General features: G+C 65.1%; 49 protein-coding genes and 6 pseudogenes (1 of these 55 running past the window's edge). 26 read left to right on the top strand and 29 right to left on the bottom strand.

Translation table 11 applies throughout. From position 1 onward, the window contains the following. Positions 1-571 precede the first annotated feature (571 nt). Positions 572-817: pseudogene (locus H7I87_RS21510) on the bottom strand (ATP-binding protein); the annotation flags it as partial. Between the two features lie 20 nt (positions 818-837). Continuing rightward, a complete protein-coding gene (locus H7I87_RS29250; protein ID WP_080683602.1) occupies positions 838-1,194 on the bottom strand; it encodes a transposase in 357 nt (118 codons plus the stop codon). 35 nt (positions 1,195-1,229) lie between these two features. On the opposite strand from H7I87_RS29250, the gene H7I87_RS21505 reads away from it, so the two are divergent. Further along, on the top strand, positions 1,230-1,367 hold the full coding sequence (locus tag H7I87_RS21505; RefSeq protein WP_023862337.1) for a hypothetical protein: 138 nt from the start codon (positions 1,230-1,232) through the stop codon (positions 1,365-1,367). A gap of 79 nt (positions 1,368-1,446) precedes the next feature. Here the strand turns inward: H7I87_RS21505 and H7I87_RS21500 are convergent, their stop codons facing one another. Continuing rightward, positions 1,447-1,878 (bottom strand): IS110 family transposase, encoded by a 432-nt coding sequence (locus H7I87_RS21500; protein ID WP_167380273.1) that lies wholly within the window; start codon positions 1,876-1,878, stop codon positions 1,447-1,449. A gap of 33 nt (positions 1,879-1,911) precedes the next feature. Between H7I87_RS21500 and H7I87_RS29335 the strand changes: the two are divergent. Then, positions 1,912-3,254: pseudogene (locus H7I87_RS29335) on the top strand (IS256 family transposase). A 49-nt stretch (positions 3,255-3,303) separates the two neighbouring features. On the opposite strand, the gene H7I87_RS21485 reads toward H7I87_RS29335, so the two are convergent. Next, positions 3,304-3,792, bottom strand: coding sequence for a DUF6933 domain-containing protein (locus H7I87_RS21485; RefSeq protein ID WP_023862333.1), 489 nt, complete (start codon positions 3,790-3,792; stop codon positions 3,304-3,306). 81 nt (positions 3,793-3,873) lie between these two features. Between H7I87_RS21485 and H7I87_RS21480 the strand changes: the two genes are divergently transcribed. Further along, a complete protein-coding gene (locus H7I87_RS21480) occupies positions 3,874-4,455 on the top strand; it encodes a hypothetical protein (RefSeq protein ID WP_023862332.1) in 582 nt (193 codons plus the stop codon). A gap of 475 nt (positions 4,456-4,930) precedes the next feature. Here the strand turns inward: H7I87_RS21480 and H7I87_RS21475 are convergent. Both H7I87_RS21475 and istA read right to left on the bottom strand, forming a co-directional pair. After that, a pseudogene (locus H7I87_RS21475) lies at positions 4,931-5,476 on the bottom strand (ATP-binding protein); the annotation flags it as partial. After that, positions 5,476-6,719 (bottom strand): annotated as a pseudogene (istA, locus tag H7I87_RS21470) (IS21 family transposase). The pseudogenes H7I87_RS21475 and istA, both read right to left, overlap by 1 nt. A 1,199-nt stretch (positions 6,720-7,918) precedes the next feature. Here istA and H7I87_RS21465 point away from each other — a divergent pair. The 11 genes from H7I87_RS21465 (at position 7,919) to H7I87_RS21415 (ending at position 19,816) form a co-directional block, all read left to right on the top strand. Further along, the gene (locus H7I87_RS21465; RefSeq protein ID WP_023862289.1) at positions 7,919-8,701 is read left to right on the top strand and encodes an MlaE family ABC transporter permease; all 783 of its coding nucleotides are present in this window, start codon (positions 7,919-7,921) and stop codon (positions 8,699-8,701) included. A gap of 41 nt (positions 8,702-8,742) precedes the next feature. Continuing rightward, positions 8,743-9,552 carry an ABC transporter permease gene (locus H7I87_RS21460; RefSeq protein ID WP_023862288.1) on the top strand — a complete coding sequence of 270 codons (810 nt, stop codon included), beginning with the start codon at positions 8,743-8,745 and terminating at the stop codon, positions 9,550-9,552. Positions 9,553-9,557: 5 nt separating this feature from the next. Beyond that, complete coding sequence (locus tag H7I87_RS21455; RefSeq protein WP_023862287.1) at positions 9,558-11,015, top strand: MCE family protein; 1,458 nt, start codon at positions 9,558-9,560, stop codon at positions 11,013-11,015. A gap of 50 nt (positions 11,016-11,065) precedes the next feature. Next, positions 11,066-12,094, top strand: coding sequence for an MCE family protein (locus tag H7I87_RS21450; protein WP_023862286.1), 1,029 nt, complete (start codon positions 11,066-11,068; stop codon positions 12,092-12,094). After that, on the top strand, positions 12,091-13,377 hold the full coding sequence (locus tag H7I87_RS21445; RefSeq protein WP_044090578.1) for an MCE family protein: 1,287 nt from the start codon (positions 12,091-12,093) through the stop codon (positions 13,375-13,377). Before H7I87_RS21450 ends, H7I87_RS21445 begins: the two co-directional genes overlap by 4 nt. 23 nt (positions 13,378-13,400) lie before the next feature. Continuing rightward, complete coding sequence (locus H7I87_RS21440) at positions 13,401-14,723, top strand: virulence factor Mce family protein (protein WP_031348266.1); 1,323 nt, start codon at positions 13,401-13,403, stop codon at positions 14,721-14,723. An 8-nt stretch (positions 14,724-14,731) separates the two neighbouring features. After that, positions 14,732-15,883, top strand: coding sequence for a virulence factor Mce family protein (locus H7I87_RS21435; RefSeq protein WP_023862283.1), 1,152 nt, complete (start codon positions 14,732-14,734; stop codon positions 15,881-15,883). Positions 15,884-15,887: 4 nt separating this feature from the next. Continuing rightward, the gene (locus H7I87_RS21430) at positions 15,888-17,357 is read left to right on the top strand and encodes an MCE family protein (protein ID WP_083071345.1); all 1,470 of its coding nucleotides are present in this window, start codon (positions 15,888-15,890) and stop codon (positions 17,355-17,357) included. After that, entirely contained in the window at positions 17,321-18,061 is a 741-nt protein-coding gene (locus H7I87_RS21425) for an Rv1363c family protein (RefSeq protein ID WP_023862281.1), read from the top strand. Before H7I87_RS21430 ends, H7I87_RS21425 begins: the two co-directional genes overlap by 37 nt. Further along, positions 18,058-18,831, top strand: a complete 774-nt coding sequence (locus H7I87_RS21420) for a hypothetical protein (protein WP_224111070.1) — start codon at positions 18,058-18,060, stop codon at positions 18,829-18,831. The genes H7I87_RS21425 and H7I87_RS21420 overlap by 4 nt, the downstream gene beginning before the upstream one ends. 136 nt (positions 18,832-18,967) lie before the next feature. Beyond that, positions 18,968-19,816, top strand: a complete 849-nt coding sequence (locus tag H7I87_RS21415; protein ID WP_023862279.1) for an acyl-CoA thioesterase — start codon at positions 18,968-18,970, stop codon at positions 19,814-19,816. 34 nt (positions 19,817-19,850) lie between these two features. On the opposite strand, the pseudogene H7I87_RS21410 reads toward H7I87_RS21415, so the two are convergent. From H7I87_RS21410 to H7I87_RS21400, 3 genes and pseudogenes are all read right to left on the bottom strand, one after another. Next, positions 19,851-21,081: pseudogene (locus H7I87_RS21410) on the bottom strand (CaiB/BaiF CoA transferase family protein). Between the two features lie 38 nt (positions 21,082-21,119). Continuing rightward, entirely contained in the window at positions 21,120-21,902 is a 783-nt protein-coding gene (locus H7I87_RS21405) for a FadR/GntR family transcriptional regulator (protein WP_083071354.1), read from the bottom strand. 76 nt (positions 21,903-21,978) lie between these two features. Next, on the bottom strand, positions 21,979-22,974 hold the full coding sequence (locus tag H7I87_RS21400) for an LLM class flavin-dependent oxidoreductase (protein ID WP_083071346.1): 996 nt from the start codon (positions 22,972-22,974) through the stop codon (positions 21,979-21,981). Positions 22,975-23,165: 191 nt separating this feature from the next. On the opposite strand from H7I87_RS21400, the gene H7I87_RS21395 reads away from it, so the two are divergent. Next, on the top strand, positions 23,166-24,161 hold the full coding sequence (locus H7I87_RS21395) for a Rieske 2Fe-2S domain-containing protein (RefSeq protein WP_062886339.1): 996 nt from the start codon (positions 23,166-23,168) through the stop codon (positions 24,159-24,161). Further along, positions 24,151-24,762 (top strand): TetR/AcrR family transcriptional regulator, encoded by a 612-nt coding sequence (locus H7I87_RS21390; RefSeq protein WP_023862275.1) that lies wholly within the window; start codon positions 24,151-24,153, stop codon positions 24,760-24,762. Before H7I87_RS21395 ends, H7I87_RS21390 begins: the two co-directional genes overlap by 11 nt. Here the strand turns inward: H7I87_RS21390 and H7I87_RS21385 are convergent. Beyond that, positions 24,746-25,363, bottom strand: coding sequence for an isochorismatase family protein (locus H7I87_RS21385; RefSeq protein ID WP_031345242.1), 618 nt, complete (start codon positions 25,361-25,363; stop codon positions 24,746-24,748). The two genes, H7I87_RS21390 and H7I87_RS21385, sit on opposite strands and share 17 nt — an antisense overlap. Positions 25,364-25,472: 109 nt before the next feature. Here H7I87_RS21385 and fadD4 point away from each other — a divergent pair, with 109 nt between their 5' ends. Next, a complete protein-coding gene (fadD4, locus tag H7I87_RS21380; RefSeq protein ID WP_083071347.1) occupies positions 25,473-26,999 on the top strand; it encodes a fatty-acid--CoA ligase FadD4 in 1,527 nt (508 codons plus the stop codon). A 4-nt stretch (positions 27,000-27,003) separates the two neighbouring features. Here the strand turns inward: fadD4 and H7I87_RS21375 are convergent. The 3 genes and pseudogenes from H7I87_RS21375 to H7I87_RS21365 all read right to left on the bottom strand — a co-directional run bounded on the left by H7I87_RS21375 (position 27,004) and on the right by H7I87_RS21365 (position 29,819). Continuing rightward, positions 27,004-28,117, bottom strand: a pseudogene (locus H7I87_RS21375) (cytochrome P450). Positions 28,118-28,178: 61 nt separating this feature from the next. After that, positions 28,179-28,976, bottom strand: coding sequence for an SDR family oxidoreductase (locus tag H7I87_RS21370; protein ID WP_023862372.1), 798 nt, complete (start codon positions 28,974-28,976; stop codon positions 28,179-28,181). A 12-nt stretch (positions 28,977-28,988) separates the two neighbouring features. Next, positions 28,989-29,819, bottom strand: a complete 831-nt coding sequence (locus H7I87_RS21365) for a mycofactocin-coupled SDR family oxidoreductase (RefSeq protein ID WP_023862371.1) — start codon at positions 29,817-29,819, stop codon at positions 28,989-28,991. A 167-nt stretch (positions 29,820-29,986) separates the two neighbouring features. Here H7I87_RS21365 and H7I87_RS21360 point away from each other — a divergent pair, with 167 nt between their 5' ends. Then, the gene (locus tag H7I87_RS21360) at positions 29,987-30,814 is read left to right on the top strand and encodes an enoyl-CoA hydratase/isomerase family protein (RefSeq protein WP_023862370.1); all 828 of its coding nucleotides are present in this window, start codon (positions 29,987-29,989) and stop codon (positions 30,812-30,814) included. A gap of 44 nt (positions 30,815-30,858) precedes the next feature. Here the strand turns inward: H7I87_RS21360 and H7I87_RS21355 are convergent, their stop codons facing one another. From H7I87_RS21355 to H7I87_RS21340, 4 genes are read right to left on the bottom strand one after another with little or no spacing between them, the layout of a single operon-like run. Then, positions 30,859-31,638, bottom strand: a complete 780-nt coding sequence (locus H7I87_RS21355; RefSeq protein ID WP_083071348.1) for an SDR family oxidoreductase — start codon at positions 31,636-31,638, stop codon at positions 30,859-30,861. 9 nt (positions 31,639-31,647) lie between these two features. Beyond that, complete coding sequence (locus H7I87_RS21350) at positions 31,648-32,745, bottom strand: acyl-CoA dehydrogenase family protein (RefSeq protein ID WP_062891261.1); 1,098 nt, start codon at positions 32,743-32,745, stop codon at positions 31,648-31,650. Further along, a complete protein-coding gene (locus H7I87_RS21345) occupies positions 32,742-33,893 on the bottom strand; it encodes an acyl-CoA dehydrogenase family protein (protein WP_023862367.1) in 1,152 nt (383 codons plus the stop codon). The genes H7I87_RS21350 and H7I87_RS21345 overlap by 4 nt, the downstream gene beginning before the upstream one ends. A 9-nt stretch (positions 33,894-33,902) precedes the next feature. Further along, the gene (locus tag H7I87_RS21340; RefSeq protein WP_023864557.1) at positions 33,903-34,766 is read right to left on the bottom strand and encodes an SDR family oxidoreductase; all 864 of its coding nucleotides are present in this window, start codon (positions 34,764-34,766) and stop codon (positions 33,903-33,905) included. Positions 34,767-34,875: 109 nt separating this feature from the next. Here H7I87_RS21340 and H7I87_RS21335 point away from each other — a divergent pair, with 109 nt between their 5' ends. Genes H7I87_RS21335 through H7I87_RS21325 form a run of 3 tightly spaced genes read left to right on the top strand, consistent with a single transcriptional unit; the run spans position 34,876 to position 38,072 of the window. Next, positions 34,876-36,093 (top strand): Zn-ribbon domain-containing OB-fold protein, encoded by a 1,218-nt coding sequence (locus H7I87_RS21335; RefSeq protein WP_062891260.1) that lies wholly within the window; start codon positions 34,876-34,878, stop codon positions 36,091-36,093. Then, positions 36,090-37,250, top strand: a complete 1,161-nt coding sequence (locus H7I87_RS21330) for a thiolase C-terminal domain-containing protein (RefSeq protein ID WP_023862364.1) — start codon at positions 36,090-36,092, stop codon at positions 37,248-37,250. Before H7I87_RS21335 ends, H7I87_RS21330 begins: the two co-directional genes overlap by 4 nt. A 12-nt stretch (positions 37,251-37,262) precedes the next feature. Further along, positions 37,263-38,072, top strand: a complete 810-nt coding sequence (locus tag H7I87_RS21325) for an enoyl-CoA hydratase/isomerase family protein (protein WP_023862363.1) — start codon at positions 37,263-37,265, stop codon at positions 38,070-38,072. A 52-nt stretch (positions 38,073-38,124) separates the two neighbouring features. Here the strand turns inward: H7I87_RS21325 and H7I87_RS21320 are convergent, their stop codons facing one another. Then, on the bottom strand, positions 38,125-38,781 hold the full coding sequence (locus H7I87_RS21320; RefSeq protein WP_023862362.1) for a TetR family transcriptional regulator: 657 nt from the start codon (positions 38,779-38,781) through the stop codon (positions 38,125-38,127). Between the two features lie 110 nt (positions 38,782-38,891). Here H7I87_RS21320 and H7I87_RS21315 point away from each other — a divergent pair, with 110 nt between their 5' ends. Then, on the top strand, positions 38,892-41,012 hold the full coding sequence (locus H7I87_RS21315; RefSeq protein WP_023862361.1) for a tannase/feruloyl esterase family alpha/beta hydrolase: 2,121 nt from the start codon (positions 38,892-38,894) through the stop codon (positions 41,010-41,012). Between the two features lie 12 nt (positions 41,013-41,024). Here the strand turns inward: H7I87_RS21315 and H7I87_RS21310 are convergent, their stop codons facing one another. From H7I87_RS21310 to H7I87_RS21290, 5 genes are all read right to left on the bottom strand, one after another. Further along, positions 41,025-41,849 carry a PaaI family thioesterase gene (locus tag H7I87_RS21310; RefSeq protein WP_023862360.1) on the bottom strand — a complete coding sequence of 275 codons (825 nt, stop codon included), beginning with the start codon at positions 41,847-41,849 and terminating at the stop codon, positions 41,025-41,027. Beyond that, positions 41,846-42,586, bottom strand: coding sequence for a FadR/GntR family transcriptional regulator (locus H7I87_RS21305; RefSeq protein WP_033724987.1), 741 nt, complete (start codon positions 42,584-42,586; stop codon positions 41,846-41,848). The genes H7I87_RS21310 and H7I87_RS21305 overlap by 4 nt, the downstream gene beginning before the upstream one ends. Positions 42,587-42,695: 109 nt before the next feature. Further along, positions 42,696-43,838, bottom strand: coding sequence for an acyl-CoA dehydrogenase family protein (locus tag H7I87_RS21300; RefSeq protein WP_023862359.1), 1,143 nt, complete (start codon positions 43,836-43,838; stop codon positions 42,696-42,698). Positions 43,839-43,848: 10 nt separating this feature from the next. After that, on the bottom strand, positions 43,849-44,856 hold the full coding sequence (locus H7I87_RS21295) for an acyl-CoA dehydrogenase family protein (RefSeq protein ID WP_023862358.1): 1,008 nt from the start codon (positions 44,854-44,856) through the stop codon (positions 43,849-43,851). Beyond that, positions 44,853-46,058, bottom strand: coding sequence for an acyl-CoA dehydrogenase family protein (locus H7I87_RS21290; protein WP_031345004.1), 1,206 nt, complete (start codon positions 46,056-46,058; stop codon positions 44,853-44,855). Before H7I87_RS21290 ends, H7I87_RS21295 begins: the two co-directional genes overlap by 4 nt. 115 nt (positions 46,059-46,173) lie before the next feature. On the opposite strand from H7I87_RS21290, the gene H7I87_RS21285 reads away from it, so the two are divergent. Genes H7I87_RS21285 through H7I87_RS21270 form a run of 4 tightly spaced genes read left to right on the top strand, consistent with a single transcriptional unit; the run spans position 46,174 to position 50,638 of the window. Then, positions 46,174-47,679, top strand: a complete 1,506-nt coding sequence (locus tag H7I87_RS21285) for an aldehyde dehydrogenase family protein (protein WP_033724988.1) — start codon at positions 46,174-46,176, stop codon at positions 47,677-47,679. After that, on the top strand, positions 47,676-48,887 hold the full coding sequence (locus H7I87_RS21280) for a CaiB/BaiF CoA transferase family protein (RefSeq protein WP_023862355.1): 1,212 nt from the start codon (positions 47,676-47,678) through the stop codon (positions 48,885-48,887). The genes H7I87_RS21285 and H7I87_RS21280 overlap by 4 nt, the downstream gene beginning before the upstream one ends. Then, positions 48,887-49,846 (top strand): VOC family protein, encoded by a 960-nt coding sequence (locus tag H7I87_RS21275; protein ID WP_023862354.1) that lies wholly within the window; start codon positions 48,887-48,889, stop codon positions 49,844-49,846. Before H7I87_RS21280 ends, H7I87_RS21275 begins: the two co-directional genes overlap by 1 nt. A 3-nt stretch (positions 49,847-49,849) precedes the next feature. Beyond that, positions 49,850-50,638: an SDR family NAD(P)-dependent oxidoreductase gene (locus H7I87_RS21270; protein WP_023862353.1), complete on the top strand. Its 789-nt coding sequence runs from the start codon at positions 49,850-49,852 to the stop codon at positions 50,636-50,638. A gap of 13 nt (positions 50,639-50,651) precedes the next feature. Here H7I87_RS21270 and H7I87_RS21265 read toward each other — a convergent pair whose 3' ends face one another. The 6 genes from H7I87_RS21265 to H7I87_RS21240 all read right to left on the bottom strand — a co-directional run. Beyond that, complete coding sequence (locus H7I87_RS21265) at positions 50,652-51,563, bottom strand: SDR family NAD(P)-dependent oxidoreductase (protein ID WP_023862352.1); 912 nt, start codon at positions 51,561-51,563, stop codon at positions 50,652-50,654. 15 nt (positions 51,564-51,578) lie between these two features. Continuing rightward, a complete protein-coding gene (locus H7I87_RS21260; protein ID WP_031345003.1) occupies positions 51,579-52,772 on the bottom strand; it encodes an acetyl-CoA hydrolase/transferase C-terminal domain-containing protein in 1,194 nt (397 codons plus the stop codon). Further along, the gene (locus tag H7I87_RS21255) at positions 52,769-53,902 is read right to left on the bottom strand and encodes an acyl-CoA dehydrogenase family protein (protein ID WP_033724992.1); all 1,134 of its coding nucleotides are present in this window, start codon (positions 53,900-53,902) and stop codon (positions 52,769-52,771) included. The genes H7I87_RS21260 and H7I87_RS21255 overlap by 4 nt, the downstream gene beginning before the upstream one ends. A 109-nt stretch (positions 53,903-54,011) precedes the next feature. Then, on the bottom strand, positions 54,012-55,175 hold the full coding sequence (locus H7I87_RS21250) for an acyl-CoA dehydrogenase family protein (RefSeq protein WP_031345002.1): 1,164 nt from the start codon (positions 55,173-55,175) through the stop codon (positions 54,012-54,014). Next, positions 55,172-56,662 (bottom strand): class I adenylate-forming enzyme family protein, encoded by a 1,491-nt coding sequence (locus H7I87_RS21245; protein WP_031345001.1) that lies wholly within the window; start codon positions 56,660-56,662, stop codon positions 55,172-55,174. The genes H7I87_RS21250 and H7I87_RS21245 overlap by 4 nt, the downstream gene beginning before the upstream one ends. Before the next feature lie 25 nt (positions 56,663-56,687). Further along, positions 56,688-57,671, bottom strand: the 3' portion of a protein-coding gene (locus H7I87_RS21240; RefSeq protein ID WP_023862349.1) for a cytochrome P450. The gene runs 237 nt beyond the window's last position; 984 of the gene's 1,221 nt are visible here — the last part of the coding sequence; its start codon lies beyond the right edge, outside the window; it ends in the stop codon at positions 56,688-56,690.

Here is a 57,671-nt window from a genome sequence, read left to right as displayed (position 1 = left end):
AGTGACAGTTGGCGCTATCACCGTCACCGCCCAGGCCCTCAGCTCCCGGAAAAGACACGAGCTCCCTGGGCGGTGATCAAGTGACAGTTGGCGCTATCACCGTCACCGCCCAGGCCCTCAGCTCCCGGAAAAGACACGACGAGCCCGCAAAGGAGTGGGGACTTCTACCTGGCCACCAGTGGAGACTTCCTACTGGCCACAGATGGGGACTTTCTCATGGCCATGGACAGCTGGTGACGGATTAGCTGCGCCGCGAGAGGTCGGCGGTGGACTCGCGGCGGCGCCGCCGCCGCCGGTTCCTGGCAGGCGACGCTCGCCGGCCTCGAGCGCCTGCCCGGGAATCCGGCGATGAGGGCAAGGCCGCATGCAGCTGAGCGAGGCTATACCCGGTCAGTTAACCGGGTAGCAACTGTCCGGCACCGCACCTGACTCACCGCGGCTCAGCAGTGCAGAGTCTGCTCGAGATTCTCCAGCAATGGCCTCCAAAAATGCGTTATGTCGGCGGCATCTGAATCTTGACCCCCTGGCGCAGGGTTGAAAATTGACCCCCTGGGGTGGTGGTTGGTGGATATTCCTCAGTGGTGCTGGCCGCGGGGGTGCGGCCGAGGTCACGGTCTTTGAGTCGGTAGCTGTCTCCTTTGAGGGTGATGACTTCGGCGTGGTGCACCAGCCGGTCGATCATGGCGGCGGCCACGACGTCGTCGCCGAATACTTCGCCCCAGCGGCCGAATGGTTTGTTGGAGGTGACGATGAGGCTGGCCCGTTCGTATCGCGATGAGACGAGTTGGAAGAACAGGTTGGCGGCTTCGGTGTCGAACAAGTCGACGCCTCTGTGTGTCAAGCCGCTTCTGCGATAGCCGTTGTTCTTCGGTGCTGATCAGCCCGCATGCGGCGATAGAGCTTGTTTGCTATCCGTCGTTTGAGGCACCGCATAGCCTCGTTGTGGGTGCGCCCGGCTGCGATCTGACGGCGGTAGTACTCGCCGCCGCCTTCGCGGTTGTGGCGGACTTGTTGCAGGGCGACTAAGTGTATGGCGCAGTTGAGTTGTCGGTTCCCGCTGCGTGATAGCCGGTGCCGGCTTCGTTCTCCGCTGGCGACTTCAATGGGCGCTACTCCTGCGTAGCTCGCGTAATGGTCTTGGGTGCTGAACCGGTCGATCGAGCCGGTATGGGCGATGATTCGTGCCGCGAGTATGGTTCCGACGCGCCGATTTCGGTCAGTGTTGTGCCGTGCTCGAGCAGCGCGATGTCGAGGCGGTTGTCGATGTCGCCGAGCTGGCGATCGATCCGCCGAATATCTGCGAGCAGGTCGTGAGCGAGAGCCTTGCGCTGCTCGACAACCGGCGTGTCGGGTCGAACGGTGCGTAGCAGCCGGGAGGCGGTCAGGGCTGTCAACTCGCCGAGGTGGCCGCCCGGGACCAGGTCACGGAGGAGGGCATGCAGTTGATTAGCCGTCCGGGTTCCGTTGTCCCGTCAAGTTTGCTCTTCGCTCATTGAGCATCGATACGACCTTGGACTTGTCCTCGACGAGGACCGGGTGCAGGTGTTCAGCGTCTTGTGCCGCGCGTGCTGCGGCCAAGGCGTCGATCTCGTCCGTCTTGCGACCGCGGCCTCGGCTGAGTTCTCGGACCCGCGCCGAGAGGAAAGCAGGAACATCGACCACGTTCTCACCGGCAGCGACGAGGAACTGTGCCAGGTGCCGCCCCAAGCCGTGGGCGCCCTCGATCGCCCACGTGCGATCAGGCAGACGTTGTCCCCATGCGAGAAGTTTCTGATAGTCACGTCGGGTTGCTTTGACGCGCAGACGTTCTGGACCCTCGTCCGGGTCGTGTCCGGAATCCGGTGTAAATAGGGAGCACGGGCGTAGGTTCCGCTTCACGACCTGCAAGTCTGCGAAGAAGGAGCAACGCCCGTGCCTGTTCGAGTATCGGCCACCGACCGTATCCGCATCAAGATCGACGCCTTGTTTGCCGAGGATCGGGAGCTGCCCGAGATCCTTGAAGAAGTCGCCTGCCTGGGAGCCCAGCTGTTGATGCAGGCGGCGCTGGAGGCGGAAGTCACCGAGTTCCTCGGCCGCCAACGCTACCAACGCGCCGCGGCCTGTCCGGACGCTAACGAGGGCTCACGCAACGGGTATCGGCCGGTGACGGTCAAAACCACCACCGGGCCGGTCAGGTTGGAGCGGCCAAAGTTGCGCGGCACCACCGCAGCATTCGCGTCGCGGTTGTTCGGTAAGCACGTGACGAAAACCAACGCCCTGGAGACACTGGTGATCGCGGCGTTCGTGCGCGGACTGTCCGTGCGGGATGTCGAGGCCACCCTTGCCGAAGCGCTCGGCGATCAGGCCGCGATCTCCAAGTCGACGGTCTCGGAAGTCTGCAAGGCGATCCGAGCCGAGTATCAGGCGTGGGCGCGCCGCCGACTCGATGAGATCGTGCTGGACTATCTGTTTTTGGACGCCTCGTTCTTTCGGTGCATCCCGGGTCGCCGGCCGAGCCGGTGTTGGCGGCCTGGGGCATCACCACCGAGGGCAAACCCGTGTTCGTCGGGTTGTCACCGGGGACCGGCGAGTCCACTGATGCGTGGTCCGATTTCCTGACCGATCTGCGCGAACGCGGCCTTGGAACCCCGCTGCTGGTCGTCTCTGACGGCGCCAAGGGCTTGATCGCGGCCATCGAACAAATCTACCCAGAAGCGTTGCGCCAGAGATGTCTTATTCATCGACTCCGAAACGTGCTCGCCAAGATTCCCACCGGGATGCAAGCCGAGGTCCGCGACGGCTACTGGGCAATTTTCGACACCACCGACCTGGGCATCGAACCGGGGCCTCGGCTCGTTGAGATCATCGACACGCGGATCGAGGCGTTCGCCGCCAAATATTGCGACCTCTACCCAGCGGCTATGCGGATCGTACTCACCGACAAAGCAGGGCTGACGGCCTATCTGCGGTTCCCGGTCGAACACCATGGGCGCGTTCGACATTCGAATCTTATTGAGCGCTCCTTCGGGGAGACCAAGCGACGGACCAAGGTCATTGGCCGATTCCCCGGCGAGACCAGCGCCATCAGCCTGGTGTGGGCCGTACTGGATCGCGCCTCAGCCGGTTGGCGCGGTCTGACCATGACCCCGGCCGGCACCCGATTGCTGCAAGATCTACGCCGATCACTGCTTGACCCACCCCGTGAACTGCGGCCGCCGCCGGCCACCATGAGTGCCGACACCGACCAAGCCGATCCCATCTCAGCCACCGCGTAGCGACCTCGGGTCGCCACGCCGGTACGCCCCCCAGGCAGGAGAACAGTTGTTACCGTTGGTCTTGAGCGATGGCGGTGACCAGGTCGATCGGCGGGATGTAGCCGGTGATGCTGTTGATGGTGCGGTGCAGGCCGTGGTGGAGTGCGTTGACGTCGCAGCGGGCCAGTCCGCCGGTGGTAGCGATGAGGTGTTCGGTGGTGAACGCTAAATCGTTGAGGGTGCCCAAGATGCGGCGGTCGGCGGTCTTGGCCACAGCCACCTGGCAGGGATCGAGTTCGCCGAGCGTATCGACGGGCAGGTGTTCGGCTTGCAGCGCGGCCTGAATCGCCGCCACGACGGGCGGGCCGATCGGGCGCAGCCCGGCGGCGGTGACGTTCGGCATGAACACCGAGAACAAGGTGCCGGCGTGGGTCACCAGCAGGCATTTCCGTCGGTCGATCCAGACCAGGTGGGCATACCAGTCGGTCGCGCAGGCTTCGCCGATGGCCGGCTCAGACACCCCCAGCAGCGCCAACACCTTGGCGGTGCATCGCAACATCACGAGTCATGATCGTAGGCAAAGCCACCGACGATCGGGACGCAAGAACGCCGTGGCTTGGCGCCGGTACAGTGTGGCGACGTGTTGGTCGCTGATCTGGGTCACTTCCTCGACATGCCGCACGACGCTTCGGGTCCCGCGCGGCGCCTCGCGCAGCACTTGGGCGACATTGTCCGGGCGGGCACCGCCGGCGAGGTCGGTGACCCGTGGGTGTCGGCATTGCCGTGTCGACGCCGACCGGCCCACAAGCCCTGCCCCGGGCGGATGACCATCGCCATCGTGGGGGCCGAGGCGTCGACGCCCATCCGATGGTGGTGCACCGTCTGCGACGACGAGGGGGTGATCAGCAACTGGGCAGGCTCCCCCTACGACCTGCGCCGCCGCCGGCTCAGCGTTGCCAGCAACGTCGACGAGGTCATCGTCAGCGACAAGACCGCCGCCGCGCTGCGCGAGCTGGTGTTGCTCGACCCCGACTGTGAGCGACTGGTATTTCGCATGCGCGCCCACCCCGACGGCGCTGTCTTGCTGGCCAGTGCAGACGACCTCGAGGAACTGATCGGATTCGTGGCCGCCGAAGCCAACCACGAACCCAACCGGCGCCGCCAGCACCGCCTCGACGCCGCGTTTAACGCGCTGACCGAAGCCCAAACCCACGACGGCTGAAAATCTCTCGGCCTCACAATTGTCGGCCCGGCCCCGATAAAGCATCCGGAGCGGGACCGCGCCTCGTTACCCATAACACCATCAGGGGCCAGCTACGGGGTGGTGTCACTGCCGCCCGATTTCCCCCGCCCGTATGCTGACGACGAAGCCCGAACCGGCCCGTGCTTTTACACCAAGCTTCGGACGCGACCCTCGTCCGTCAGCGCGCAGGCTTCGTGAACGGACTTGTGTGGATCGATGCCAATGATGGTCACGGTGCTCCCTGACTCGAATGTGAGTGAAAGACCGCGGTGGGCAATCCGACTTAAAGTGACGTTCGCAGGCCTCTGTTGAGCCACGCGGCGGATGCCGGTAGCCGGGCACGCCCTTTCCGAGCCAACCCTTAGGCGGCAGATGTAGCCCGAGCCAAGCCACCAACACCCTGGGCACCATAGGTCTCGAGAACCTCAGCACCTACGACATATTCAACAAGTCGGATGTAGCCGACTTCGTCGATGACGATCAACGGGTAGCGCCCAAGTCGGGTCAGTTCGGCGTGGATGCGTCCGGCCTGGTGTGCTTCGGCCAGCCGGGCCACCCATTCGGCGGCCGTCGTGAACAGCACACGGTGCCCGGCCTGGCAGGCCCGCATCGCCAGGCCGATCGCCAAGTGGGTTTTGCCGGTGCCGGGTGGTCCGAGGAACACGACGTTGTCGCGGACGGTGACGAAGTCCAGCGTCCCCAGGTGGGCGATGGTGTCGCGCTTGAGTCCGCGGGCGTGGTCGAAGTCGAATTCCTCCAGCGACTTTCGAGCTGGGAACCGGGCCGCCCGGATACGGCCCTCCCCGCCGTGGGACTCGCGGGCAGAGACTTCACGCTGCAGGCAGGCGGCCAGGTATTCCTCATGGGTCCAGTTCTCCGCGCGAGCCCGCTCGGCCAGCCGAGCCACCGATTCGCGCAGAGTGGGAGCTTTGAGGGCCCGGGTCAGATACGTCAGCTCAGCGGTCACATCACGGCTCGCGTTGGCTTTCGCGGCGGCCATCAGGCGGCACCGCCGTCCAGATCAACACCCAACGCGGCGTCATAGTCGCCGAGGTCGCGTACCGGCACCTCCGAGACGGCCGGTGGCCGATTCACATGGATTCGGCTGCGGCGCAACACTTTGGCCGCCTCCACGTGGGCCGGGTCAGAGACCGTCTGATGCACGGCCCAGACCCTCTCGTGGTCGGCCACGCGCTGCCCGTCGCAGAACGCCTGCACCCGATCAAGGTCGGCACGCACCAGCACATGGCGCCCCACCGCCCCCGGATGAACCGAGTAGTCATTGGAATCCAAGCGCACGTAGTGGTCGCGGGGCAGCCGCAATGAGGAGGACCACCCCGTCGCGGGGGCCACCGGGGGCAGGGCCAACATGGCGGCCCGATCGGCGGCAATGCGATCGGTCGGGGCGCACCCCAGTGCCCGTTTGGTGCGGGTGTTGGCCACCGCCAGCCAGTCGGCCAGCTGGGCGTTGAAATCGGTCGGCGAGGCAAAGGTGCGGCCGGGAAGAAATGAGCGCTCCAGATAATCGTGGCAGCGCTCAATGAGTCCCTTGGCCTCCGGATCGCCCGGCCGGCAGATGATCACTTTGGCGGCCAGCACCCCGCGTGGAAGGCCTGGCATTCCTTGGTCAGCTCGGGTTGCCCGGCGCGCCAGCGCCCGACAGCACCCTCACCGTCCCACACCAAAGCCCGCGGCACCGCTCCCACCGTGGCGATCGGCTGCCACCACCCGGCGAACAGGTCCTCGGCCCGGCGTGTGGGGATCAACAGCGCCAACAGCCAGCGCGAATAGCCGCAGATCATGGTCAGCACCGGCAATCGGGTCGCCGTACGGGTCTGCCCGAACCCGACCGGTACCTCAATGTCGGGGAACCAGAAATCGCACTGAGCGATCTCGCCGGCCGCATACACCGTGCGCGAGGCCGGATCCGGCGGCAGATACAGCGGGCGCAGCTCGGCCACCCGCGCCGAAAGGACCCGAATCGAACGGGTCCAGCCAATCCGCTCCGCGATCACCGTCGCTGGCATCCGCGGATACGCCTGCAACAGCTCCCGGATCCGCGGTTCGACCTCATCAACGATCGAACCCCGCTGCGGTCGTTCATACTTCGGCGGCCCATCAGAGGCCAGCGCCGCCTTCACCGTGTTCTTCGAAATCCCCAGCACTCGGGCGATCACCTTGATCGGCAACCCCTCCGCCCGATACAGCCGCCGAATCTCAGCCCAATCTTCCACAGACAACATTCCCTTCTGGTCCTCCTGGCTCGACTAGAGCCAGGCCACCGGACCAGGGGGTCAAAATTCACCTGCCGGGCCGGGGCCAGTTTTCACGTGCCGCTGACATTAACGATACAAACCGATATATAGATAACTATTTAGCTTTACCCATCACTTCGATCGGCCGCTTTTGTGCGCTGGCTCACCGTCCTCCGCGCGACAGAGTATTCCTCAGGCCTGAGGCCGCTTAGTCGTAATCAGCAATTAATTCTCACGGCTGCGGGAGGCGGTGGCGATCGATGGTGGTATGCCCCGCATGACCAGGTTTGGCGCACTAGGAGGAGTAAAGCTCGCGCTGACGCTAGAAAGTTCGTAGCCCACCATTGTGCGTAAGCGCAGCTCAGGGCCCTGCCGATGGATCGGCGCACCCCGCGGGCGTCTCAGCGATAACGACGCTGGAGACGGGCCGGTGTGCGCTCAATCCGGCTCAGCGGCGGGCTGTCACGGTGGAAATGCAAGGGATGCGTCGCCGCTTCTCTGGCCTGATTTACGTCACGACCCCTATTATTTCAACCATTTCGAGCTACGCGATAAGACCAGCGAGCGACGCATCTAGGCCCATTGAAAAAGCCAGTACTTAGCGTCCAGCTCATAAACCTGTGAGGGTGGTAATAAGAAATATATTTGGGGATATCACAGTTCCACCTGTGAAGCAGAATCCGTAATTAATATCTTAATTAGCCAGCCAATAGCAAACTTTCTGACGTCGGACTGGTCGCTACGGGCGTGCGCCTGGCACGTCGGCCGCCCGGCCGGTGGGACGCGTACGATCAGCCACCTCGCAAGAGTACTACGAGATCTAGTAGGCACTATGCTGCTTGGTGAGGTGTGGCAACCCAGCCGGCGGCGGCGCCGCGAGCGCGGGTATTGCGACATCTCGGCAAAAAATGTCGGAACTTGCAGCAAACCGCCATCGATGCACGGACGCCGCTAAGCGGGTTTGTCCGAAATGAATGTTTGTCGATGTTGCTTTGCCTTAATGTAATGGTGTAGCGTCTCGCTGTGCTCTGGGCCACACCGCTCGAAAGGCAAGCAGCACGTCATACCGCTGCGGGGAGGATTCATCGTCTAATGTCGGCTCTGACTAGTTACAAACGAGTGCGCTAGTGGTGGCGGCGGACACAGAACCTATTACTGCCTCTGTCGGCGTGCCGGCGCCAGCTGAGGTGTCCCCGGGCGCTCCTGCCTGGAAGGCCTCTGCTGGCAAGCCGTTGCGCGAGATCGGCAGTTTCTTCGCGTTGTCGCTCGAGATCCTGGCGCAGGTGGTCCGTCCACCCTTCGCCTGGCGTGAGTTCATCCATCAGGCGTGGTTCGTGGCTCGGGTGTCGATCGCCCCAGCCGTCTTCTTGGCGATCCCGTTCAATACCCTCGCCGTGTTCATCATTAACGTCCTGCTGGTCGAAATCGGCGCTGCCGATGCCTCGGGAACTGGCTCTGCGCTGGCCGCCGTGGTCTACCTCGGCCCGATAACGGCGGTGTTGGTAGTCGCCGGTACCGGCGCTACCGCAATGTGTGCCGACCTAGGCGCTCGCACCATCCGCGAAGAAGTCGACGCCATGCGGGTGATGGGGATCAACCCGGTGCAACGGCTTCTGGTGCCCAGGGTGCTGGCGCTGGGGCTCAATGGGTTGGTACTGAATGCCATCATCACCATCACCGGTTTGATAACCCAATACTTGTTCTCGGTTTACTTTCAACACATCAACCCCGGTTCCTACATGGCGAGCCTTACGCTGCTCGTTGGGCTGACCGACGTGGTCATCGCCTTCGCCAAGGCGATGTTGTTCGGCCTCGTTGCCGGCCTCATCGCTTGTTACAAGGGCGTTACCGTGGGCGGCGGTCCGCAGGGCGTCGGCAACGCGGTGAACGAAACCGTCGTCTACACGTTCATGGCGTTGTTCGTGATCAATGTGGTGCTGACCGCGGTCACCGCGAAGGCGACGATGTGACTGCCGTCCCAGCGGCACACCGGTTGCCGCAACTGACGAACATGGTGCGCGGATTTGTCGACGGATGGAACCGGCTGGGAACCCAGACCGCGTTCTACGTCAAAGCCCTCGGCTTGGTGTGGCAGGCTACCGCCCGCTACAAGGTGGAGACGCTCCGCCTGATCGCCAACATGAGCCTGGGCGTCGGGGCGCTGGCCATCATCGGCGGGACCGTGGTAATCGTGACCACCTTGACGATGTCCACCGGTGGACTCGTCGGCATCCAGCTATATCGATCGTTGTCCGATGTCGGGGTGCAAGCCTTGAGCGGTTTCGCGTCCGCCTACATCAACACGCGCATCAGCTCGCCGCTGATCGCCGATATCGGATTGGCGGCCACAATCGGCGCCGGCGCCACCGCGCAGTTGGGCGCCATGAGGATCAGCGAGGAGATCGACGCGCTTGAGGTGATGGGCATCCACACGATCACCTACCTGGTCTCCACCCGGGTAGTTGCGGGTGTAGTTGTCGTGGTCCCGCTATGGTGCATGGCTGCGCTGTCGGGGTTTCTGGCCACGCGCGGCCTCGTTATCTTCGTCTACGGGCAACCTCCCGGCGTCTATGACCACTACTTCCATACCTACCTGCAACCGACCGACCTCATCTGGTCGTTGCTGCAAGTCATTGCCTCCGCGGTAACGATCATGCTGGTGCACACGTATTACGGTTTCAACGCTTCGGGCGGCCCGGCTGGTGTCGGTGAGGCGGTCGGTCGCGCCGTGCGCACCTCGCTGATCGTGGCGGTGGCGGTGACGTTGGCGGTGGCAATGGCCGCTTACGGCGTGTCTGGCAACTTCCACCTATCTGGGTAGCGGCGATGAAGAGCAAACGGCGTGAGGCCGGCCTGCACCCGGCGATCTGGACCGTGATTCTCTTGGCGTGCATCGGCGCGATTGTCGTGCTGACGGTAGGCGCATTCAGGAGGGACTTCAGGCCCTATGCCCGGGTAACGCTGACATCTGACCGGGCGGGACTCGTTATGGAACCCGGCGCAAAAGTGAAGTTGCGCGGCGTCCAAGTCGGCCGGGTTGCGTTGATTCAGCCGGGCGATCCGGTGAAGCTTCAACTGGAGCTGTATCCGGAACAGCTCAAATTCATTCCGGCCAACGTTACCGCCGAAATCACCGCACCCACAGCGTTCGGCGCCAAGGGTGTGGAACTACTCACCCCCGCCCACCCGAGCGAAAAACGGCTGGCGGCTGGCGCGGTGGTGAAATCGAGCAACGTGACTGTCGAAGTAAACACGGTGTTCCAGAACCTCGTTGCTGTGCTGAACCAGGTCGACGTCCCGAAGCTGAACGCAGTACTCACCGCGCTCGCGGACGGATTTCGCGGCAAGGGCGAAGAGATCGGCGAGGCAACCACCGACCTCAACCAGGTCCTGACGGCGATCAATCCACGCAGCGAGACGATCCGTGCCGACTACCGCGCTCTCAAAGAGTTCAGCGACACGTACAGCGCTGCCGCACACAACATCGTGACGGTGCTCGACGCCGCCAGCACGACCAGCGGCACCATCACCGATAACGCAAAACAACTCGACTCGCTGTTGCTGAGCGTCAGCGGGCTTTCCCGCGCCGGCACCAACCTGATCGGCCCCAATAAGGACAATCTGGTGCACGGGATCAACCTGCTGGAATCCACCACGCGCCTGCTCATGAAGTACAACCCGGAACTGACCTGCACGCTGGTCGGCGGGAAAAACGCCCTCGACTTCGGCGCGCGAAATTCTTCCGGCGGCACCAACGGATACTCGGAGATCTTGGACGTCGCGTTGCTGCTAGGCAAGGATGCATACCGCTATCCGGACAACCTGCCGATTAACGACATCAAGGGCGGCCCCGGCGGTGAGCCAGGGTGCGGCTCGTTGCCCGACGTTGCCAAGAACTGGCCGCAGCGCTACCTCGTCACCGACTCCGGATGGGGGACTGGAGTAGATGTGCGTCCCAACCCCGGTATAGGGTTCCCCGGTTACGTCGACTATTTCCCGGTCACTAGGGGGACCCCACAACCGCCCAGCATTCGCCATCCGGCGGGCCCGGCGCCAGGTCCCATCCCCTACCCGGGAGCACCGCCCTACGGTGCGCAGCTATACGCGCCGGACGGAACGCCGCTGTATCCCGGTCTACCGCCAGCGCCTCCCCCGGGCAGGCCGCGAGAACCCGGCCCCCCGCCGGCGGGTTCGGAACCGTTCGTGCCTTCAGTGCCGTCCGGAGTGCAAGCAACTTGCGGAATCCTCAATCAGCAATGCGTACCGCCGCCGCCTCCCCCGTGAGTCTTGACGGCGGAAGGCGAAGGCGACAGAAGCCATAGAGGAAGGCAGATATGCGTGAGAATTTGGTAGGCACCACATGGCGCCTCGCCATCTACTTGGTCGTGTGCCTGGTCGGCGCGTTTGCGCTGGTCGCCGTCTTCGGTCAGCTGCGCTTCCAATCGGAAAAGACGTATAGGGCCGTGTTCGCGAACGTGTCCGGGCTAGAAGGTGGGAACTTCGTCCGCGTCGCGGGTGTGGAAGTCGGCAAGGTCAAAAACATCACCATCCAGCCCGACTCCACCGTGCTCGTGGAATTCTCCGCCGCCGACTCGGTGATGCTCACCGAGGGCGCCAGGGCCGCCGTCCGCTTCGCGGACCTCATCGGAGGCCGATATCTGGCACTTGAGGAGGGCGCCGGGGGAGTAAAGAGACTTCAACCGGGCGGGACCATTCCACTGAGCCGCACGGAGCCGGCACTTGACCTCGACGCGCTGCTCGGTGGCTTCCGGCCCCTATTCCGCGCATTGGACCCTGACCAAGTGAACAAACTAACCGGCCAATTGATCGCCGCCTTCCAGGGTCAGGGCGGCACGATCGGTTCATTTCTCACCCAGGCCGCGGCCCTCACCAGCACCCTGGCCGACCGAGATCAACTGATCGGACAGGTCATCACCAACCTCAACACCATGCTCGGTTCACTCAGCGGCCAGAGCAAGCAGTTCGCCAAGGCCGTCGACTCGCTATCTGAACTGGTCGCAGGCCTCAAAGCCCGCAAGCAAGACATCAGCAACGGCGTCGCATACGCCAACGCGGCTGCCGGGTCGATCGCCGACCTGCTAGCGCAGGCTCGCCCGCCGCTGAAAAAGGTTGTGGCTGAGACGGACCGGACCGCCGGAACAGTGCTGGGCGATCGCGATTTCTTCGACAATTATCTGAACACCTGGCCCGACGCGTTCAAGATCCTCAATAGACAGGGCCTAACCGGCGACTGGTTCACCTTCTACCTTTGCGACGTGGCGCTGAAGGTCAACGGCAAAGGGGGCCAACCCGTCTTCATCAAGCTGGCCGGCCAGTCCACCGGGAGGTGCACGCCGCGATGAAAACCTATTCAGAACGCAACCCGCTCCGCATCGGTGCCATCGGGCTCGGCATCACTGTTGCTCTCATGCTGATATCGCTGAACTACGACACGCTGCCGTTCTTCAACACAGGCAAAACCTATTCGGCCTACTTCGCCGAGGCCGGCGGCCTGGCACCCGGCAATGCCGTCCAGGTGTCGGGTTTCCGGGTCGGTCAAGTATCGAGCGTCGAGCTCGACGGACCGCGGGTGCTGGTTAAGTTCCACGTCGCCGGCAACGTGCGCCTCGGTGACCGCACCGAGGCAGCAATCAAATTGAAGACCCTGCTCGGCAGCAAGGTTCTCGAGGTCACGCCACGCGGAGACAGAAAGCTGACCGAAGCGATACCGCTCGACCGGACCAGGCCGGCCTATCAATTGCCGGACGCGCTGGGTGATCTCACGACGACCATCAGCGGGTTGAATACCGATCAACTATCCAACTCGTTGGCCGTGCTTTCCGAGACGTTCTCTGATACGCCACCCGACCTGAGGGCCGCGGTGCAGGGGCTGGCACGGTTCTCGCAGACCCTGGACGAACGCGACACCCAGCTGCGAGATCTATTGAGCAACGCTAATAAAGCGACGAAGGTGCTGGCTGAACGCAGCGACGAAGTCGTCAACCTGGTCGACAACACCAACGCCCTTTTGGTGCAACTGAAAAGCCAGAGCAGCGCGCTCGACCAGATCTCGAACAATCTCTCCGCGGTGGCCCGGCAGGTCAAGGGTTTCATCGCCGAAAACCGCAGCACCCTCAAGCCGGCGCTGGATAAGCTCAACGAGGTCTTAGCGATCGTTGACAACCGCAAAGAACGCCTGCAGAAGGCGCTCACGGGGCTGAACAGCTTTTCGCTGAGGCTCGGTGAAGTGGTGTCAGCCGCCCCGTTCTATAAGGCTTACATCGCTAACCTGTTGCCCGGGCAGTTCGTGCAGCCGTTCATCGACGCGGCCTTCTCCGATCTGGGTCTGGATCCGAACGTGCTGCTGCCCACGCAGCGCGCCGACCCGGAGGTCGGCCAGCCGGGAACACCGCCGCTACCGATACCGTACCCGCGGACCGGCCAGGGCGGGGAACCCCGCATGACCATCCCGGACGCCATCACGGGTAACCCCGGCGACCATCCATGCGGTGTGCCCGGTGTGGCGTTACCCGGCCCTGGCTGCTACCCGTACCGGGAGCCGCCACCCGCCCCGCCACCCGGTGGCCCGCCGCCGGGACCTCCCGCGCCTCCGAATCCACAGCCGGTTCAGGACGGTGGACAGTGAATTCACGCAACGCCAAGATCGGCTTGGCCGTCGCCCTGGTGCTGCTGCTGCTCGGCGGCATCGTCACGGCGGTGAGGTCGGTCAGCGGTAGTGGCCGCACCACTGTCACCGGCTACTTCGCGGACAGCACCGGGCTCTACAACGGGGACGACGTCGTTATTCTCGGCGTGCGCGTCGGCAAGATCGAGAAGATCGAACCACAGCCCAGCCGCGTGAAGATCACGTTCTGGTACAAAGACAAATACAAAGTGCCCGCCGACGCCAAAGCCGTGATCCTGTCACCGTCGCTGGTGACGCCGCGATCCATCCAGTTGACACCCGCCTACACAGGTGGCCCGACGATGCAGGCCGGCGCGGTCATTCCGCAGGTTCGCACCGCGGTTCCGGTGGAATACGACGACTTGCGCCAGCAGCTCGAGAAGCTGACGCAGACGCTGCAGCCCACCGCGCCGGGCGGAACCAGCACCTTGGGCGCGTTCATCAACACCGCCGCCGACAACTTGCGCGGCCAGGGCCCAGATATCCGTGACACCCTCATCAAGTTGTCACAGGCGGTATCGGCGATCGGCGACCACAGCGACGACCTGTTCACCACCTTGAAGAACCTTTCGGTCCTGGTCTCCGCGCTGCATGACAGCAGCGACCTGCTGCGACAACTGAATCAGAACCTGGCCGCGGTGACCAACCTATTGGCCAACGACCCCGACGAGGTCGGAAACGCGGTTCGCGATCTCAACGAGGTGGCCGATGACGTGCGAAACTTTGTGGCCGACAACCGCGAGACGCTGGGTAGCACCTCCGACAGGCTGGCGTCGGTGACAAAGGCGCTCAACGAGAGCCTCGACGACGTCAAACAAGTTCTGCATGTCGCCCCGACAGCCTTCCAGAACTTCCTCAACATCTATCAACCCGCGCAGGGCGCATTGACCGGTGGGTTGGCGGTGAACCAATTCGCCAATCCGGTCCAGTTCCTATGCGCCGCGGTGCAGGCGGCCTCGCGTCGCGGCGCTAAAGATGCAGCGAAACTCTGCGTGCAATATCTGGCGCCGATCTTCAAGAACCGTCAATACAATTTCCCGCCGCTGGGCGAGAATCTCTTCGTCGGAACCACGGCGCGCCCCAACGAAATAACCTATAGCGAGGACTGGCTGCGGCCCGATTACGTTCCCCCGCGGCCAGCAGAGCCCACCGGCCCCGCCAACCCCGCGCCGCCGGCAAACACCCCACCGGGGTCCCCGCCCTCGCCACTGGCGGCGGCCGCACCGCCGGCGCCCGCCCAACCAATAGCCACCAACCCGGCCGATGGCCTGCACGGGATGATGGTGCCGTCCGGAGGTGGACAGTGATCCGATCAGTGCGCTTGTCGCGAGTAGCCGTCGGGCTGGTAGCGGCACTTGTGGTGGCGGCACTCTCCGGCTGCGGGTTCCGCGGCGCAAACTCCTTTCCGTTGCCGGGAACCCAGGGAGGTGGCCCCGGTTCGTACACCGTCCAAGCGCAGATGCCCGACGTGCAGAATCTGGAACGGAATTCCCGGGTAAGGGTCAACGATGTCACCGTCGGCAAGGTGACGAACATCGAGCTTCAGAACTGGCACGCGCTGGTCACCATGACGATCAACGGTGATGTCGACCTGCCCGCCAACGCGACCGCTACGGTCGGGCAGACCAGCCTGCTGGGTTCGGTGCATGTCGAACTGGCGCCCCCGCCCGCCGGGGTCCCGCCGGAAGGCAAGCTCAAAAACGGGTCGCTGATCCGGCTAGCGTCAGCCGGTAGCTATCCGTCTACCGAACGGACGTTGGCGGCGCTTTCACTAGTGCTCAACGGCGGCGGCCTAGGGCAAATCCAGGACATCACCAAGGCGTTGAGCACTGCCTTCACCGGCCGCGAAGCGGACCTGAGAAGCCTGCTGGGACAACTCGACAAGTTCGTCGGTTACCTCAACGACCAAAAAGGCGACATCATCGCCGCCACGGACAGCCTGAACAACCTGGTTGGTCAATTTGCAGACCAGAAGCCAGTAATCGACAAGGCGTTGAAAACCATCCCGGACGCATTGACCGTGCTAAAAGACGAACGGAACGCCCTGGCCGACGCTCTGGGTGACCTGAGCAGGTTCGGCGCACTTGCCGCTGACTCGGTCAACAAGACCAAGGAAAACCTGGTCAAGGAGCTGAAGGACCTCGGCCCGGTGCTGCAGTCACTGGCCGACGCCGGGCCGGCGCTGACCCGTTCGCTGGATTTCTACGGAACCTTCCCATTTCCCACGGACACACTCAGTAAATGGATGCGTGGCGACTATGCGAACGTGACCGCCGTCATCGACCTGACGCTGAGCCGGCTGGACGCATCCTTTTTCACCGGTACCCGGTTTGAGTGCAATCTGTCCGAACTGGAGCTGCAGTGGGGCCGCACCATCGGCCAGATGCCCAGCCCGTGCATGGGTGGCAGCCAGTACAACCCCGGCAACCCGCTGGTTGTCCCGTACCACTTCGACCAGGGGCGCTGACGGCATGCTCACTAGGCGAATCAAAATTCAGTTACTGGTTTTCGCGGTGGTCAGCCTGATCGCGGGCACCGTCATGTTCTTCAACTACATGCAGGTCCCGACCGCATTCTTTGGGGTCGACCGGTATACGGTCACCGTGCAGCTGCCCCAGGCCGGCGGCCTGTATTCGGGCGGCAACGTGACCTACCGAGGCGTCGAGGTGGGGCGGGTGCGCGACGTGCGCTTAACCAGTAGTGGCGCCGAGGCGGTGCTCCAGTTGGACTCGGATGTCCACATCCCAGCCGATCTCAGCGCACAGGTGCACAGCGTATCCGCGGTCGGCGAACAATATGTCGAACTGCTGCCGCGCACCGGGAACGGCCCCTCGCTGAAAAACGGCGACGTAATCCCTGTGGACCGCACGTATGTTCCGCCAAACCTCAACTCGCTGCTGCAGGCGACCAATCGCGGGCTGAGCGTGATCCCGCGGGACAACCTCAAAACGGTGGTCGACGAATCCTATGCCGCGGTCGGCGGGCTCGGCCCCGAGCTTTCCCGGCTGGTGAATGGGACCTCGAAGCTCGCGATCGACAGCCGCAAGAACCTCGACGCACTCGTGACCTTGATTGACGGGTCAAAGCCACTGCTGGACAGCCAAATTCAGTCATCAGACGCGGTGCAGGCCTGGGCCGCCCACCTGGCGACCATCACGTCCCAGCTTCGGGCCAACGACTCCGCGGTCAGGGGCGTACTTCACGCGGGCGGCCCAGCTGCTGCCGAGGCCCGGCAGTTGTTCGACCGGTTGAACCCCACGCTGCCGATCGTGCTGGCCAATCTGGTGAGTGTAGGGCAGGTAGGGGTCACCTATCGCGACAACCTGGAAGCTGTCCTGGTGGAGTTACCGCAGGGGGCGGCCGACGTCCAAGCGACCGGGGTGCCCAATAGGAATACCAAACAGAGTTACGCGGGTGGCTACCTCAGCTTCAACCTGAATCTCAACTGGCCCCCAGCATGCACGACCGGGTTCCTGCCGGTCCAGCAGCAGCGCGCCGCCAGCTATGAGGACTACCCGGACCCGCCTAAAGGCGACCTATACTGCCGGGTACCGCAAGACTCGATGCTCGACGTGCGCGGCGCGCGGAATCTGCCTTGCGAGACTCGCCCGGGCAAGCGCGCCCCGACCGTAAAGATGTGCGAAAGTGACGAGACTTATGTTCCCCTGAACGACGGCTTCAACTGGAAGGGGGATCCCAACGCGACCTATACTGGCCAACCTATCCCACAGCTCAGGCCAGGAGACGAACCGCCCGGTCAGGCCCCACCACCGTCGCCGCCCGGTCCGCAGCCACCGCCGATCGCAGCCGTCCAATACGACCCAGCCACCGGCATGTACGTGGGGCCAGACGGGCGCATGTACAGCCAGACCGATCTGGCCCATGGGGCTACCAAGGAGAAAACATGGCAGAGCATGCTGATACCTCCCAAGAGGAACTGAGCGAAACGGCCCGGGCAGCAAGGACCCCGGCAACGGCCGTCCGCGACGACGAGGGTTCGTCGGATATGCCTGGCCAGGCCAGCTCGAACGAGACGAGCGCCGAGGCGGCGCCTCCCTCGGTGGAGGCGGAGGAAGATCTGGCCGACGAGGCCGACGACGACGCCGCGGTTGATGACGGAGTCGCCGCCACCCCGGAAGACGCTGCACCGGAAAAGGAGCGGGTGTCGCCGTTGAGGCTGGCCGCCGTGTGGGGGTTGGTCACCGTTGCTTCTTTGGCGGGTTTGGCCGGTTGGTTCGGGTTTCGGCTGTACCAGTCCCACCAGGCCCAAGAACAACGTGCGCTATTGGTTCAGGTCGCAAGACAAGGGGCGCTGAACCTGACCACAATCGATTGGCAGCACGCCGATGGTGACATAAAGCGCATCCTGGACTCGGCGACAGGCACTTTCTACGACGATTTCTCCAATCGATCGAAACCCTTCATCGAGGTCGTCAAGAAAGCGCAATCGAAGTCGGTAGGAACAATCACCGAGTCGGGTCTGGAGTCGCAATCGGGCAGCGAAGCGCAAGTGCTGGTTGCCGTGTCCGTTAGAACATCGAATCTCGGTGCAGCCGATCAGGATCCGCGGCATTGGCGAATGCGAATCACCGTGCAAAAAGTTGGAAACGACGCGAAAGTCTCCAACGTCGCATTCGTGCCATGAGGAATTTGCAGGTCGGCAAGCATCGAGTGCTAAGCCAACGAGCCACAAGGGGAACCACCGCTGTGCCGGTCGAAATTGATTCCGCCACCGAGCAAGACGAAGCGATTGCTGCCGACGAGACCACCGACCAGGCCGCAAGCGCAACAAGCGAACCTCAGGGGCCCGATGACACCCACGACTCGGGCGAAACAAAAGACCTTCCTCAGTCAGGGGAAGCGTCGGTCAGGGATGAGGATACTGAACCCGAAGACGCGAAACACGTTGAGCTCCCAGTACGTAAGCGCAGAGTTACATGGTCCCGACTATTGGTATTCGGGGTGCTTCCCGTGTTGGCATTGCTGATCGCGGCGGCCGTCGGCTTCCTAAAGTGGCAGGATGCATGGGTCCGTGACTCTGGGGCCGCTGGCATCGAGTCCGTTGCCGCGGCAAAGGAATCCACCGTTGCGCTACTGTCCTACCAGCCCGACAGCGTCGAAAAGGACCTAGGAGCCGCCCGCGACCGGCTGACCGGAAAGTTCAAAGACTCCTACACACAATTGGTCCAGGACGTGGTGATACCCGGCGCCAAGAAGGACCACATCTCGGCGATCGCCACCGTTCCCGCCGCCGCCTCAGTGTCGGCGACACCAAACCACGCGGTCGCTCTGGTATATGTAGACCAGACTGTGGCCGTCGGCAACGACGCGCCCACGAACACCTCATCGACCGTCCGGGTGACGATGGACAAGATCGGAAACCGGTGGCTGATTTCGTCATTCGACCCAGTTTGAGGCCGGTATGGGCACAGGCAGACCGACCACGACAGGTCGACGGATGACACTGCACAACAGTGCTTTTGAGCTGCGGCGTATCGACAAGTGCGGTGCCGCCGGGTGCGGCCGGCGCCGATGTGCTTAGCATGCCTACATGATCTCGACGCTCGAAGACGTGCTCCGTCTGCTGGACCTGCAACAGATCGATGACACAGCGTTCGTGGGCACTCAACCCGACACTCCCAACCACCACATCATCGGAAGCCAGGTCGCCGCACAGGCGTTGATGGCGGCCGGCCGGACGACACTCGGGCGACCGGCGCACAGTATGCACATGTACTTTCTGCGGCGAGGTGACGCAAGGCAGCCGATCCAGTTTGACGTGACCCCGCTACGTGACGGCGGCACCATCTCCTCACGTCGGGTGACCGCGAGCCAGTCGGGAGTCGTCCTCTGCGAGGCGCTCGCCTCGTTCACAATCGTGGCCGACGACGTCGACTGGCAACAACGAATGCCGGACGTGGCGGGGCCGGACGCGGTCCATGGACTCGACGATCTATTGGCGCCCTACGCCGAGGAATTCGGTGACTGGTGGCCGCTGCGACGACCATTCACCATGCGGTACGTCGACACGCCGCCGCGGGTCGCCCTTGACCTTTCCGATGCGCCGCCACCGCGGCTTCGGATCTGGCTTCGCGCTGACGGTGAGGTGTCCGAAGATCCGATGGTCAACAGTTGTGTGGTGGCCTATCTCAGCGCGCTCACACTGCTCGAGTGTGCGATGACGACGATGCGCACTACCCCGATGGGGCCTCGACCGTCGGCGCTAGTCGATCACACCATCTGGTTTCACCGTGCTGCCGATTTCACCGACTGGCTGCTCTTCGACCAATCCTCGCCCAGCGTTGTCGGCCGCCGCGGTTTGGCGACCGGGACCCTGTACAACCGGTCGGGCGAATTGGTGTGCGTCGCAACCCAGGAGGGGTACTTCGCCGAGCAGTGACAGTCAAGCGATCGACGGAGGCGTAGCGTCGAGATCACGTGATCGCGCCCGCGACCTTGAGTTCAATAAGGCGGTCGTCATCGATGCCCAGTTCACGCAGGACTGCATCGGTGTGTTCGGCGAACTGGGGCGCTCTGGTCAGGCTTGCGGGATCGTCGTCGAACCGCACGGGGCTGGCTACCAACTTCTGCGGATGACCTTCGGCATCGACGATCTCGACGATGCGACCGTTGGCTGTCAGTGCTTCGTCATTGGCGATTTCCCAGGCGTCCTGTACCGGTGCCCACTGCCCTCGCCCCTTGCGCAGCAAGGCTTGGCATTCGGCGAAACTCAAGTTGCCGATCGCGTCCGCAACGATTTGTTGGGCAGTTTCGCTGTGCTCGACCATCGCCTCGAGGGTTGTGAACCGGGGATCTTCAGCGACGTCATGCAGACCCATGACTCGGCAGAATTCCGGCCAGTATCGCGTCGGCTGAAGCATCGACAATTGGATGAACCTTCCGTCCGACGTGCGATAGGCACCGGTGAGAGGGTTGCCCGGGGCTTGGGTGCGGCGATCGACCTTGGGTAGTGGGCCGCCCATCAGCATCGCCATGTTCACGCTGAATTGGGTTGCCCAGGCGCCGACGGAAAGTAACGAGACGTCAAGCACCGACGGTTCTCCGGTGACCTGTCTGCCGAAGAGTGCCGCCGCCACCCCTCCGGCGATGGTAATCCCGCCGATGTTGTCGCCGTATGCTCCCGTGGGCATGAACGGAATATGCTCAGCACCGGGCGGTGTGAGGCCGTCTGCGCTGCCGCCGCGGGCCCAGAACGCCGTCGCATCGTAGGCTCCGGCATCGCGGTCAGACCCGTTGGAGCCGAATCCGGTACCGACGACATAAATGATGTCGGGGTTGACGCGGCGGACGTCTTCGACGTCGACGGACAGCTTCGCCCGCGTCGAGGGCAGGTAGTTCGTCAGGAAGACGTCGCTACGGCGGATCAGTTCGTCGAGCCAGGGGACGCGCCTCCGAATTGTCCAGTGCCAGACCGACGCTGCGCTTTCCACGGTTGGGCGCCTCCATGATCGGCGCGAACGAGGATCCGGGAACCGTCGCCGCGGCGCCCAACACCTTGACCAATCCACGCTGGGCATCGCCGGTGACGGGGTGCTCGATCTTCACCACATCGGCGCCCCAGTCGGCGAGCACCGCGCCCGCCGAAGGAACGAAGGTGAACTGGGCGATCTCGAGCACGCGAACTCCGTTGAGCGGCTTATGCATCAGATGTCCTTCAAGTGAGGGTGGGCCACGGGGCCCACTCAATGCATGATGTCTCGGACCTTCGTCTTCTCGTAGCCCTTGAGTAGCTCAGCGCTGGCGTTCTCCATGTGTCGCCGCCAATGCGCCTCGGTCTCAGCGCCATCCCGGGCGGCCACCAAGTCGGCGAGTCGGGTGTAGGACCGCATCAGCTTGGTGTACTGAACCTTGGGCACGACGTTCTGAACGCTGAGAAATGCTGCGGTCATGTGCCTTTCGAAAATTTCGTGCAGCATGCCGACGATCACGGTCAGTGTCACGTTGCCCGACAGTTCGACTAGCCGGCGGTGCAATGCGGTGGACGCCGCGCCCAGCTTGCCCGTCTCCCACGCAGCGGGGATCTCCTCGATGAGTTCGCGTAACTCGCGGTGGGCCGCAGCGGTGCCATCCTCCGCGAGCAGCCGGGCCGCATACGGTTCAATGCCCATCCGTGCCGTCATCACGTCCGCGAGCGTCGCTCCCGCCATCTCGAGCAGGAAGCCCGCCGGCCGCGCGACGATCTCGGGGCCCGGGACGCGAACCCGGGCCCCGGTGCGTGAGCCGCGCCGCACCTCCACGAGACGGTCGGACTCCAAGACCCGCACTGCTTCTCGCAGCGACGGCCGGCTGACCTGGAAGTGATTCATGAGTTCGGCTTCATGGGGTAGGAAGTCGCCGTCTTTGAGCTGCCCCTCGACGATCATCCGCCGTAACGTGTCCGCCACGATTTCTGCCGTCTTGGGCGACCGCACCGCTCCGTTGTTCTCTGACACGGTCGTAGACGCGAGCGCTTCCCGCTTGGGCATCACGACCTCCTGAAGCTCGACATGTACTACTCAGTACACCATGTAAGGCGCAGATCCGGGATACCCGCTGCGTGCATCAGTGCAGCTGCGACAGAACCCGCGTCGCGGCCGCGCCATAGCGGGCGCGCCGTCGCCCTCCAACCAGGAAGCTCGGCGGCGCTGCAAACGCCATGTCAGGCAGTCGTTTGCGACTTGCAAGCATGTCGCGCGCTTGACTGTCGTCGCCGCAGATCGCGATCGACCACAGCATATCGTCGGTGACGTGGTCGGCGATCGTTTCCGGTTGGCCGCGGCGGAAGGCCGAGCGGATCGCGGCGACCTCGTCGGTCCAACCGTGCAATTCGGCGAGTGCGTCGTAGGTCTTCACGGTGAAGTAAAAGGCAATCTGGAGCCGTGCATCCCGAATAGCGCGGGCTGGATCATCATTGTCGATCGCGGTGATCACCCAACCCCAGCGGCGAAGCTTGGCGGCGTCGCGTCCGCTTGATTCGGCGCCACGGCCCAGTTCGGGCTCGACGACTTCCGTCCACCAGCGATCGGTGAACAGGCCGTGCCCCAGCACGCCATCGGCGGTGCCGCCTACCGTCCGCAGCATCAGCCTGTTGAAGGCGCCGATCAAAATAGGCACGTCCAACCGGCCGAGCACGGGTGCGCGGATGTCGGCGTCGATCGTGTAGAACCGGCCCTCGTATCGAACGCGTTCTCCGTTCTCGGCGTGCAGGAATGCCCTGATCACCTCGATCAACTCGGCCATTCGGGGGGCCGGGTGGGCGGCGTCGACACCGAACCAGTCCTTGTTCATCCGCGAAGTGCCCGACCCGAGTCCCAGAAAGACCCTGCCCGGCGCGAGTGTCCAGAGGTGTCGGACGGCCGCTGCGTGTACGAACGGGGACCGGGCGAACGCATAGGCGATCCCCGGACCGATGCTCGCCCGCGAGGTACCGAGGGCCATCTCGGTGGCTGTTATGTAGCCGTTGAGGTCGGCGAATTCACCGGCGCAAAACGCCTGCGCTCCGGCGGTCTCCGCCTGGGCCGCCAGCGCAGCTCCCGGCCATGGCAGACCCCACCCCATCTGTCCTCACATCCGTCCGCTACATAAGTAACCTAGTAAGATATGTGATTCTACTCGCGCTGCGCAGTGATGCCATCGCCTGGACCCAGAATAATTTAGACAAAAGTGTCAAAAATCGGTAGCCTTGTGATTGGTGCTACCGCCAGCTGTCCTAGGGAAAGGAGGCTCCGGCCGTGCATACCTTGCCGAGCATGCTGCCCACCGGTTGGTTCCAGGTGGCCTGGAGCGCCGACATCGCCGTCGCCGAGGTCGTCCCACTGCACTACTTCGGCCGAGACCTGGTCGCCTTCCGGCAGCTGGACGGGGTGGTGAAGGTGCTTGACGCGCACTGCCAACATCTTGGCGCGAGCCTGGCCCACGGTGGGTGCGTCGTCGAAGAAGGCATCCAGTGCCCGTTTCACGGCTGGGTGTGGAACGGCGCCGGACGCAATGTCCACATCCCGTACCAGGATCGACCCAACAAGGCCCGACGAGTACGTGCCTATCCGGTCGCGGAGATCAACGACTCGATCCTGATCTGGCACGACAGCGCCGGCCGGGAGCCGCTATGGGAGCCGCCCGACGCTTTCGCGGTGCTCGGAGATCATGTCCGCTCGCGGCGGTTCCACCCCTTTGGCGCCGAATGCCGGACGCGGCATGAGCGGGTAAAGGTGCATCCCCAGGTGATCGCCGAGAACGCCGTCGATCCCCACCACTTCCAATTCGTCCATCGCACCCCGATCAGTCCCGTGGTACTGCGTGAAAGCACCGATAGCTCGACCTGGTCGGCCAAGGTCGGCTTTGGCCGGAGGTGGAGCGACGGCCTGGACCGCACCGGCGACACGATGAACACGATCGAAATCTATTGGTCAGGAATCGGGCTCAGCTACAACGGCGAACACATCCGCGACGGAATCCGAGTCATCTCCATCTGCGCGACACCGGTGGACGACACCAGATCCGACATCTTCGCCGGCTACTGGATCAGCGAGGAACCGTCAGAAGGCCCGGATGATTTCGAGGCGCGTCTGGCCGCAGCGAAACTCGCCCTGCCCGACGACATCAGGATCTGGGAGCACCAGAAGTACCTCGAACCGCCGGGTCTGGCGACCTCGGAGGCGGCAGGCTTTCGCGCGCTGCGTCGGTGGGCGAGCGGGTTTTATCCCGAACCGGAGGCCGCCGCTGAGCCGGTCGCGCATGGTGTCTGAGGGCTCGCCCCCGCGGGTAACACGCAAGTCCGACCGCACCCGAGAGTCAATCCTGGACGCTGCGCGGACCGCGTTTGCGCGCAAGGGTTTCTCGGGCGTCACCATCAAGGACATCACTGACCTCGCGCCGGTCACCCGGGCGAACTTCTACTATTACTTCTCCGACAAGACCGAGCTTTTCATCGAGCTCGGCACCGACACCTACCGCGAAGCGCTGGCGGTTGTCGAGGGTTTCATGGAGCAGGAAAGCCCGCCAAGCCGGGAGGACGTCGAGGTCTGGGTTGCCGGCTACTTCGACTACCTCGACCGCAACGGTGCGTTCGTCATCCGCTCCACCGAGGACATGCCTCCCGATCGCAAATTCCGCGCCGCGGTCGCCCGCTCGCACCGCCGAACCGCCGCCGCGCTCGGTGAGGGCATCGCAAAGATGGCGCCGACACCGCCCGACCTTGACCCCGTGGCTACCGGGCTGGTGATTATGGCGATGCTCGAACGGTCATGGCTGATGGTTCGCCACAACGAGGTCCCGTCGACGACGCGCCAAGCGGTGCTCATGGCGGCCACCGAGATGCTGTGGCGAACGGTCAACGGTCAGACCTGACCGATGTCCATTCGTCGATGAGCTTATCGATCGTGGTCAGCCGACCCAGCACGGCAATAGTGTTGTCCAGCACCTGTTCTGCATAGTCCTTGGGGGTGCCGCCGACGGCGTCGCGCGGGACGACGAGTTCGAAACCCGCCTGCGTAACATGCCCTGCAGTGTGGGTGATCGCCAGGTTCAGCGAAACGCCGGCAAGGACGATGGTGCCCACGCCGAAGCCTTTGAGCACGGGCAGTAGTTCGGAATCGAGCGTGGGAAATAGGCCGTGATGGCGCGGTAGCACCAGATCGGTGGGCGCCAGCAGCTCGGGAAGCACTGCGGTGGAAACGCTTCCGGGAGCCCAGTGCGCCGTTGCCGGGCCCAGTGCTCGCCAGAGGCGCGCCGTCCCGGTCGGCCGGCCACCGAGGGTGCCCTCGTAGGTCGCATGCACCACTCGTGCGCCGAACCGGCGGGCTGAATCGAGAAGTCGGCGTACGCCCGAGACGAGTTCGGAACTGTCGGCGGCCAAGGCGGGCAAAACGGACTCGGGCCCCAACACACCGTTCTGGCATTCCACACAGACGACGGCCGTGGTCTCAGGATCACATAGTGTCGAAGCCATCCCTGCACCCTAGTCCATTTTTTTGACACCTGTGACGAAAAATTCGGTAGATCCCTTACAAAATATCGAGTTTCGCCTTCTTTACCTCGGAAGACTCTAAGGTGAAATCGTGGAGATCCGCGATCACATCTCATCCGGTAAACCTGCCCTGGTGCTCGCTCGGACTGGCACGGTGATCGACTTTGCCGAGCTGGAGAAGCGTGCCAATCGTCTGGCTCACTTCTGGTATGCCGCCGGACTTCGCGAGGGCGACACGGTTGCGGCATTACTCGAGAACAATGAACACGTCCATGCCGCGATGTGGGCGGCGCGCCGAAGCGGTCTGTACTACACGTTGATCAACACTCACCTGACGGCCGCCGAGGCCGCATACATCGTCGACAACAGTTCGGCAAAGGCGCTGATCGGGTCACGCGCGACTCGCGACGTCTGCGAAGGCCTTGCCGAGCATTCCCCCAGGGGGTTACCTGAGCTGCTGCTGATCGCCGACGACGATCTGGACGGATGGTACCGCTACCCGGAATGTGTTGCCGACCAACCCGAGACGCCGATCCCCGACGAAAGCGAAGGCGATCTGCTGCAGTACTCGTCGGGAACCACTGGCAGACCCAAGGGGATCCGCCGTGAGCTTCCGCATCTACCACCAAGCGAAGCACCCAACATCCTGATGCCGTTGATGAATGCCGTCGGAATCACCAGCGAGTCGGTGTATCTGAGCCCGGCGCCGCTGTACCACACCGCGCCGTCTTTCTGGTCGATGGCGGTGCAGTCGCTGGGTGGCACGACCGTCGTGATGGAGAAGTTCGACCCGCAAGAGGCGCTCGAGTGCATCGAACGCTACGGCATCACGCACGCCCAATTCGTTCCCGCAATGTTCGTGCGTATGCTCAAATTGCCTGAAGCGGTGCGCATGTCCTACGACGTTTCCAGCCTGCAGCGGGTGGTGCATGCGGCCGCGCCATGCCCGGTGGACATCAAGAAACAGATGATCGCGTGGTGGGGGCCGATCATCGACGAGTACTACGCCGCTTCGGAGGCGGTGGGAGCCTCGTTCATCCGCGCCGAGGACTGGCTGACCCACCCCGGCTCGGTCGGCCGACCCTTGGTTGGGGTCCCACACATCCTCGACGAGAGCGGCCATGAGCTACCGCCCGGTGTGCCCGGCGAGATCTATTACGAGGGAGGGCATTCGTTCCAGTACCTCAAAGACGATGCAAAGACGGCGGCGGCCCACGACGCGCACGGCTGGGTGACCGTCGGTGACATCGGCTATCTCGACGTGGACGGCTACCTCTATCTCACTGATCGCCGTCATCACATGATCATTTCGGGTGGGGTGAACATCTACCCGCAAGAAGCCGAAGACCTGCTGATCACCCATCCCAAGGTGCTCGACGCGGCAGTCTTCGGTATTCCGGATGACGAGATGGGTCAGACTGTCAAAGGCGTGGTGCAGACGGTAGATCCGGCTGATGCCAACGACGGCTTCGCGGCAGAGTTATTGGAGTGGCTGCGAAACCGGTTGGCGCACTACAAGTGTCCGCGGTCTCTCTCGTTCGAGGCGCAGCTGCCCCGGACCGATGCCGGTAAGTTGTACAAGCAGCAGCTCGTCGGCAAGTATTCGGCGAAGGGATAGGCGATCAGCCCAGTTTCAGAGGCACGCGCTCAAGTGAAAAGGTGCTCGCGGGGAACACAATCTGCGGTTCCTCACCGACTTTCACCGAAAACTCGGGAATGCGCCGGAGCCATTCGGCCACGATCAGCTTCAGCTCGAGGCGGGCCAGGTGCGACCCCAGGCAGCGGTGTGGCCCGCCACCGAAGCCCCAGTGCCGGTGCACCTTTCCATCCATCACCACGTCGTTGGTCGAGATCTCGTCGCTGTCGTCGCGATTGATGGCAGCGACACACAACCGCACCATGGTGTCGGCGGGCAGCGTGACGTCCCCGATGGTGACCTCGGTGGTGGTCACGCGGGGCAGCATCGGCGCCGGCGGCTCCAGCCGGACGATCTCCTCGACGAACACATCGATCTGATCGGGATCGTGGTGGAGGGTGGCCCTCAGCTCCGGGGTTGCGGGCGAGCTCCAGCAGTGCGGAACTCATCGCCGCGGTGACGGTGTCCAGCCCGGCCAGGACGAAAAGGAAGCTCAGGCCCATGATTTCGGCGTCGCCGAGTGGCTCCTCGCCATTGAGCAACTGCGATAAGATGTCCGGGCCGGGGTCGGCCCGCCGCGCGTTGATCGCCTCGGTGAGGTACGCGACCAATTCGAGTGCCGGCGTCAGGTCGGCATCATCCAGTGACGGCGCTTCCGAGATCGCGATGACCGCGGTTTTCCACGCGACGAGCTTGTCGCAATCCTCCAGCGGCAGCCCGAACAAGGTCAGGAATACCTGCGAGGGGTACGGGATCGCCACGTCGGCCACGACTTCGCACTCGCCCTTGTCGGCTACCCGCCCGATGATCTCGATCGCCTGCTGTTGCAGCGAGGGCAGCATCTCTTTCAACGTGTGCGGGCTGAAGAAGGGCTGCAGGATCTTGCGGAACCGGGTGTGCTCTGGCGGGTCGAACGAGATGGGCACCAACGGCAGCGGGCTGCCGAGCACGTCAAAAGCCTTCTTCGAGGAGAACAATTCCGGATCGCGCAGCGCGACCAGCACGTCCTCGCGGTGGGTCAGATAGAAGATTCCGTCGATGGACACCACCCGCCCTGCGTCGCGAAGGACCTTCCACCCCACTCCGCGGTCCGCTGCCATCGGCAGACTGGCGAAGGAGAGTTCAGGTGCACCAACGGTTTCCACGTGTTCTCATAAAAAGTTAGAATGCCGATCGGTGCAGACCTCCGTCGACTTCGATCCAGTTTCCGGTGATGTAGCCGGCAGGTTCCGAGCAAAGATAGGCAATGAGCGAGGCAATCTCGCTCGGTTTGCCCATTCGCGCTGCCGGCACCCGAGCTTCGCGCAGCATGAACTCGCGTCGCTCCTGATCGGTGCTCGCGCCGAGGTGCTGCTCCAGGTAGGCCACTGCGTTCTCAGTCTCAATCCAGCCGGGCGCGACGGTGTTGACCGTGATGCCGTACTGGGCGTACTCGTCGGAGACCGTCTTGAGCAGGCCGATCGTCGACGGCCGACTGGTGTTGGCCACTGCGTGGTGGATGTTGCCCGCCGGCTCCTTGGCGGTCGCCGATCCGATGTGCACGAATCGGCCCCAGCCCGCGTCCCGCATCGCCGGCAGAACCGCTCGCAAGAGCAGGATCTGGCTCATCGTGTGCATTTCGAAGGACTCGCGGTAGACGTTGACATCGGTGATGTCGGCGAAATCGCCGGGCCGCTGGTATTTAGCTTGGCCGACAACGATCAGCGGTGCCCCGTGCTGGGCCGCAATCTCGCGGACGGCGTCGGTGAGCTGCCCGTCGTCGGCCACGTCGGCAGTGACACCGATGGCAGTGCCCCCTTCAGTGCGGATTGCCTCGACCGCGGCGTCGACATCGGTCTTAGTCCGCGCCAGTATCCCAACCCGCGCACCTTCCGCGGCAAGCAGTTTGGCGACCTCGAAGCCGATTCCCTTGCTGCCGCCGACGACCAGCGCCGATCGGCTGTCGATACGGTAATGCATCCGGTGCGCCGACTAGCCTCGCCGCACGTCCATGCCGGCATCCACCTTGAGCATGCTTCCGGTGAACGAACGGCCCGCGTCGCTGAGCAAGAAGAGGATCGTGTTGCTGACGTCGCGTGGCTCGATCAGCGGCAAGTCCGGCAGCGCGGTCTGGACCGCATTGACCATGCGAGGGTTGTCCTCGATCACCTTGAACAGAGCCGGGTTGTCAGTGATCATCGGCGTCGCGCAGTTCGTCGGCGCCACGGCATTGACGCGAATGCGGTCAGGGGCAAGCATGGCCGCATACGCGCGGACCAGGCCGACGACGGCGACCTTCGACATCAAGTAGGCATCGCTGCCGCCGCGGCCGTCGGTGAGGTCCAGCAGGGCGATCATCGAACTCGTCGCGATCAGATTGCCACCCTCACCGCGTTCCTTCATGTGGGGGATCGCCACCTGGAAGGCGTTCCACACCCCGATGAGCATGATGTCGAGGCCGAGTCGCAACGCTTCGGAGGCGTCCCGCTCGTCGGGATTGGTCAACACCACGCCGGCGTTGGCGATGACGGTGTCAATGTGACCGAACTGTTCGACGCCCGCGTCGAACGTCTGCTGCAGGGCATCTTTGTCGCGCACGTCTGCCTTGCGGAAAAGCATATTCTGCCCGGTCTTTTCCACCAGACGAGCCGTCTCCTCGAGGTCCTCGTAGGAGCTCAGCTTGTAGGGCACCACCTCGAGGTCTTCACATATGTCGACTCCGACGATGTTGGCACCCTGCTCGGCGCACATGACCGCATGCGAGCGGCCCTGCCCGCGGGCGGCGCCGGTGATGAAGACGACCCGGCCGTCGAGTGAACCCATTCGTTTGCCTCCAGTAGCTGCGTAGTGGCCGCGCTGTGCGGGTTGGTGCGGGCGCACTCAAGTGACGGGCGCCACGTGGAGGATGCTACGCCGGGAGATTGGAATCGTACAACTATTTCGCTACTTTGATTGCGGCGAAACAGTCGAGCTCTGGAAGGAATTCCCACATGTCCGATGGCCTCAGCGGCGGTCCCCGTCCTCCCGATGGTGACTGGTTGGGCACCCCGTTCCTGCGCTTCGAACGCGAAGGCGCGTTTGCGATCTGCACCCTGGACCGCCCCGAGGCTCGGAATGCCATGACGCCCGCGATGTACTTCGGGATCCGTTACGCGGTGAGTCGCGTCAATGCCGACCCCGACCTCGCGGGCCTGCTGATCACGGGCACCGGCGACGTCTTCGCGCCGGGAGGTGACCTGGGTCAGAAAGCAGCAGACAACTGGATGGACTTCGCATCCACCCTGGGCACCGACGTGACGCCGTTCGACACACTGCGGCAGTCGGCCAAGCCGGTCGTGTCCGCGGTCAACGGCATCTGTCAGGGTGGTGGCCTGCAGATCGCGATGTGCAGCGACCTCGCCGTGGTAAGCGATCGGGCCGTCTTCCGGGTGCCGGAATTGTTCCGTGGCATCGCCGACACGTACTACAGCCAGGTGCTGGCTCGGCTCATCGGACCGGTCCGGACCAAGGACCTGATGTTCACCGGACGAACGCTGAGTGCCGAGGAGGCGCTCGACTGGGGCATGGTGAGCAGGGTCGTTCCGCACGACGACCTGTTGAGCGTCGCCAAGGAGTTGCTTGCGCAATGCTGCCGGACGGCTCCGGGAGCACGCGGGGTGGTCAAGGCAAGCCTGGACAACTATCTCGGGCTGTACGACCGCATCGGCATGACGACCAGCCTTTTCGGTCCCGAGGCAGCCGAGGGCTTCCGTGCCTTCAAGCAGAGGAACTCGCCGAACTGGGTGCACCCGAAACTCCGGGTGGAGGGCCGGTTGTAGCGCCGCTACAGCTGGCGCGAGGCCGGCCCGTCCGTCCGCATGGGTTACTTCGGAGTGAAGCGCTGCGCGCCGTCGAGGCGGAGTACCTCGCCGTTGACGTAACCGTTGGTCAGCAGGAACGCCGCCGCGTCAGCGTATTCGTCGGGCGTACCCAGCCGTTTCGGAAACGGCACGTTGGCGGCGAACTTGGCGATGGCCTCTTCGCCGACCGACTCCATGATCGGCGTTTTCATTGTTCCGGGTGCGATGGTGTTGACCCGGATGCCCGCCGAACTCAGGTCGCGGGCCGCGGCGATGGTCAGGCCGATGACGCCCGCTTTCGCTGCAGCGTAGGCGGTCTGGCCGATCTGGCCTTCGTAGCCGGCGATCGATGCCGTCATGACGATGGCACCGCGTTCGCCATCCTCACGAGGTTCGGTGGTGGCTACCGCAGCCGCTACCAGCCGTGTCAGGTTGTAGGTGCCATTGAGATACAGGTTGATCGTCTTGGTGAATGCGGCCATGTCGGCGGGACTGCCGTCGCGCTGCACGATTCGTTGGGCCACCCCGAAGCCGCCGTGCGCAACGACCGCGTAGCGCAACCGACCGAGCTGGTTGGCCTGGTCGATGGCGCCCTGCACACTGTCGTCACTGGTTACATCGGTACTGACAAACAGTGCCCCGCTGCCCAGTTCGTCGGCCAGCGCCTTGCCCTTGTCGGCGGCGAGATCGGCGATCACCACGCCGAGTCCGTCGGCATGGAGCCGACGGACCGTCGCCTCGCCCAGGCCGCCCGCACCGCCGCTGACAATCGCCGACGCACCTTCGAATTTCGCTACAGTCACCAATTCTCCTTAATTACCGTCGTTTTCCAGTTGAGCCGGATCGCCCGTCACCAAACTCCACGGATCATCCGTGGCCAAGACCAGCCGACCGAGTCGCCGCGCGTAGTTCGCGGTCGTGCCGTAATCCCCGGTCCAGCTCTGAGCGCGCAAGGTGAACAGCCACAGCGGGTGCTCGCTGGTGACACCAATCGCGCCGTGCAGCTGATGGGCGACGCTGGTGACCGGGTCGACGGCGCGGCCGACCGCGACCTTCGCGACGGTGACGGCGTAGTCGGTGTGGGGGGAAGCGAAGCCGTGCTCGGCAGCGGCGGCGACAGCCAACTCCGCAGCAGCACGGGCTCTTTCGATTTCCCCGGCCATCCCGGCCAATGACTGCTGCACGGACTGGAAGGCGCTGAGCGGCCGACCGAACTGGACGCGCTGGCGGGTGTGCTGCACCGACAGCGCTGCGGCCGCGTCCAGCACCCCGATGGTCTGCACACAGCGTGACCATGCGCCGCGCCGAGCCAGCTCGGCGCCGAGCGCCGGGTCCACGTCATGCAACTGGTCGGCCGGCACGTCGAACACGAGCGAATCGCGGGGTTCGCCCGCTAGGTTGTGACCTTCCCGCAATTGGGCGGGTATTACGTCGATGACACCGATCCGCAGGCCGGTGGGTGTGGTGACGGCCAGCAGGGCGGCGGCGCACGCTCGCGCCCACGGCACCGCGTCCGCGGTGCCGGTGATCCGGTCGCCGTCGACTTCGCCATCGGCGACCGCAACGGTCAGCGGGCCGCTGGGTAGCTCGATTCCGACCTGCTGGCCGAGCCAGCCGGCGAGCGCGTCGGTTTCTGCCAACGGCACCGCACCGGCGTGGCGGGCCACGCCGTAGAGCGCAATGGCCAGCTCGTGCGGGCCGGCTCCCATGTCCGGCGTGCTGGTCAGCCTGGCCAGCCCGGTTTCCTCGAGGTTGCGCCAGAGCTCGGTGTCGAACTGGTCGGGGATGCCGCGATGGCCCAGACCGGCGTCGTAGGAGCGCCGCCCAAGGTCGTCGACCAGCTGACGCAGCTGCGTGTCGTCGTCCTTAGACCCTGTCACGGCGAAAACCCCGCCAGCGAGGGCGCTCATCGCAGCCCCATTCCGCGGGCGATAACGCCGCGTAACACCTCGTTGGTACCGCCGCGCAGGGTGAACATGGGCTTGTGCAGCCACGCGGTGCTCAGCATCGTCTCCAGCTCGGAATTCGGTGGTACCGCCTCGAGCAGATCGGCGATCAATCCCACGGATTCGGCTTCGAAGCGGGTGCCGAGGTCCTTCACCAGCGCGGCCTGATTCGCCGCATCGCCGCCATCGGTGAGCGTGCGGGCAACCGACAACGAGAGCTGCCGCAGCGAGATCAACCGCGCCATCAGGTCGCCGATGTCGGCCGCGGTGCGGTCATCGGGCACCGGCCCACGACCGAGTGCGCGAATGGCGGCGAACAGTAGAGGGCCGGTGGATAGGATCCGCTCGGGCCCGCTGCGTTCGAACGACAGCTCGGAGGTGACCTGGTGCCAGCCGTTGCCGACCTCGCCGAGCACATCGGCATCGGATACGAAGACCTGATCGAACAGCACCTCGTTGAAGTGATGTGCGCCCGACATCAAGATGATGGGTTCGATGCGGACGCCCTCGGCATCGCACGGCACGAGAAACTGGCTGAAACCGGCGTGGCGATGTTTGGGATCCGGCGGGCTGGTGCGGACCAACGCGACGACCTGGTGCGCATGGTGGGCGCCGCTGGTCCATACCTTGCTGCCGGAGAGTAACCAGCCGCCGTCGGCGCGGACGGCTTTGGTTTGCACGGCGGCAAGGTCGGACCCGGCGCCGTGCTCGCTCATGCCGATCGACGAATAGAGCTTGCCGGCAACAATTTTGGGCAACAACCGTTCGCGCTGCTCCTCATTGCCGTAGGTCAACAGACCCGGTGCGACCTGGCGATCGGCGGTCCAGTGCGCCGCTACGGGCGCACCCGCCGCGATCAGCTCCTCGGTCACCACATAGCGGTGCAAATGCCCGAGACCGTGGCCGCCGTATTGCTTCGGGATGGTCAGGCCGACGAATCCGGCGGCGCCCAGCCGCGCTGAGAACTCCTCGTCCCACCCGGCCAGCCACGAGTCGACGCCGGGCTGCCATCCGAATTCAGCGCGGTCGGACTGTAAGAAGTCCCGCACGGCGGAGCGCAGCTTGACCAACTCGGGCACACGGGCGCTCAACGCGTCGAACGAATTCACCACAGCCGCTTCCTAAACCGTGGGCACTGGGGCCGACGGGAGGTAGAAGTTGGGCTTCAGGTCCTCTTCGCTCGGGGCCAGTAGGTAGTCCGACAGGTCGTCGCGGCCTTCTTCCCGCAGGATCTCTTCGTCAGTGTAGAAGTGGCCGCTGCACGTCGCGGCGGGGCGGGTGACCAGCGCGTGGAGCGCATCAGCCATGATCTGTGGGCTACGGGCCTGCGCGCGTACCGCTACCTCCCCCAACGCGACCATCATCCCCGTGCTGGCGATCGTGGTGGCCGGCCACAGCGAGTTCACCGCGATCGGCACCGAGGCGAACTCCTCGGCCCAACCCAAGGTAAGCAGGCTCTCGGCGTACTTGCCCACGGTGTGCCCGACGTGGGCGCCGACCCAGCCGGGGTCCATGTTCAGCGGGGGAGAGACGTTGACCACATGTGCGTTAGCAGACCGGCGCAGATGCGGAAGTGCAGCCTGCACAACCGCGAACGGCCCCTCCACATTGACCTCAAGCAGACGCCGCAGGTTCTTTGGCGGGAGTTGCGCGGTCGGCCGCAGATCTAGGGCCCCGGCGTTGTTGACGACGACGTCGATGCCACCGAACGCATCGGCGACCGCCGCGACGGCTGAAGCGACCGCGCCCGCGTCGCGCACGTCGCAGGTCAGCGGTAGGGCACGGCCGCCCGCGCGGTGCACGGCGTCCGCGGTCTCGGCAAGGGTGCCCGCGATCTTGGGATTCGGTGTCTCAGTTTTGGCCAGCAAAGCCACGGCGGCACCGTCTTCGGCGATACGCTCGGCGATGGCGGCGCCGATGCCGCGGCTGGCACCGGTTACCAGCACGACGCGATCCTTCAGACTGCGAGGATGGGGATTGCCCACAGTTCGTTGACCCTTCCGTCCGTCGCTAGGCTGTGAGGTTGAATGCTATAACTATATAGCTAGTTTGTTGCGCGCTGTAACGCGCGCTCATCCACAAAAGCGGGGATCTATGACTCGGGTCTTTTCGATCGGCACCTACCTACCGCCATGGACGGTGCGTGACCGGCGGGTCAAGGGACCCGACGAGGACGCGCTGACCATGGCCGTCGCCGCCGGTCGCGCCGCCGATCCCGAGGCCAGGGCGCAACGCGTGGCGTTGGTGTCACGTGACTTTCCGCTGCTCGAGGGCGGCAACGGCGCGGTGCTGTTGGCCGCGTTGTCCCTGCCGGCCGACACCCCCGTCGCCGAGGTCCTCGGCGGTGCGCCCGCCGTGTTGGACCAAATCTGCAGCGCCGGCGAAGGCACCTTGGTGATCGCCGCCGACGGCAACGATCTTTCGGCGGGGGCCGGGGCGGTGCTCACGGGCGACGGCGTCACGCTGACCCCGGCGGCGCGCCAGACGCGGAGCCTGCCGCTGACGGCCCGAGGGGAGGACGGCGCGCGCCATGCCTACGTCGACCCTCGGCTGCAACGCGAGGTGGGGGTGCGCTCCACCCTGACCCGACTGGGCCTGACCGGAAGCCCGGCGCTGGCCGCCGTGGCAGGCGTGCCGCTGGCGCAAATCGCGAGCGACTTCGACACGTCGCGGGCCGTCGCCGACCCCAGTGTCTCCGCGGCGGCAATCATCCGGCTGCTCGCCGACGCGATCGAGGCGGGTACGCAGGGCTTGGTGCTCGCGGTCGAGCAGTCCAGCATCAGCGCGGCCGACCTCGCGTTCGGGGGCGCGACGCCCCGGATCTCCCGCGACGAATTTTCGGCGCGGGAACTACCCAAGATGCGCGTCGCCGACGGCGTCGGCATACCGATCTCGATGCCCGCGTATGCGCGCGCGTTCGAGCCTAAGATCCGATGGGAGGCAGCGGTTTTCGACGAGAGCCCAGGAATCGATGCCGCGCCGCAGTTCCCGCCGCGGCTGAGGGTGAACAACGCCGGGCGACTGGCCACCGAATACCGGCTCGAGCCGCTGCCGCGGACCGGCACCGTCTACACCCACACCACGGTACGGATCCCGGTGCCCGACCTGCCCAGCCCCTACTCGCTGGCCGTCGTTCAGCTCGACGGCAGCCCGGTGCGGGTGCTGCTGAAGGTCACCGGTATACCCGCCGGCGAGGCGAGGATCGGACAGCCTGGCTCGGTGGTGTTGCGCAGGATCGCTATTCGGGCCGGCATCCCCGACTATGGTTACGCATTCTGGCCGGGCCGCACGCTGGAAGGAACCGTTGCATGAGAAACGTTGCCATCGTCGGCGCGGGGATGACGCCCTTCGCCGAACACTTCGAGCTCGGCGTCAAGGACCTGATTCCGATGGCGTATGCCGAAGCGGTCGCCAAGGTCGACAAGGGCATCGAGAAGGCTGAGATCGAAGCCGCGTGGTTCGGCGAGCTGTCGACCACCGACGGGTTCCCGTCCGGCATTCTGGCCGACACCCTCGACCTCACCGACATTCCGGTTACCCGCGTCGAAAACGCCTGTGCGACGGGCAATGACGCGATCCGGAACGGAACGCTGGCGATCGCCTCCGGCCTCTACGACGTGGTGCTCGTGGTCGGGGCCGACAAGGTCCGCGAGACCTCCTCGAAGACCACGTTCTGGGACTGGGCGGCGATGACCCGCGACAACGCATGGGACTACCCGCTGGGGCTGGTTGCGCCCGCCAATTTCGCGCTGCACGTGATGCGATATCTGCACGAGTCGCCGGCGACCAAGGAGCACATGGCGATGGTGGCGGTGAAGAACCACTTCCACGCGGTGAACAACCCGAAAGCTCAACTGCGCTATGAGATCACCGTCGAGCAGGCGCTGGCCGCGCCGATCGTGGTCGAACCCTTCGGGCTCTACGACTGCACCCCGCAGAGCGACGGCGCGGCCGCGGTGATCTTGGCTGCCGAGGACGTCGTCGACCGCTACACCAACCGTCCCGTCTGGGTTCGCGGCGTCGGGCTGGGCATGGACCGGGTGATGCACCAGCACAAGGCGGACATGACGACGTTCCCGCCGACGGTGCGCGCCGCCAGGGCGGCGATGGCGATGGCCGGGGTGACGCCGCGCGACATCGACGTCGCCGAGGTGCATGACTGCTTCACCGGGGTCGAGCTGATCAGCTACGAGGATCTGGGGTTCGCCCATCGTTTCGAGGCCTACAAATTGGTGGAGGGCCGCGAACACTATGTTGGCGGTTCGATTCCGATCAATCCGAGCGGCGGGTTGAAGGCGAAAGGGCACCCACCGGGAGCTACCGGCGTGGCGCAGTGCTACGAACTGTTCAACCAGCTCCGCGGTGAGGCCGAGAATCAAGTCGACGGTGCGCGAATCGCGTTGGCCCACAACATCGGCGGGCCGACCGCGGTCTCCGCGGTCACTGTCCTTTCCAACGAGAAGAACTGACGGGACCATCACATGACCACTTCCGAGATCGCCACGCTGCCCGGCTACGAAGAGTTTGCGCCGTGGCTGCTGGTGGAGAAGCGCGGCAACGTCCACGTCGTGAGCATCAACCGGCCGGAGGCGTTCAACGCCGTCAACGAACAGGTCCACCACGCGTTCGCCACCATCTGGCGGGTGCTGACTGCCGACGACGACGTACGGGTGGTGGTGACGACCGGTATCGGTAAGGCGTTCTCGGCCGGCGGCGACATGGTGATGTTCGGACGCCTGATTGATGACGCGGTGGCGCGCCAGTTCCAGATCACCGAGGCTCGCACGGTGTTCCTGGAGGTGATCAACTTCCCCAAGCCGCTGGTGTCGGGGGTCAACGGCCCGGCTGTCGGGCTCGGCTGCTCGATCGCTTTGTTGAGCGACTTCCTGGTGATGGGGGAGAGCAGCTACCTGGCCGACCCGCATGTCGCGGTCGGCTTGGTGGCCGGTGACGGCGGTGCCGCGATGCTTCCGCTGCTGATCGGCCTGATGAAAGCCAAAGAGTATGTGCTTCTCGGGGATCGGATCACCCCTGCCATTGCGGACAAGCTGAACCTCGTCACCAAAGTCGCCACCGATGACACCGTGCTCGACGAGGCGCTCGCAATAGGAGAGCGGCTGGCCGGTCTGCCGCCCCAGGCCCTGCGCGCCAGCAAAGTCGCGATGAACATGCACCTGTCGCGGGCCGCGCTCGGTGTGCTGGAGTACGCACTGGCCGAGGAATACACGTCGTTCTCGACCCCGGAGTTCAAGGAGCGGGTGGCCGCGTTTCGGGCGCGTTCGAAGAAGTAGCGGACTTGTAAAGCACTGCAGCGCAACGGCGTTCGAGCGCTATTCGATTTGGCTACCCGGGCCGACTCCGCGAACGTGGAGTCTTGGCGGCGCGTCGACCGCCGATCGCGTCGAGGCGAGCCAGGATGTCGAAGGCCTCACCGAAGGATTGCGCGAGGTCGCCGGCGCGACCGGAGGACCACTGGTCCAATGCCGCGATGAGCGCGTTGCGCACGGCTCCCGCGACGACGATCGGACGCAGGTCGGTCGCCGGGTCGACACCGAGCCGCGCGGCGTTGGTCCGCACAAACCGCTCAGTGAGCTCGGCGTCCCCGTTGATCGTGTCGATGAGATCGGGGCTGTCACGGACGAGCGCCTTGAGCTGTTCGATCAGGGCGAGATCAACCTCGTCGCCACCGAGGACACCGATGGCGGCCGCCCGCCAGGAGCTGAGCAGGTCCTCGCTTGCGGGGCGCTGGTCCACCGCATCGCACAGGACGACCAGGCTACGGCGTGGGACAGCCAGGAGCACATCGCGTTTCGCGGCGAAGTACCGGAAGAACGTTCGTGCGGAGATATTGCATGCCCGGGCGATATCGTCCGTTGTGACGTTGTCGTAGCCCTGTTCCGCGAACAACCGCAGCGCAACCTGCTCGATCTCGCCCGCGACAAGGCGACGGCGACGATCCCAGACCCCTTCCTCGACGAGCGCGGCGCGTTTAGTCAGCACGGAACGACTCTAGACAGCATCTGTCAGAGGGTGCAAAAGTTGGCAGATACCCGCAACTTTGTGTCAAGTGGGCAACGATGCGGTGGCGACACAAACGTAAGGAGGCATCGATGACCGAGACCGGTCAACGTTCGCAGGTCGGAAGCGGCACCATCGACGTGGCCGGGTACGTGCCGACGGACGGGTTCTTCGGTACGCCGTATGTGGACGTCGACGAAGCGCGCTCGGAACCGATCACGCATCGCTACGTCCACGGCGGGTTCGCGGACACCGCTACTCGGTGGGCGTTCTCGTTCCCGACCGACGGCCATTACCGCGGACGGATCCTCCAGCCGCTCGAGGGCGCTCACGGCGGCCACGAGAACGCATTCGGCAATGACCTCATGGCCGACTTCCTTGGGGGCCTACGGATGTGCGCGCGCCTCGGCGGCTGCATGGTGGAGTCCAATCAAGGCCACATCGGTGACGACCTCGACCCCCGAGGCGGCGACGACCCGACGCTCTACGGATACCGCGCCAGCGCGGAGACGGCACGACTGGCCAAATTCGTCGCCGCGCAGGTCTACGGCGAGCCACCTCACCACACCTATGTCTGGGGAGGTTCGGGCGGTGGACGGCGGTCACCGCTGTGCCTCGAAAACGCTCCCGACGTGTGGGACGGCGCGCTGCCGTTCGCCGGCGGCGGCCCGATCGTGGAGCCTGGCAACACGGAGAAGATCGAGGGCGCCCAGGTGATGTCGTTCGCCACGATGTTCAACTGCCAGCGCCTGCTCGGCGACAAGACGGACGCGATCGCCGCCGCCATGGCTCCCGGCGGGCACGGAGACCCCTTCGTCGGGTTGACCACCCACCAGCGCGAGGAACTGGCCAGCCTGTACCGGCAGGGCTTCCCGCGCGGCGACGAGTACATGATCGGCAAACCCCTCGGCCAGATGTGGCTCTGGACCTCGATGGCCACATCGCTGCTCGAGCAGGACCCCAGCTACTTCGACGATTTCTGGACCAAGCCCGGCTACGTCGGCTTCGACCAGCTGGACCTCGTCGAGCGCGACATCCTGAACACTCGAGCCACCGTGGCCAAGGTGCTCACGGGCACCGACGTCCTGGGGGATCCGCGGTTCCTCGAGCCCCGCCACCAGAACTTCCGGCTGTTGATCATGGTGTTCTCCAGCCTCGGAGCCGACCCCTCGCTACCCATGGTGGTGGATCTCGAGGGCCTCGGGCAGACGGGCTACCGGCTCGGCACGAGCGTCACCATGCTGACGGGGGCGGCGGCCGGGCGGCGGCTCTACTGCGGAGCCCACGCCGACGACGTCCTTTACTGCGACGGTGCAGGCGAGGCCAATCTGCTCCGGTTCAAAGACGTGCAACCCGGCGACGAGGTGCTGGTCGACAACCGTGACTTTCTGGCCTTCCACTACTTCGCGCGGCACCACCTGATGAGCGACCCACAGTTCGACTCCTTGCGGGTCGACGGTCACCCCGTGTTTCCGCAGCACCCCGTGCCGCGGCAGTCGGCCCTCATGGGCGTCGGTTACTCCGGGCTCTACCGCGGCAAGCTCATCTGGGTCCACCACACCAAGGACTCCTCGCTGTGGCCCTCGCAGGGACTCATTTACCGCGAGGCCGTGCTGCGGGCGCAGGGGCAGGCGGGCGCTAAGGAGCGTTTCCGGCTCCGGTGGATCGAGAACGCCGAGCACACCCCCTCGATGATGGTGCCCTCGCTGCCCAACCGGGCCAGCAACACCTGGCTCATCGACTACCTGCCGTACATCGAGCAGTCGCTGGCCGACCTGATCGCGTGGGTGGAGGACGGCATCGATCCCGTCGACACCGCCTTCGACTACTTCGAGAACACGGTGATCCTGTCCCCGGACGCTGCGCAGCGCCGAGGCATCCAAGCGGTCATCGCGGTCACCGTCAACGGCACTGACCGAGCCGAGGCGGCGGTGGGCGAAGCGGTGGAGCTGGAGCTCCGGGCGACGGTGCCTCCGGGCGCCGGCACGATCATCTCCGCCGACTGGGACTTCGACGGCACCGGCTCCTTCCCGTTCAGCCACGAGGGCATCGACGGATCGGCAGCCTCCGTAACCCTGTTCACCAAGCACGCGTTCGATCGGCCCGGCGAGTACTTCGTGACCGGCCGGGTCCACTCGCACCGAGATGGCGACCCAGCCGCAAGCTCGTGCCGGATCGCCAACGTCGCGCAGGTCCGCGTGGTCGTCGTGTGAGCGCGACCGACCTCAGCGGTAGGCAGTCGCTCGCGCGGTGATCGCCACCTTGCCGTCGTCACCGACGGCTTGCGCATCGCCCACGCCGGTGTTGCGGCCCACCCGCAGCGGCGTGCCCTCGTAGCGGGATTCGCCGCCGGCGAAGAAGGGCCGCAGGAAGTTCACCCGTAACGACCCGGTCTGCAGCAGGTCCTCGGTCTGGTCCCGGTTTACCGCCGCCGATGCCGCGAGCTCCAGGCCGGCCGCTGCCACGCCCCCGTGCACGATGTCGATGTCGTTGTTCAGGTTGCGGTCGACCCGCTGCGCCAGCACCGTCTCCGGACCATCTTGCACAACGTGCACCGCCATCAGGTCGGCGAAAGAGGTCTCGTCCGACCGGCGCAGGGTCTCCGGCCGTTGCTGGGGGACGACGTCGCCGGCGTGGATGAAGAACGACCGCACCGTGCCGGTGCCGATGACCATGCCGCGATAGGTCAGCGTGCAGACACCCAGCGACGTGGCACCCAGCGGACCGGGCGAGTGTGCGCTGGCCACGACGGGACCGTCGAGCTCGCCGATGTCAGGACTCAAGTCCATCGACAGTTCACTGGATACCGTCCATTGGCCAGGCCGTCTGCGGTAGTGGTTGACGATCCCGGCGGCGGCGTCGACGAGGATCGCCAAGGGGCCCGCAGTGGGAGCACCGGTGTACGGATTGCGGAATCGGTGCATGGGCATCGACAGCACGGCGGTGGCCTTGGCCGGGTGTGATTCGACGTATTCGATACCGAACCGGACCTGTATCGAGTCGGGTGTCTCGAGATCGTGCTGGTTTACCTGTTCGTTGACACCGGTCATTCGAGAAGGTCTACGACAGTGGACAATTCGGCCCCGGTCAGGACAAACTCCTCTGCCTTCTGCAGATGGCGCTTCCAGAGCTCGCCGGCCTTCTCGGCGTCGCCGTCCTTGATCATGTCCAGCACCATCCGGTGGGTCTTCGCCGAGCGGCGGACCGCCTGCTCGGCGCGCGTGCCCATGGTGGGCTGCAGCGACCGGTTGGCCTTCTCGATGATGTGATGCAGCATGTCGCTGACGATTTGCAGGGTGTTGTTACCGGACAATCGCGCGATTGCGGCGTGGAAGTCGGTGAGCTGATCGACGGCTTCGCTGCCGGGATTTAGCTGCGATTCGCGTTCGACGATCTGCTCGAGTTCGGCGATCACCTTGGGATTGCGGTCCTTGGCCAACTGCTCGACCATCGGAACCTCCAGCGTCACTCGTGCGTCATAGACGTCCTTCACCGTGACGCCTTCGTATTCGAGAATCAAGCCAGCATAGCGGGCGAGTGTTTCGCGCCGGGGGCGGGTGACGCGGGCCCCGCCGCGCACCCCACGCTGAACCTGAATCAGCGACTCCGATTCGAGCACGCGGAACGCTTCCCGCAGCGTTGGCCGGGACACACCGAAACGCTCCATCAGCTCCGATTCCGGCGGCAACATGGTGCCTTCGGTGATCTCGCCACGGATGAACATCCGCCGCAGCACCGTGGCCACCCGATCGGCCATCTTCGGTTCTCGAAGACTGGTGACCTCCATTGCAACCTCCGCCGCTATGCGCTTATGCGAATCAACTAACCATTTAGCAGGTTAGCCGAACTAGCCGGTTGAGCCCCGAATTGGCGAGCGTCAGTTAGCAACGTCACCCTTAATACCCCATCGCCCGTCCCATGAGGTCCTTCATGATCTCCGTGGTGCCCGCATAGAGCCGCTGCACCCGCGAGTCCCGCCAGAGCCTGGCCACTTCGTACTCGTTGATATAGCCGTAGCCGCCGTGCAGCTGCAGGCATCGGTCGATGATCTCCCACTGGACTTCGGACGTCCACCATTTCAAGCCTGCGGCATCTTGATCAGACAATGTGCCGTCGTTGACCGAGAGCACGCATTGATCGAGATAAGTTTGTGCGGCGTCGAGTTTGGTCTGCATTTCGGCGAGAAAGTGCCTATTGACCTGAAACTTGCCGATGGGCTGCCCGAACGCGGTGCGCTCCAGCGCGTAGGCCTTGGTCAGGTCGAGCGCGCGGCGGGCGGCCGGCAGCGCGTAGCAGGCCACGCCGACCCGTTCCCTGGGCAGGTTGGAGACCAGATGGTAGAAGCCGCGGTTGAGCTCTCCCACCAGGTTTTCCTTGGGCACCTTGACATCCTCGAAGAACAATTCGGCAGTGTCGGCGGAGTATTGGCCGATTTTGTCGAGCTTGCGGCCACGGGTGAAACCCTCCATCCCGTCCTCGATCATCAGCAGGCTGATGCCCTTGTGCCGGGCGGAAGGATCGGTCTTCACGGCCGTCAGCACCAGCTTGGACAGCAGCCCGTTGCTGATGAACGTCTTCTGGCCGTTGACCACCCAGTGGTCACCCTCGTCGCGGGCGGTGGTCTTGATGCCGGCCAGGTCGGATCCGGCCGCGGGTTCGGACATCGCGATGGAACCGATGTACTCGCCGGCGACGAACTTGGGCAGCCAGCGTTGCTTCTGCTCCTCGGTCGTCAGATCGTTGAGGTACGGCACCAGGATGTCGTTCTGCACGCCGAGGCCGATGCCGACCGAGCCGGTCAGGAACATTTCCTCGGAGAGGATCTGGTTGAACCGGAAGTCCTTGACTCCGAGTCCGCCGTACTTTTCGGCGAACTCCCAACCGATCAATCCGTGTTCGCCCGCGGCCAGCCAGGCCTCGCGGCTCACCTTGCCGTCGCGTTCCCATTTCTCGACGTTCGGCACGCATTCGCGTTCGAAGAAACTCCTGGCGGTGGCGCGGAACTCGTCGTGGATCTCGTCGAAGATGTTGCGGCGCATATGCTTCCTTCTACTCGGCCCACGTCACGACGGCGGGCAGCGCGCGGCCGGGTACCCAGCCCTCGTCGGAGTTCTCGAAGAGCCGCTCGGCGAGCAGCCCTTCGAGCTGATCGTGCGACCCGCAGAGCGCGTCGACCTGGAATCCGCGAGTGACATAGCGGTGCAGGTCGTGCTCGGCGGTCAGTCCGATCGCCCCGCACACCTGCAGTCCCACGTCGCTGACGGCGCGGTGCGCCCGGCCCGCGGCGGCCTTGGCGGCCAGCGCCAACAGTTCGCCGCCGTCTCGCCACGACTCGCCCAGCAGCGCCCGCGCACCCGCGAGCACCGCCGACGCATCGGCCAGTGCATGCCGCGGCGATTGAAATGACCCGATCGGTGCACCGAACTGGACGCGCACGCTGACGTGCTCGACAGCGATACGCAGCGCCTGCTCGGCCAGTTCGACCAGTTCGGTGGCCAGACCGCGATGGGCCGCGGCGACGGCGTTCTTCCATTCGGTGGACGCTTCGACCAGCGGGACGTCAAGTGATCCGCTGGCCCGGGTCCAGTGCGTCGACACATCAAAGGTGTCCAGCCGCTGGCCGTCGAGTCGCGCTGCGTCGACAACGCCCACCGACACTGTGCCCGTCGACCCGGACACCGGCACCACGATTCGACCCTCCAGCGGCCCCAGGACGATGCCCGAGACCCGGTCAGCCTCGGAACCCGCCACGCAACCGGTGGACAGGTCGGGCAGCAGCACGTGATCCGCGGGGCCGTCGAGTACGGCGGTTAGTTCGGCCAACATGATGCGGTCCATGCAGTCCGTCAGGGCCAGCGATCTTCCTTGCGCGCGAAACAACAGCGCGCCCGCCTCGACGGGGTACTCGGCCTCGATCTCCGACCAGCCCAACTCGGCCAGCCGCCCACCGATTGCCAGGTGCTCACCGGCGTTCTTGCCCGCCAGCTCCTCGAAGAGGCGAAACACCGCCTCTTCGACCATCTGCCACGACTCGTCGGCCGCCGGCGCGTTCCTCATCGTTTCTCCTTAGGCAGCCCGAGCAGGTGGTCGGCGATGATGCCACGCTGCACTTCGGCGGTGCCACCCATCACTGTGGCGGCCCGCGAGTACCACCACTCGGCCCGAGCTGCGTCCAGTTCCGCGCCGCCGCGGCCCGTGCCGCCGATCAGGTGCGCCCGCTCGATTTCCAGGATGAGGTCGTTGACCTCCTTCTCGGCGCGGCCGAAGAGCAGCTTGTCGATGCTGCTATCGGCACCGACCGCCTCGCCCGCGGCCAATCGGCGCACGGTGGTGGCGGTGCGCGCCTGGGCGGCCGACACGTCGACGTACACTTTGGCAAAGCGCTGGCGTTGCGCGTCGGTAGCGCCGGTGGTCACCATGTGCTCACGCAATCGACCCAATTCGATGAGCACCTTGTTCAGCACCGCGTAGCCGTACATGCCGCGTTCGTACTGCATGAGGTGCATCGCCACGGCCCAGCCGCCGTCGACGTCGCCGACAACGCGCTCACGATCGACGCGGACATCGTCGAAGAACACCTCGGCGAGTTCGCGACGCCCGCTGGCCAGCGCGATCGGGCGAATGGTCACGCCCGGCGCGTCGGCATCGACCATGAGCATCGTCAGCCCGCGGTGTCGGCTCTCGGGTGTTCCCGTACGGACCAACGCCAACAGGCGCGTGGCGGTCGGGCCCTGGCTGGTCCAGATCTTCTGCCCATTGACGACGAAGCCCCCGGCCCCGTCGTCGACCGCGCGGGTGCGCAGGCTGGCGAGGTCGCTGCCCGATTCCGGTTCCGAGAAACTCTGGCCCCACCACTCGGCTCCGCTGAGGTACCCCGGCAGATACGCGGTCGCCAGGTGGGGGGCGAACTTCAGCAGGGCCGGACCGAGCGTTTCCAGCGTCCAGTGTTGAGCCGGAATGGGCAGCATCGCGTGGCCGAGTTCCTCGTAGTACACCGCGCGGTGAATCTCGTTGCCACCCAAACCGCCTGCGGCTTTCGGCCAGCCGTATCGGTTCCAGCCGTCCGCGTTCAGCCTGGCCATCACCGTGGCGTCGTGAGCAAGTCCGTCCTCGGCGCTGGTGAACACGGCCGCGCGCCACTCGTCGGCAGCGTCCAGGTCGCGCAGGTAACGGCGGAAGTCCTCGCGGTACGCCGCGACGCTGGACACGTATTCGGGGTGGCGACCGCTATGCAGGGCGCTCTTGACAGGGGCGGACAACTGGCTGCCCTTCCGTTGGTTCTCGCGTCTCGCCAGCCGGGGCTGAATCCGCTAAACAGTTATCTATAACAAGGTACACTAGCCCACGCCGACTATTCAGTGAGAGGGACCGCCAATGACGGCTTCACCCATCGCCGCCGCCACCGTCAAATTCAATCCGGAGACCAGGCTATTCATCGACGGGAGGCTGCGGGACTCATCGACCGGCAAGACCGTCGACAACGTCAATCCGGCCAACGAAGAACTGCTCGGATTCGCCACCGACGCCGGCGCCGCGGACATGGAGGAGGCCATTGCCGCCGCCCGTCGTGCCTTCGACACCACCGACTGGTCGACCAACCGTGAGTTCCGCCAGCGCTGTCTGATGCAGCTGCACGAGGCGCTGCAGGAGGAAAAAGAGGACATCCGCGCCGAGCTGATCGCCGAAGCCGGCGCGACGGTCGGGATGACCTACCTCGCGCAACTTGACTGGCCCCTGGCCGATGCGATCCGGTGGCCCGCGCGTTACATTTCGGAGTTCGCCTGGGAGCGGATGCTCGACCAGGATGCCAAGATGGGTGTGCCGTACAACCGCGTCGTGTTAAAGGAACCGATGGGTGTCGTCGGCGCCATCACGCCATGGAACTTCCCGTTCGAGATCATCAGCAACAAGGTGGGCCAGATCCTGGCCACCGGGAACACCATGGTGCTCAAGCCGGCCGTCGAGACACCGTGGACCGCGCTGCGGTGGGGCCGGATCATCGCCGAGAAGACCGACATCCCCGCCGGTGTGGTCAACATCGTTCCGGCATCGGACAACGACATCGCCCAAGTGCTGGCCACCGACCCGCGGATCGACATGGTGTCCTTCACCGGATCGACCGCGGTCGGCAAGCTCATCCAGCGACTGTCCGGGGACACCATGAAGCGCAACATGCTCGAGCTCGGCGGCAAGTCGGCGTACCTGGTGCTCGACGACGCCGACATGAACATGGCACTGCCCGGCTGTATCGGCGCACTCTTGCACTCCGGTCAGGGCTGTGCACTGGCCACCCGGATGTTGGTGCCGCGCTCGCATTACGACCAGGCCGTCGAGGTCGCCACGGCGACCTTCGGCGCGCTGGCCGTCGGTGATCCCGCGGACCCGAATACCTTCTGCGGGCCGCTGGTGTCGGCCAAGCAACAGGCCCGGGTCCTGAACTATATCGAGATCGCCAAGCGTGAGGGAGGCCGTGTCACCGTCGGTGGCGGCGTACCCGACGGCCTGGACCGGGGATACTTCGTGGCACCGACCGTCGTTGCGGACGTCGCACCGGACCACACGATCTTCCAGGAGGAGGTCTTCGGACCGGTGCTGTCGATCACTGCGTACGACGGCGGTGACGACGCCGCCGTGGAGCTGGCCAACAACTCCACCTACGGTCTGGCCGGCGCCATCATGGGGTCTGACGAGCGGGCGATGGCGGTGGCTCGCCGTATCCGCACGGGTTCGGTGATGATCAACAGCGGCATGTATTACGGCGCCGACGCACCATTCGGTGGATACAAGATGAGCGGTATCGGCCGGCAGAATGGCATCGAGGGCTTCGAGCAGCATCTACAGACCAAGACGATCGGCTATCCCTTGGAGGCGGCACTGTGAGCGACATCCTTAGTGGAATCCGCGTCGTCGAATTGGCCGCGTGGACGTTCGTTCCCGCGGCCGGTGCGGTGCTCGCGGACTGGGGCGCCGACGTCATCAAGATCGAGCACCCCGAGACCGGTGACCCGCAGCGTGGCTTGATCAGCTCCGGGGTCGTCACCGGTGCGGGGGGAGTGAATCACTTCATCGAGCAGCCCAACCGCGGCAAGCGCAGCATCGGGCTGGACACCTCCACTCCGGACGGGTTGGAGCTGTTGATGAAGCTGCTCGAAACCGCGGACGTGTTCGTCACGAACCTGCTGCCGGATTCGCGTCAGCGGATGGGGATCGACGTCGATCAGGTGCGTGCGCGCAACCCGAAGATCATCTATGCCCGCGGCCACGGCTACGGCATCCGTGGCGACCTCGCCGCGCAGGGCGGCTTCGACCTGGCCGCCTACTGGGCGCGCGGCGGCATCGGCGATGCCTACTCGGCCGGTGACGGCTCCTACCCGCCGATTCAGCGGCCGGCGTTCGGCGACTCCTACGGTGGGCTGGCGATCGCGGGCGGCATCGCGGCGGCCCTGGTGAAACGCGAGCGCACCGGCGAACCGTCGGTGGTCGATGTGTCGCTGCTCAACGCCGCGATCTGGCAGTTGGGCCCGGACATCGTCGGAGCCGGCGTCACCGGTCAGGACATTCCGAAGTTCAACCTGGACGAGATGCCCAACCCTGTGGCCAGCATCTACAAGACCCGCGACAACCGGTTCATCGCGTTCGTGTTGTTGCAGGCCGACCGATTCTGGGCGGACTTCTGCACTCGTCTGGGCCGGGCCGATCTGATCGAGGACGAGCGGTTCGCCGACGCGAGGGCGCGGTTCGGCAACCGTAAGGAGTGCATTGCCGAGCTGCGCAATGCCTTTGCGTCCCAGGATCTCGCGCACTGGGAGAAAGCATTCGCCGGTTTCGACGGAGTATGGGACGTCATGCGCACCGCTCACGAGGTGCACAGCGATCCGCAGGTGATCGCCAACGGGTATCTGCCCAAGGTCGCCAATGCGAACGACAACAAGTTCGCGCTGGCCGCCAGTCCCGTGCAGTTCGACGAGACACCGCTGGACCTCACGTGTGCGCCAGCCCACGGTGAGCACACCGATGCGCTGCTCGCCGAGCTCGGCTTCAGCGAGGACGAAATCATCGAGTTCAAAATCAATTCGGTTGTGCTGTAGTGGGTTCGGAGGGGCTTGCGCGGCGCTTCCTGCACGTCAATCTGAACTGTGAATCGCTGGATGCCACCGAGGGTCTCTATGTCGAGCAGCTCGGACTCACGGCTCGGATGCGCACCGATCCCAAGGTGCCGACCGACGGCAGCATCCTCGGGATCCAGGGCGGCGAAACGTTCTGCGAGACATCGTTTCTCTATGACTCGCGGGGTGGTCGCGCAGGCTGTGCTTTGGAGGCCATCGAGTTCCACAAGCCGCCGTTGAAGACCGATCCGAACGACGACCCGACTCGCCCGGGCATCCGCTCAACGCTATTGACGGTGGCCGATCTCGACGCCACCGCCACAGCGTTGCGTGACGCCGGCGTCACCGTGACCGGGCCGGTCGCCGGGCTGATCTCCGGTTCCAAATCGGTCCTCGCGCGAGACCCCGACGGCGTCATCGTCGAACTCGCCGAAGCCCCGAGCGACAAGCCGGGGGCGCTGTTCTCCGGAATCCGCATCGCAGCCATCGACGCGGCCGCTACTGGGGAGTTCCTCACCGCGATCGGGTTCGCCCAGGTGGAGGCGCCGACGCAGGTCGAGGTAGCCGGCGACCAACTCGCGCCCGGCGGGTCATCGGTACCCGTCAAGTGCACCGTATTGCGCTACGCACTCGCCGAGGATGCGCATCAGTTCAATCTCACCGTTGTGGCGCACCCTGGCACCCGCGACGCGGACCCGGTGCCGTGGGGCGGAAATCACCAGGGGTTGTATCGGTGTGCGCTGCGGGTGGAAAGCACCGAGGCGGCGATGTCATTGGTCCCGGATTCCGTTGAGGTGATGGGTGCACCGGTGTGGTGCCCGCTGCCGGGGACGAAGATCGAGGGCTTGTACATTTCGTTCCTGCGCTCGCCCGACGGAGTGGTATTCGAATTCGTCGAGCGGCCGCTGAAGCACTTCGGTACGCCTGCGGGAAGGGGTTGAGCGTTGGATCTGGGAGTACGCGGCAAGGGTTATGTGATCGTCGGCGGAACGGCCGGTATGGGACTGGCGGCAGCGCGCGCGCTGGCTCGCGAGGGTGCGTCCATCGTGCTGGTCGGTCGTGACGCAGACCGGGGCAAGAACGCCGCCGAAGAACTGATCGCCGCTGGTGCGGCCTCGGCGCATGCCGTGGCCTCCGACGTGAGTCAGCCCGGTGCGGCGGTGGCAGCCGTCGACGAAGCCGTCCGGATACTCGGCCGGCTCGACGGTATCGCCATCACGATGGGGACCGCGGGGATGATGCCGATCGACTCCGACGACGAAGCCTGGGACACCGCGTTTCACGACGTCCTGTTGGCGACCACCCGCAGCGTGCAGGCAGCGCTCCCGCACCTCGCGGTCAACGGCGGCGCGATCGTGACCACCGCCGCGTACTCGGCACGCTCGCCGCACGAGCCACGTCTGCCGTATGCGAGCCTCAAGGCGGCCGTTGCCACGTTCACCCGGGGCATCGCACGCACCCACGGGAAGTCGGGTATCCGGGCGAACAGCGTTGCCCCGGGCGCCGTGGAAACCGATGCGCTGCATGCCATCCGCGGATACGTGGCCGAAAGCAAAGGCTATCCCTACGACGAGGCGCTCGAGCGGGCGCTGGTGGAGGACTTCGGTTTCGACGCCGCGCTCGGTCGCCCCGGTCAGCCGGACGAGATCGGCGCGCTGATCGCCTTCTTGCTGTCGGACATCTGCGCGTTCGTCACCGGACAGACCATCTATGCCGACGGCGGGGCGCCGTAATCTCCTCCGGCGTTCAGGACGTCGGCAGCGGCCCGGCCAGTCCGCGGGGAGAGGTTCCGTACAGCCAGCTCACGGCCTGCCCGATTTCGGGAAAGGTCAGGCCGGCGCCATCTTTAGCGTAGTAAGCGCCGGGCGCTTCGGTAAACCCTTCGATACGGGTGAGCTTGGCGCCGTTGATGCGTAGGATCTGCCCGGTCAGCCAAGACGACTGCGCAGATTGGAGCCAGGCCACCACCGCGGAGCTGCGGGCAGGGTCAAGCGCGGGATCATCAGCACGCGCAGCGAACACGTCGGCCGTCATCCGCGATCTCGCCAGTGGCGAGATCGCATTGACCGCAACGCCGTAACGCTGTGCCTCCATCGCGGTGACGAGCGTGAGGTTGGCGATCGCGGCCTTGGCCGCTCCGTACGCGCTCTGCCCGACATTGCCCCACAAACCCGCGCCGGACACCGTATTGACGATGTGGGCATCGATCGGATTGCCCGCCTTGGACTGAGCGCGCCAGTACTCGCAAGCGTGTCGGGTGACGGCGAAGGTGCCCTTGAGGTGTACAGCGATGACGGCGTCCCAATCAGCCTCGCTGGAGGAGGCCACCATGGAATCACGCAGGATTCCTGCGTTGTTCACCACGCCGGTCAGGTAGCCGAAAGTGTCGACGGCGGTGGCGATCATGTCGGCGACGTCGTCCCAGGCCGACACCGAACCCGTGTGTGCGACGGCCTTGCCGCCGGACGCCTCGACCTCGGCGACGACGTCGGCCGCGGGACCTTCCCCGTCACCGCCGGAACCGTCTCGACCGACACCCGGGTCGTTGACGACCACGGCGGCGCCTTGCCTGGCTAGCTCGAGGCAGTGGGCACGGCCGATTCCTCGACCACCGCCCGTCACCAAGACAACCTTGCCAGTCAGGGGATTTTCAGCCATTGCGCGTGATCTCCTTCATGCTGCGAACAATTCGGCGATGAGCGCCCTGCGTTGTGACCAGTCTGCTGCGCGCAGGTCGACGTGTCCGGACTCGGTGACGATCAGGTCTACGTCGTGGGCGGGTGTGGACACGGGCCGGCTGAGCTGCTCGACCAAGGGTGAGCTTCCGTTCACCCGTGTCGGCACGGCGATGATCGACAGTCCGCCGCTACTCAGTCGGGCGGCGGCGCAATAGTCGGGGTGACCACCGATGCCGCCGATCACCTTGTCCCGCACCCCTTCGACGTTGATTTGTCCGTACTGGTCGATCTCGATGGCGGTGTTCACTGCCACCAGTGGTGCGCCGCGCGACAGCCGGGAGAGGTTGTGGGTGTAGTCCAGTCCGCGAAGAACCGGCCGACCGTCGGCCCAGTCGTAGAGCGACTCGCTACCCAGTAAATACGTCGCTGACGGGGTCCCCACCAGCAGGCCTCGCCGGTCGAGGTCGACCACGGCATCGGTGAGTAATCCGGTGTCGACGCGCAACGGCACCTGGGTCCGTCGCAGCAGTGCGGTGCCGAGGAGCCCAGGCCCGTACTGGATGCTGGCGCCTTGCGGGATTAACTGCAGTACCGCATCGGCGAGTGCGTCGTGGATCGCCTCCGGCTCGCGCTGCGGTACTCGCACCGGTCCGCTCCCCACAGTGCCAAGCACCTCGATGCCGGACGGGTCGAGTGCAGGCCCTGCATCCGCCGCGGGAGACGAGGTATCGAGGATGGCGAGAGTCTTTGTGCCGCCGTCGATTAACTCGCGCTGCCAAGACACCTCGGTGCCGAACTGCAGCAACCCATCCCGACGCACCACCCGGGTGAGCAGCACGTCGGGCCGCAGCACATCAGCCAGCAAGGCGGGGATCGCGGCGAGCCGGGTCGGCAGGAACCGCGCCTTCGGGCTACGCAGTACCTCACGCACGCCCCATCCGGGCATCAACGCGACCACCTCAGCGAACGCGTCGGCATCGAGGCCATCCACCGGGGCGGGCAGCCAGCCCAGCATCAGCCGCACCGAGCCGACCTCCCTGGCCGCGACGCTCAGCGCCGCGCCGACGGACCCGCCGTCATCGAGACACCGCAGCGCGCCCACGCCGTCGCCGAGGGCTACCGTCATTCCGGGACGCAGCGCGGCGCGCAGCGCGGCGGTGAGACCTGCCGCGGTCAGAGGTTCTGTCATCGCGGTTCTTTGGGAAGCCCGAGCACCCGCTCACCGAGGATATTGCGCTGAATTTCGCTGGTGCCGCCGAGAATCGTCTGCGCCCGTCCGACCAGCATGTGGTGCACCAACTCGTCGTCCTGCGGGTCGGTGCACGCATCGGTACCGAGTACGTCGGTAGCCATATCGCCCAGGTCCTGGTCGGTCTCCGAGGTCATCAGCTTGAGCACCGAGAAGGCCGGCGATGTCAGGTCGCCCGAGTCGATGGCGCGCTGCCAGGTGTAGCGTAGCAGCCACATCCTGGCCCACAACCGGGTCATCGACCTCGACAGCACCGGGTCGAGCAGGTCGTGGTCGCGGGCCGCCTCGACCATGCGCTCGTGCAACCGGAACATCGATACCGCCTGCGAACCCAACGTCAGGCGCTCACGGCCCAGCGTCACCATCGCCACCGTCCAGCCCTGACCGACGTCGCCGATCAGGGCCCCTTCGTCGAGTTCGGCGCCGTCGAAGAAGACTTCGTTGAACTTGCTTTCACCGTCCATCTGCGTCAGCGGGCGCACCGTCACCCCGGGGATATCCATGGGCACGACGAACATCGACAAGCCACGGTGCTTGTCCGGGCCCGTGCGGGCGAGCAGCAGCCCGAAGCGGGCCGAGGCTGCCGCCGAACTCCACACCTTCTGGCCATCGATTCGCCAACCGGTCGCGGTGCGCTCGGCACGGGTACGCACACCGGCGAGGTCTGATCCGGCGCCGGGCTCGGAGAAGAGCTGACACCAGACGTCGTCGCCCAGCCTGATCGGCTCCAGGTAGCGATCCTTCTGCTGCTGGCTGCCGAACTTGATCAGCACCGGTCCGACCAGGTCGGCGCCGGTGATGTTGAGCTGACGGGGCACGTCGGCTCGCGCGCACTCTTCGGCGAAGACGGCCTGGTACGTCACTGTCGCTGCGGCACCGCCGTACTCGCGCGGCCAGTGCAGGCAGGCGTAGCCGTGGTCGGCCAGGTAGCGGTGCCAGATCCGGCCCGGTTCGACGTCGTCCGCGGTGGGCGTGGGCCCGTAGTTCCGCAGACCGGCCGGCCGCGGTGCGTTGTCCAGGAAGGAGCGGATCTCCGCGCGTAGCGCGTCGACGTCAGGGGAAGCCGTCACCGGTCACTCCAATAGGGCTAAATTATAAAAACATTTAGTTATTTCGGGCTCGAGTCTAGTCGTCCGCCGGAAAGGCGGGCAAGGCAGGTTCTGGCGATTCGGGCCGCGCCTACAACAACTTGGCCAGCGACGACAGCCGGTCCCAGTGCTGGCCCGGAGTGCCGAGGACGACCTCGTCCGTGCGGGCGCGCCGGAAGTACAGATGCGCGGAATCCTCCCAGGTGAAACCGATGCCACCGTGGATCTGGATGTTCGCTTTTGCCGCGTTGCGCAGCGCCTCGGAGCACACCGCTTTGGCCATGCTCGCCCGCCAGTCCGACTCGCCGGCTGTCGCGGAATCCGGATCGTCGAGTGCTTCCAGGGCCGCCTCCGAGGCCGATCGCGCCCATTCGAGATCGACGAGCATGTCGGCGCATTTGTGTTTGATGGCCTGGAAGCTGCCGATCCTACGTCCGAACTGCTCGCGAGTGCGCGCGTAATCGGTGGCGATCTCGAGCACCCGCTCGCACGCGCCGACCTGTTCGGCGGACAGCACGGCTAGTGCCACGTCGACGTTGCGGTCGACGACATCACCAAGCGGGCGGTCGCCGCTCAACCGCAGTGCCGGTGCGGAGCTCAGCGTGATGGTGGCCATCGGTCTGGTGTGGTCGAGTACGCGCTCGGCCTCGGCGACGACGCCGTCGACGGTGGGGTCGAGCAAGAATAGCGCCGGCTCGCCATTCTCTGAGATGGCGGCGACGATGAGGTCGTCGGCAGCGGAACCACCGAGCACATGGCGCACCGTGCCGTCGACCCTCCAGTCGTCCCCGGCGGGGGCGGCGCGCAGCGTAACCGCGGACGGCCGCCACAGGCCGCCGTCGCCAGTCAACGCTGCAGCGGCGGTACGGCGGCCTTCGATGAGTCCGGTGAGTCGCTTGTCGGCATCGGGGTCGTTCTCGGTCAGCGCCATCAGCAGGCCAGTGGCTAGGACAGCGGAGCTGACGAATGGCACCGGGGCCAGTGCGCGGCCGAGTTCGTGGGCGACCACGCCTAACGCGGCCGGGCCATAGCCCGCGCCGCCGAGGTGTTCGGGTAGCGCGATGGCGGCGACCCCGACCTGGTTGCACAGAACGTCCCACAGCGCCGAGTCGAAGCCGGAATGCTTGGCTTCCTCGCCGCGGTCTCCCTCGCCGTACGCGACAGCGCGCACTCGGGGCTCGGATGCCAGTCGTTCACAGGCGGAGCGCACCGACTGCGCGAGCTCCTGACGTTCGTCAGCGGACAACGCCGTCACCGGGTTCCTCCTGAGATCTGCCGGGCGAGCTCGGACTTGGCGACCTTGCCGAGCCCCGTCAGCGGGAACTCGTCGACGAGCACGAGCCGCTCGGGCCACTTCTGCTTCATCAGTCCGCGCTGGTCGAGAAACGTGCACAACTCATCGAGGGTGACGTCCCGATGGCGAGGTGAACGGCGCACGACGGCACACACCAGCTCACCACGCAGTTCGTCGGGCTGGCCCAGCACGGCGATTTCGTCGACCAGGGGGTGGGCCAGCAGTTCGTTCTCGATCTCGTCGGGGGCGACGTTCTCGCCCTTTCGGATGATCAGATCCTTGATGCGGCCCGTGACGACGATGCGCCCGTCGGGGCGAAGGTAGCCTCGGTCGCCGCTACGGAACCAGCCGTCCGCGGTGAGCGCGTCAGCCCACTGTTCGTGTTGCAGGTATCCCGGTGTCAGGTTGGTGCCGCGCAGCTCGATCTCACCGTTGGCAGCGATCCGCACTTGCGATCCGGGGATGGGCCGGCCCGCGCTGTTGGCCAGTTGCTCATCGGTGTCGGTGGCCTCACTGACGCAGATCATGGGCGCCTCGGTCATCCCGTAGGCGTGCACGATGGGGATGCCGAGGTGCTCGCGTACCTGCTTGTGCACCTCGGGCGGGCACGCGGCACCCCCGCCGATCAGCATCCGCAGCGACGGCACCAGCAACTCGGTTGTCGGCGCGGCGAATTGGGCGGTGAGAAGCATCTGGTAGAACGCGGTGCTTGCTCCGGTCACCGTCACCCGGTGCTCGGCAAGCACGCGGGGCAGGTCGTCGGCGGAGACTTTGGGGATGAGCACCACCGGAAAGTCGCCGAGCAGAGCGGTGGCGAGATAGACCATGCCGCCGATGTGGGCGATGGGAAAGGCGATCGTCCCGACTTCCCGAGGGTGGGTGCCCACGCCGAGATGGGCGGTGTAGCCGCGAGCCGCGCTGAGCAGGGTGGCGTCAGTGTGGCGGACGGCCTTCGGGCGACCGGTGGTGCCCGACGTGAAGTACACCCAGCGGGGGTCGCCCGGGGAGTGGGATGCCTCGTGCCCAGCGCCTGCCACCGGCGAGGTCTGGAGCTTACGGACGAAGTCGCAAGGCACCGTGACGGTAGGGATCCCCGGTACGGTATTGGCGGCCGTCGACTCGTCGACCAGGAGGATGTCGGCGTTTGCAACATCGACTGCCGCGCACACCTCCCGGCGACGATAGAGGTGCAGGACTGGTGCCTGCACCACGGGCATGCGGGCCAGGGCGAGCATCACCAGGGCCGCGTTGACGTGGGAGGGCAGCTGCCAGGCGACCGTCATACCCGGTCGCACACCGGCATCTGCCAACCAGCCTGCGGCGGCCGACGCCAGCTCGGCTACCTGCGACACGGTGAGCGTCTCGCCGGCGACGTCGCGCAGCAATGGACGAGTCGGTCGCCCCGCGGCGCATTCATCCAGCAGCCCGGCGATGGTGCCAGCCGTCACCGCGTTCTCCCGTCTCGGCCGGCCGTCAGCCCACCCGTGGGCCGGGCGTGAACTTGACCGGCAGCTCACGCACGGCGTACACCTCGCCCGCGTCCTCGAACAGCTTCGGCTCTCCGGCCAGCTGGAAGTCGGGCAATCGCTCGAGCACCCGAGTGACCATCACGTCGAACATCAACTTGGCGTAGTGTGAGCCCAAGCAGCGGTGCATGCCGACACCGAACGCCATGTGCTTTTTTGCGTTCGGGCGGTCGAGGTCGAGTTCGTCGGGGTTCTCGAACATCGCCGGGTCGCGGTTGGCCGCCGCCCACATCAGGATCGCGCGGTCGCCCTGGCACAGGTGCTGGCCGTGGAAGTCGGCGTTGCGCGAGACGGTGCGCGCCAGACCGAGAGTCGGCGTGTACAGGCGCAGCAGCTCGTCGGTGGACTTCTTCACCAGGCTCGGATCGGCAATGAATTTCGCTCGCAGGTCGGCGTCCTGGCACAGCCGTAACAGCACATTGCCGGTGAAGCCACTCGTGGTGTCCATGCCCCCGAGCATCATCAGCACGGTGTACATGGTGATCTGCCCATCGTCGAGCGGTTTGCCATTGAGCGTCCCGCGCAGGATGTCGCTGAACAGGTCGTCGCCGAGGCCCTCGGCGCGGCGCTGCTCCATGTGCTTGCCGATCTCGCTGAACATCTCCATCCCGGCGATGGCGGCCTTCTCCGGATCGTGCGCGCGGTCGTGCACCGTGGTGTGCACCCAGCCGACCCAGTCCATGAATCGCGATTCGTCGAAGTTCAACAGCCGTAGGATCAACCGCGCCGGCAGTGGCGTCGTCAGCTCACCGACGATGTCGCACTCGCCGCGCTCGATGAAGGCATCGATAGCGTCATCGGTCATCTCGATGGCGGACTCGCGAAATCGTTCCGCCGAACCCGGCGAGAACCGCTTGAGGGTAATCTCGCGCAATTCTTGGGTCTCCGGTGGATCCGATTCGATCGGCAGGATCGGCAACGGCAGTTCACT

It is taken from the genome of Mycobacterium timonense, assembly GCF_025821985.1.
In the GTDB taxonomy this organism is placed as follows: Bacteria; Actinomycetota; Actinomycetes; order Mycobacteriales; family Mycobacteriaceae; genus Mycobacterium; species Mycobacterium avium.
This window is presented reverse-complemented; position numbering and strand designations above follow the sequence as displayed.

What these genes read in the sequence shown, in the direction of transcription:
- H7I87_RS21365 (WP_023862371.1), bottom strand. Translation starts at nt 29,819, where the DNA reads ATGGGTTCACTCGACGGCCGGGTCGTCTTCATCACCGGCGCCGCCCGC.
- H7I87_RS21310 (WP_023862360.1), bottom strand. Translation starts at nt 41,849, where the DNA reads ATGACCGGTGTCAACGAACAGGTAAACCAGCACGATCTCGAGACACCC.
- H7I87_RS21305 (WP_033724987.1), bottom strand. Translation starts at nt 42,586, where the DNA reads ATGGAGGTCACCAGTCTTCGAGAACCGAAGATGGCCGATCGGGTGGCC.
- H7I87_RS21395 (WP_062886339.1), top strand. Translation starts at nt 23,166, where the DNA reads ATGCTGCCCACCGGTTGGTTCCAGGTGGCCTGGAGCGCCGACATCGCC.
- H7I87_RS21445 (WP_044090578.1), top strand. Translation starts at nt 12,091, where the DNA reads ATGAAAACCTATTCAGAACGCAACCCGCTCCGCATCGGTGCCATCGGG.
- H7I87_RS21485 (WP_023862333.1), bottom strand. Translation starts at nt 3,792, where the DNA reads ATGTTGCGATGCACCGCCAAGGTGTTGGCGCTGCTGGGGGTGTCTGAG.
- H7I87_RS21315 (WP_023862361.1), top strand. Translation starts at nt 38,892, where the DNA reads ATGACCGAGACCGGTCAACGTTCGCAGGTCGGAAGCGGCACCATCGAC.
- H7I87_RS21455 (WP_023862287.1), top strand. Translation starts at nt 9,558, where the DNA reads ATGAAGAGCAAACGGCGTGAGGCCGGCCTGCACCCGGCGATCTGGACC.
- H7I87_RS21295 (WP_023862358.1), bottom strand. Translation starts at nt 44,856, where the DNA reads ATGAGGAACGCGCCGGCGGCCGACGAGTCGTGGCAGATGGTCGAAGAG.
- H7I87_RS21425 (WP_023862281.1), top strand. Translation starts at nt 17,321, where the DNA reads ATGGCAGAGCATGCTGATACCTCCCAAGAGGAACTGAGCGAAACGGCC.
- H7I87_RS21400 (WP_083071346.1), bottom strand. Translation starts at nt 22,974, where the DNA reads ATGGGGTGGGGTCTGCCATGGCCGGGAGCTGCGCTGGCGGCCCAGGCG.
- H7I87_RS21350 (WP_062891261.1), bottom strand. Translation starts at nt 32,745, where the DNA reads ATGAGCGCCCTCGCTGGCGGGGTTTTCGCCGTGACAGGGTCTAAGGAC.
- H7I87_RS21265 (WP_023862352.1), bottom strand. Translation starts at nt 51,563, where the DNA reads ATGGCTGAAAATCCCCTGACTGGCAAGGTTGTCTTGGTGACGGGCGGT.
- H7I87_RS21260 (WP_031345003.1), bottom strand. Translation starts at nt 52,772, where the DNA reads ATGACAGAACCTCTGACCGCGGCAGGTCTCACCGCCGCGCTGCGCGCC.
- H7I87_RS21360 (WP_023862370.1), top strand. Translation starts at nt 29,987, where the DNA reads ATGTCCGATGGCCTCAGCGGCGGTCCCCGTCCTCCCGATGGTGACTGG.
- H7I87_RS21415 (WP_023862279.1), top strand. Translation starts at nt 18,968, where the DNA reads ATGATCTCGACGCTCGAAGACGTGCTCCGTCTGCTGGACCTGCAACAG.
- H7I87_RS21405 (WP_083071354.1), bottom strand. Translation starts at nt 21,902, where the DNA reads ATGCCCAAGCGGGAAGCGCTCGCGTCTACGACCGTGTCAGAGAACAAC.
- H7I87_RS21300 (WP_023862359.1), bottom strand. Translation starts at nt 43,838, where the DNA reads ATGCGCCGCAACATCTTCGACGAGATCCACGACGAGTTCCGCGCCACC.
- H7I87_RS21285 (WP_033724988.1), top strand. Translation starts at nt 46,174, where the DNA reads ATGACGGCTTCACCCATCGCCGCCGCCACCGTCAAATTCAATCCGGAG.
- H7I87_RS21330 (WP_023862364.1), top strand. Translation starts at nt 36,090, where the DNA reads ATGAGAAACGTTGCCATCGTCGGCGCGGGGATGACGCCCTTCGCCGAA.
- H7I87_RS21325 (WP_023862363.1), top strand. Translation starts at nt 37,263, where the DNA reads ATGACCACTTCCGAGATCGCCACGCTGCCCGGCTACGAAGAGTTTGCG.
- H7I87_RS21385 (WP_031345242.1), bottom strand. Translation starts at nt 25,363, where the DNA reads ATGGCTTCGACACTATGTGATCCTGAGACCACGGCCGTCGTCTGTGTG.
- H7I87_RS21390 (WP_023862275.1), top strand. Translation starts at nt 24,151, where the DNA reads ATGGTGTCTGAGGGCTCGCCCCCGCGGGTAACACGCAAGTCCGACCGC.
- H7I87_RS21450 (WP_023862286.1), top strand. Translation starts at nt 11,066, where the DNA reads ATGCGTGAGAATTTGGTAGGCACCACATGGCGCCTCGCCATCTACTTG.
- H7I87_RS21460 (WP_023862288.1), top strand. Translation starts at nt 8,743, where the DNA reads ATGGTGCGCGGATTTGTCGACGGATGGAACCGGCTGGGAACCCAGACC.
- H7I87_RS21370 (WP_023862372.1), bottom strand. Translation starts at nt 28,976, where the DNA reads ATGCATTACCGTATCGACAGCCGATCGGCGCTGGTCGTCGGCGGCAGC.
- H7I87_RS21430 (WP_083071345.1), top strand. Translation starts at nt 15,888, where the DNA reads ATGCTCACTAGGCGAATCAAAATTCAGTTACTGGTTTTCGCGGTGGTC.
- H7I87_RS21335 (WP_062891260.1), top strand. Translation starts at nt 34,876, where the DNA reads ATGACTCGGGTCTTTTCGATCGGCACCTACCTACCGCCATGGACGGTG.
- H7I87_RS21420 (WP_224111070.1), top strand. Translation starts at nt 18,058, where the DNA reads ATGAGGAATTTGCAGGTCGGCAAGCATCGAGTGCTAAGCCAACGAGCC.